Origin of the sequence: Nostoc sp. MG11 (genome assembly GCF_014904695.1) — a bacterium.
Taxonomy (GTDB): domain Bacteria; phylum Cyanobacteriota; class Cyanobacteriia; order Cyanobacteriales; family Nostocaceae; genus Komarekiella.
Window position 1 is genome coordinate 57,672 of record NZ_JACXXN010000010.1, and the last position, 57,524, is coordinate 115,195.

At 43.0% G+C, this 57,524-nt stretch carries 56 protein-coding genes and 4 tRNA genes (2 of these 60 cut by a window edge); 29 read left to right on the plus strand and 31 right to left on the minus strand.

The window, feature by feature from the left end; all coding sequences use genetic code 11:
* The 5 genes from HCR01_RS16290 to HCR01_RS16310 all read left to right on the plus strand — a co-directional run.
* Positions 1-102 carry the end of a DUF3611 family protein gene (locus HCR01_RS16290; RefSeq protein ID WP_193197192.1) on the plus strand. It extends 468 nt beyond the left edge of the window, so 102 of the gene's 570 nt are visible here — the last part of the coding sequence; its start codon lies beyond the left edge, outside the window; the stop codon is at positions 100-102.
* 442 nt (positions 103-544) lie between these two features.
* A complete protein-coding gene (locus HCR01_RS16295) occupies positions 545-1,348 on the plus strand; it encodes a hypothetical protein (RefSeq protein ID WP_193197193.1) in 804 nt (267 codons plus the stop codon).
* Between the two features lie 358 nt (positions 1,349-1,706).
* Positions 1,707-2,024, plus strand: a complete 318-nt coding sequence (locus tag HCR01_RS16300; RefSeq protein ID WP_226889380.1) for a hypothetical protein — start codon at positions 1,707-1,709, stop codon at positions 2,022-2,024.
* Positions 2,025-2,076: 52 nt separating this feature from the next.
* Positions 2,077-2,928, plus strand: a complete 852-nt coding sequence (locus tag HCR01_RS16305) for a DUF1206 domain-containing protein (protein WP_193197194.1) — start codon at positions 2,077-2,079, stop codon at positions 2,926-2,928.
* Between the two features lie 109 nt (positions 2,929-3,037).
* A complete protein-coding gene (locus tag HCR01_RS16310) occupies positions 3,038-3,319 on the plus strand; it encodes a hypothetical protein (protein ID WP_226889381.1) in 282 nt (93 codons plus the stop codon).
* A 231-nt stretch (positions 3,320-3,550) separates the two neighbouring features.
* Here HCR01_RS16310 and HCR01_RS16315 read toward each other — a convergent pair whose 3' ends face one another.
* The 5 genes from HCR01_RS16315 to HCR01_RS16335 form a co-directional block, all read right to left on the minus strand.
* Positions 3,551-5,152: a TROVE domain-containing protein gene (locus tag HCR01_RS16315; RefSeq protein WP_193197195.1), complete on the minus strand. Its 1,602-nt coding sequence runs from the start codon at positions 5,150-5,152 to the stop codon at positions 3,551-3,553.
* Between the two features lie 37 nt (positions 5,153-5,189).
* Positions 5,190-5,313: transfer RNA gene (locus HCR01_RS16320), tRNA-Lys, on the minus strand.
* A gap of 15 nt (positions 5,314-5,328) precedes the next feature.
* Positions 5,329-5,450 (minus strand) — tRNA-OTHER (locus HCR01_RS16325).
* A 60-nt stretch (positions 5,451-5,510) separates the two neighbouring features.
* Positions 5,511-5,646: transfer RNA gene (locus HCR01_RS16330), tRNA-OTHER, on the minus strand.
* A 99-nt stretch (positions 5,647-5,745) separates the two neighbouring features.
* Positions 5,746-5,880 (minus strand) — tRNA-OTHER (locus tag HCR01_RS16335).
* Between the two features lie 430 nt (positions 5,881-6,310).
* Here HCR01_RS16335 and HCR01_RS16340 point away from each other — a divergent pair.
* Positions 6,311-7,036 (plus strand): hypothetical protein, encoded by a 726-nt coding sequence (locus tag HCR01_RS16340; RefSeq protein WP_193197196.1) that lies wholly within the window; start codon positions 6,311-6,313, stop codon positions 7,034-7,036.
* 21 nt (positions 7,037-7,057) lie between these two features.
* Here HCR01_RS16340 and HCR01_RS16345 read toward each other — a convergent pair whose 3' ends face one another.
* Entirely contained in the window at positions 7,058-8,200 is a 1,143-nt protein-coding gene (locus HCR01_RS16345) for a quinone-dependent dihydroorotate dehydrogenase (RefSeq protein ID WP_193197197.1), read from the minus strand.
* Between the two features lie 190 nt (positions 8,201-8,390).
* Here HCR01_RS16345 and HCR01_RS16350 point away from each other — a divergent pair, with 190 nt between their 5' ends.
* Positions 8,391-11,312 carry a GAF domain-containing protein gene (locus tag HCR01_RS16350; RefSeq protein ID WP_193197198.1) on the plus strand — a complete coding sequence of 974 codons (2,922 nt, stop codon included), beginning with the start codon at positions 8,391-8,393 and terminating at the stop codon, positions 11,310-11,312.
* 39 nt (positions 11,313-11,351) lie between these two features.
* On the opposite strand, the gene HCR01_RS16355 is transcribed toward HCR01_RS16350, so the two are convergent.
* The gene (locus tag HCR01_RS16355; RefSeq protein WP_193197199.1) at positions 11,352-12,164 is read right to left on the minus strand and encodes an alpha/beta fold hydrolase; all 813 of its coding nucleotides are present in this window, start codon (positions 12,162-12,164) and stop codon (positions 11,352-11,354) included.
* A gap of 92 nt (positions 12,165-12,256) precedes the next feature.
* The gene (locus HCR01_RS16360; protein ID WP_162394295.1) at positions 12,257-12,751 is read right to left on the minus strand and encodes an NUDIX hydrolase; all 495 of its coding nucleotides are present in this window, start codon (positions 12,749-12,751) and stop codon (positions 12,257-12,259) included.
* Positions 12,752-13,610: 859 nt separating this feature from the next.
* On the opposite strand from HCR01_RS16360, the gene HCR01_RS16365 reads away from it, so the two are divergent.
* Positions 13,611-13,775, plus strand: coding sequence for a hypothetical protein (locus HCR01_RS16365; protein WP_167407613.1), 165 nt, complete (start codon positions 13,611-13,613; stop codon positions 13,773-13,775).
* Between the two features lie 167 nt (positions 13,776-13,942).
* On the opposite strand, the gene argH is transcribed toward HCR01_RS16365, so the two are convergent.
* The 8 genes from argH to trmD all read right to left on the minus strand — a co-directional run bounded on the left by argH (position 13,943) and on the right by trmD (position 20,972).
* Entirely contained in the window at positions 13,943-15,328 is a 1,386-nt protein-coding gene (argH, locus tag HCR01_RS16370; RefSeq protein ID WP_193197200.1) for an argininosuccinate lyase, read from the minus strand.
* A gap of 197 nt (positions 15,329-15,525) precedes the next feature.
* Positions 15,526-15,732: a hypothetical protein gene (locus HCR01_RS16375; protein WP_193197201.1), complete on the minus strand. Its 207-nt coding sequence runs from the start codon at positions 15,730-15,732 to the stop codon at positions 15,526-15,528.
* Between the two features lie 111 nt (positions 15,733-15,843).
* Positions 15,844-16,632 (minus strand): nickel pincer cofactor biosynthesis protein LarB, encoded by a 789-nt coding sequence (gene larB / locus HCR01_RS16380; RefSeq protein ID WP_193197202.1) that lies wholly within the window; start codon positions 16,630-16,632, stop codon positions 15,844-15,846.
* A gap of 96 nt (positions 16,633-16,728) precedes the next feature.
* Positions 16,729-18,516, minus strand: coding sequence for an ABC transporter substrate-binding protein (locus HCR01_RS16385; protein WP_193197203.1), 1,788 nt, complete (start codon positions 18,514-18,516; stop codon positions 16,729-16,731).
* A 23-nt stretch (positions 18,517-18,539) separates the two neighbouring features.
* Entirely contained in the window at positions 18,540-19,142 is a 603-nt protein-coding gene (locus HCR01_RS16390; protein ID WP_320073126.1) for a PIN domain-containing protein, read from the minus strand.
* Positions 19,143-19,154: 12 nt separating this feature from the next.
* Positions 19,155-19,613 carry a hypothetical protein gene (locus HCR01_RS16395; protein ID WP_193197205.1) on the minus strand — a complete coding sequence of 153 codons (459 nt, stop codon included), beginning with the start codon at positions 19,611-19,613 and terminating at the stop codon, positions 19,155-19,157.
* 101 nt (positions 19,614-19,714) lie between these two features.
* Entirely contained in the window at positions 19,715-20,197 is a 483-nt protein-coding gene (gene ispF, locus HCR01_RS16400) for a 2-C-methyl-D-erythritol 2,4-cyclodiphosphate synthase (RefSeq protein ID WP_193197319.1), read from the minus strand.
* 49 nt (positions 20,198-20,246) lie between these two features.
* Entirely contained in the window at positions 20,247-20,972 is a 726-nt protein-coding gene (gene trmD / locus HCR01_RS16405; protein ID WP_193197206.1) for a tRNA (guanosine(37)-N1)-methyltransferase TrmD, read from the minus strand.
* Between the two features lie 557 nt (positions 20,973-21,529).
* Here trmD and HCR01_RS16410 point away from each other — a divergent pair.
* Positions 21,530-22,393, plus strand: a complete 864-nt coding sequence (locus HCR01_RS16410; RefSeq protein ID WP_193197207.1) for a cyanophycinase — start codon at positions 21,530-21,532, stop codon at positions 22,391-22,393.
* A 172-nt stretch (positions 22,394-22,565) separates the two neighbouring features.
* Positions 22,566-25,271 carry a cyanophycin synthetase gene (cphA, locus tag HCR01_RS16415; RefSeq protein WP_193197208.1) on the plus strand — a complete coding sequence of 902 codons (2,706 nt, stop codon included), beginning with the start codon at positions 22,566-22,568 and terminating at the stop codon, positions 25,269-25,271.
* A 236-nt stretch (positions 25,272-25,507) separates the two neighbouring features.
* On the opposite strand, the gene tatA is transcribed toward cphA, so the two are convergent.
* Complete coding sequence (tatA, locus tag HCR01_RS16420) at positions 25,508-25,675, minus strand: twin-arginine translocase TatA/TatE family subunit (RefSeq protein ID WP_162394522.1); 168 nt, start codon at positions 25,673-25,675, stop codon at positions 25,508-25,510.
* A 38-nt stretch (positions 25,676-25,713) separates the two neighbouring features.
* Positions 25,714-27,141, minus strand: a complete 1,428-nt coding sequence (locus HCR01_RS16425; protein ID WP_193197209.1) for a serine/threonine protein kinase — start codon at positions 27,139-27,141, stop codon at positions 25,714-25,716.
* A gap of 94 nt (positions 27,142-27,235) precedes the next feature.
* On the opposite strand from HCR01_RS16425, the gene cbiT reads away from it, so the two are divergent.
* Together cbiT and HCR01_RS16435 are read left to right on the plus strand one after the other, a co-directional pair.
* On the plus strand, positions 27,236-27,838 hold the full coding sequence (cbiT, locus tag HCR01_RS16430) for a precorrin-6Y C5,15-methyltransferase subunit CbiT (protein WP_193197210.1): 603 nt from the start codon (positions 27,236-27,238) through the stop codon (positions 27,836-27,838).
* Positions 27,839-28,000: 162 nt separating this feature from the next.
* Entirely contained in the window at positions 28,001-28,891 is an 891-nt protein-coding gene (locus tag HCR01_RS16435) for a phosphatidate cytidylyltransferase (protein WP_193197211.1), read from the plus strand.
* A gap of 496 nt (positions 28,892-29,387) precedes the next feature.
* On the opposite strand, the gene HCR01_RS16440 is transcribed toward HCR01_RS16435, so the two are convergent.
* Entirely contained in the window at positions 29,388-30,101 is a 714-nt protein-coding gene (locus HCR01_RS16440) for a DUF2993 domain-containing protein (protein ID WP_193197212.1), read from the minus strand.
* Positions 30,102-30,235: 134 nt separating this feature from the next.
* On the opposite strand from HCR01_RS16440, the gene HCR01_RS16445 reads away from it, so the two are divergent.
* On the plus strand, positions 30,236-31,051 hold the full coding sequence (locus tag HCR01_RS16445) for a pseudouridine synthase (RefSeq protein ID WP_193197213.1): 816 nt from the start codon (positions 30,236-30,238) through the stop codon (positions 31,049-31,051).
* Positions 31,023-31,838: a helix-turn-helix domain-containing protein gene (locus HCR01_RS16450; RefSeq protein WP_193197214.1), complete on the plus strand. Its 816-nt coding sequence runs from the start codon at positions 31,023-31,025 to the stop codon at positions 31,836-31,838. The genes HCR01_RS16445 and HCR01_RS16450 overlap by 29 nt, the downstream gene beginning before the upstream one ends.
* A 58-nt stretch (positions 31,839-31,896) precedes the next feature.
* Here the strand turns inward: HCR01_RS16450 and malQ are convergent, their stop codons facing one another.
* On the minus strand, positions 31,897-33,435 hold the full coding sequence (gene malQ, locus HCR01_RS16455) for a 4-alpha-glucanotransferase (protein ID WP_320073127.1): 1,539 nt from the start codon (positions 33,433-33,435) through the stop codon (positions 31,897-31,899).
* Between the two features lie 166 nt (positions 33,436-33,601).
* Here malQ and HCR01_RS16460 point away from each other — a divergent pair, with 166 nt between their 5' ends.
* Positions 33,602-34,033: an NUDIX domain-containing protein gene (locus tag HCR01_RS16460; protein WP_193197216.1), complete on the plus strand. Its 432-nt coding sequence runs from the start codon at positions 33,602-33,604 to the stop codon at positions 34,031-34,033.
* Between the two features lie 730 nt (positions 34,034-34,763).
* Here the strand turns inward: HCR01_RS16460 and HCR01_RS16465 are convergent.
* Positions 34,764-35,072: a type II toxin-antitoxin system VapC family toxin gene (locus tag HCR01_RS16465; protein WP_193197217.1), complete on the minus strand. Its 309-nt coding sequence runs from the start codon at positions 35,070-35,072 to the stop codon at positions 34,764-34,766.
* Between the two features lie 2 nt (positions 35,073-35,074).
* Positions 35,075-35,383 (minus strand): hypothetical protein, encoded by a 309-nt coding sequence (locus HCR01_RS16470; RefSeq protein ID WP_193197218.1) that lies wholly within the window; start codon positions 35,381-35,383, stop codon positions 35,075-35,077.
* 239 nt (positions 35,384-35,622) lie between these two features.
* Between HCR01_RS16470 and HCR01_RS40440 the strand changes: the two genes are divergently transcribed.
* The 7 genes from HCR01_RS40440 to HCR01_RS16505 all read left to right on the plus strand — a co-directional run bounded on the left by HCR01_RS40440 (position 35,623) and on the right by HCR01_RS16505 (position 41,921).
* Positions 35,623-36,813: a Rid family detoxifying hydrolase gene (locus HCR01_RS40440; protein WP_193197321.1), complete on the plus strand. Its 1,191-nt coding sequence runs from the start codon at positions 35,623-35,625 to the stop codon at positions 36,811-36,813.
* A gap of 101 nt (positions 36,814-36,914) precedes the next feature.
* Complete coding sequence (locus HCR01_RS16480) at positions 36,915-37,388, plus strand: hypothetical protein (protein ID WP_193197219.1); 474 nt, start codon at positions 36,915-36,917, stop codon at positions 37,386-37,388.
* A gap of 258 nt (positions 37,389-37,646) precedes the next feature.
* Positions 37,647-37,856, plus strand: coding sequence for a hypothetical protein (locus HCR01_RS16485; protein ID WP_193197220.1), 210 nt, complete (start codon positions 37,647-37,649; stop codon positions 37,854-37,856).
* 42 nt (positions 37,857-37,898) lie between these two features.
* On the plus strand, positions 37,899-40,760 hold the full coding sequence (locus HCR01_RS16490; protein WP_193197221.1) for a pentapeptide repeat-containing protein: 2,862 nt from the start codon (positions 37,899-37,901) through the stop codon (positions 40,758-40,760).
* A 257-nt stretch (positions 40,761-41,017) separates the two neighbouring features.
* Complete coding sequence (locus HCR01_RS16495; protein ID WP_193197222.1) at positions 41,018-41,263, plus strand: hypothetical protein; 246 nt, start codon at positions 41,018-41,020, stop codon at positions 41,261-41,263.
* A 167-nt stretch (positions 41,264-41,430) separates the two neighbouring features.
* Complete coding sequence (locus HCR01_RS16500; RefSeq protein ID WP_193197223.1) at positions 41,431-41,658, plus strand: hypothetical protein; 228 nt, start codon at positions 41,431-41,433, stop codon at positions 41,656-41,658.
* Positions 41,655-41,921 (plus strand): type II toxin-antitoxin system RelE family toxin, encoded by a 267-nt coding sequence (locus HCR01_RS16505; protein WP_193197224.1) that lies wholly within the window; start codon positions 41,655-41,657, stop codon positions 41,919-41,921. Before HCR01_RS16500 ends, HCR01_RS16505 begins: the two co-directional genes overlap by 4 nt.
* An 89-nt stretch (positions 41,922-42,010) precedes the next feature.
* Here the strand turns inward: HCR01_RS16505 and HCR01_RS16510 are convergent, their stop codons facing one another.
* The 5 genes from HCR01_RS16510 to pstS form a co-directional block, all read right to left on the minus strand.
* On the minus strand, positions 42,011-42,256 hold the full coding sequence (locus HCR01_RS16510; protein WP_193197225.1) for a ribbon-helix-helix protein, CopG family: 246 nt from the start codon (positions 42,254-42,256) through the stop codon (positions 42,011-42,013).
* A gap of 305 nt (positions 42,257-42,561) precedes the next feature.
* A complete protein-coding gene (gene pstB, locus HCR01_RS16515; RefSeq protein ID WP_193197226.1) occupies positions 42,562-43,368 on the minus strand; it encodes a phosphate ABC transporter ATP-binding protein PstB in 807 nt (268 codons plus the stop codon).
* A 57-nt stretch (positions 43,369-43,425) separates the two neighbouring features.
* Entirely contained in the window at positions 43,426-44,307 is an 882-nt protein-coding gene (gene pstA, locus HCR01_RS16520; RefSeq protein WP_193197227.1) for a phosphate ABC transporter permease PstA, read from the minus strand.
* 20 nt (positions 44,308-44,327) lie between these two features.
* Complete coding sequence (gene pstC, locus HCR01_RS16525) at positions 44,328-45,278, minus strand: phosphate ABC transporter permease subunit PstC (RefSeq protein WP_193197228.1); 951 nt, start codon at positions 45,276-45,278, stop codon at positions 44,328-44,330.
* Between the two features lie 214 nt (positions 45,279-45,492).
* The gene (pstS, locus tag HCR01_RS16530; RefSeq protein WP_193197229.1) at positions 45,493-46,665 is read right to left on the minus strand and encodes a phosphate ABC transporter substrate-binding protein PstS; all 1,173 of its coding nucleotides are present in this window, start codon (positions 46,663-46,665) and stop codon (positions 45,493-45,495) included.
* 789 nt (positions 46,666-47,454) lie between these two features.
* On the opposite strand from pstS, the gene HCR01_RS16535 reads away from it, so the two are divergent.
* The 4 genes from HCR01_RS16535 (at position 47,455) to HCR01_RS16550 (ending at position 52,439) form a co-directional block, all read left to right on the plus strand.
* Positions 47,455-48,042 (plus strand): biotin transporter BioY, encoded by a 588-nt coding sequence (locus tag HCR01_RS16535; protein WP_193197230.1) that lies wholly within the window; start codon positions 47,455-47,457, stop codon positions 48,040-48,042.
* Positions 48,043-48,143: 101 nt separating this feature from the next.
* The gene (lspA, locus tag HCR01_RS16540) at positions 48,144-48,620 is read left to right on the plus strand and encodes a signal peptidase II (protein ID WP_193197231.1); all 477 of its coding nucleotides are present in this window, start codon (positions 48,144-48,146) and stop codon (positions 48,618-48,620) included.
* Positions 48,621-49,094: 474 nt separating this feature from the next.
* Positions 49,095-49,658 carry a hypothetical protein gene (locus tag HCR01_RS40445; protein WP_193197232.1) on the plus strand — a complete coding sequence of 188 codons (564 nt, stop codon included), beginning with the start codon at positions 49,095-49,097 and terminating at the stop codon, positions 49,656-49,658.
* A 504-nt stretch (positions 49,659-50,162) separates the two neighbouring features.
* Complete coding sequence (locus HCR01_RS16550) at positions 50,163-52,439, plus strand: transglycosylase domain-containing protein (RefSeq protein ID WP_193197233.1); 2,277 nt, start codon at positions 50,163-50,165, stop codon at positions 52,437-52,439.
* Between the two features lie 53 nt (positions 52,440-52,492).
* On the opposite strand, the gene HCR01_RS16555 is transcribed toward HCR01_RS16550, so the two are convergent.
* Positions 52,493-53,944 carry a DUF4335 domain-containing protein gene (locus tag HCR01_RS16555; RefSeq protein WP_193197234.1) on the minus strand — a complete coding sequence of 484 codons (1,452 nt, stop codon included), beginning with the start codon at positions 53,942-53,944 and terminating at the stop codon, positions 52,493-52,495.
* Positions 53,941-54,567, minus strand: a complete 627-nt coding sequence (locus HCR01_RS16560; RefSeq protein WP_193197235.1) for a DUF3038 domain-containing protein — start codon at positions 54,565-54,567, stop codon at positions 53,941-53,943. Before HCR01_RS16560 ends, HCR01_RS16555 begins: the two co-directional genes overlap by 4 nt.
* Positions 54,568-55,029: 462 nt before the next feature.
* Here HCR01_RS16560 and HCR01_RS16565 point away from each other — a divergent pair, with 462 nt between their 5' ends.
* From HCR01_RS16565 to HCR01_RS16575, 3 genes are all read left to right on the plus strand, one after another.
* Positions 55,030-55,548: an adenine phosphoribosyltransferase gene (locus HCR01_RS16565; protein ID WP_162394324.1), complete on the plus strand. Its 519-nt coding sequence runs from the start codon at positions 55,030-55,032 to the stop codon at positions 55,546-55,548.
* Between the two features lie 194 nt (positions 55,549-55,742).
* Positions 55,743-56,789 carry an ABC transporter permease gene (locus tag HCR01_RS16570; protein ID WP_193197236.1) on the plus strand — a complete coding sequence of 349 codons (1,047 nt, stop codon included), beginning with the start codon at positions 55,743-55,745 and terminating at the stop codon, positions 56,787-56,789.
* 86 nt (positions 56,790-56,875) lie between these two features.
* A complete protein-coding gene (locus HCR01_RS16575; protein ID WP_193197237.1) occupies positions 56,876-57,157 on the plus strand; it encodes a hypothetical protein in 282 nt (93 codons plus the stop codon).
* Here the strand turns inward: HCR01_RS16575 and HCR01_RS16580 are convergent.
* Positions 57,143-57,307 (minus strand): hypothetical protein, encoded by a 165-nt coding sequence (locus HCR01_RS16580; protein WP_193197238.1) that lies wholly within the window; start codon positions 57,305-57,307, stop codon positions 57,143-57,145. The two genes, HCR01_RS16575 and HCR01_RS16580, sit on opposite strands and share 15 nt — an antisense overlap.
* 37 nt (positions 57,308-57,344) lie before the next feature.
* Positions 57,345-57,524 carry the end of a Uma2 family endonuclease gene (locus HCR01_RS16585; protein WP_193197239.1) on the minus strand. Its footprint extends 387 nt past the window's final position, so 180 of the gene's 567 nt are visible here — the last part of the coding sequence; its start codon lies beyond the right edge, outside the window — the gene reads right to left on this strand; the stop codon is at positions 57,345-57,347.

Here is a 57,524-nt window from a genome sequence, read left to right on the forward strand (position 1 = left end):
TCGCTAGATATTTTTGTAATGTTAGCAAATGTCAACATGGTTGGCGCTCACTTTCTTGGAGGCGTTACTTCTCTTGGTCTACTCTATTGGGTAGAAGAGTAATCGATTCCATATTTATTCAGGTTCCCAGCTATTACTATTGAAGTAGTAACGCTATTTCTAAAGTAGTATTTGTGAAATGTGTTTGAATTCTCCACGAATTCTCCACCATTAAGACTTAACCTCAAAATACAGTCTGTTTTTCATAACTCCTTTTTGGGTTGAGCGGCTCAACTTTACCTAAATTACATTTCAAAGATTTAGGTTATTACAAAAATCATAGTCAGATATTTGCTCTGAGTATGTATTAGCTCTCAGAGGCTACACTTGCAGTCTCGTTAGATGAAATAACCAACTTCGATAACAACCAAGGTGTATTGAGAATTCAAAAGGATGGTCAAGTGTTTTTGAATTAGTGTAGTTTTACCGCCGCATTAATTTTGAATACGTTAAAACGTGATTTGAACTTGATATAAATACAGTCAACTTGAATGGAGATTTTGAAATGACCAACTTTCTTCAAACTAAATGGAGTTTTAAAGGGGCTATTACTTTAGCACTTTTTGCAGTGCTGCTTGGAGCTTGTACCAACAATTTAGAGCGAGAAGCCGCAGTACCAGAAACCAACGTTACTACAGAGGAAGTCGCAGACAATACAAAGCAACTAATCGGTAAAACTGTAACAGTTAGAAGTACACCCATCAGAAAACTAGGGCCGTCAACTTTTACAATTAGCGATAAGCAATTTTTTGGCACTGAACCGATTTTAGTTGTGAATGCTTCAGGTAAAGTTTTTACTCTGCCTACTGATCCAAATACACCAATTCAAGCGACAGGCCCAGTTCGTCAATTTGTGGTTGCAGATATTAATCGAGATTACAATTTGGGCTTAGATCCAAACTTGTATAAAGAGTATGAAACTCGACCTGCAATTATTGCTCAATCAATTGCACTTGCTCCTAAACCGGGTGAAATTACCACAAACCCCAACTTATATTATGGTAAGAACTTGGCGGTAACAGGCGAAGTAGAAGACATTAGAAACGCGAATTCTTTCACTCTAGATGAAGACAAGTTGTTTGGCGGGCAAGACTTGTTAGTGATACGCGCCGGTACTCCGAAAGCAACTGTCAACGAAGGTGAGAAAGTCGCTGTAACAGGTGTGTTGCGTCCGTTTGTTGTAGCTGAACTAGAACGGGATTACGACCTGAAATGGGATTTAACTTTACAAAAGCAGCTAGAAGCAGAATACAGCAATAAACCTGTGTTAGTTGCGAATGAAGTTTACCCCTCAGCAATTCCGCAATAAGGTATCCTACTTACTACAGCATTCCCTAGCAGGAAAGCTTCCTCCGTGAATAGCCTCAAGACAAATAAGAATAAGGGCAATAAAAATTCTCAAAGGGAGGTTTATACAGGCACTAAATCAGACAGGGGTATTAATTTTTCTGATAGCGATCGCTATGCTAGTGAGAAGTTGTAACCTTTTTAATACAAAGGCAACTTTCACTAATACATCTGAAGTAGCAATAAATTAGGGTCAGAGAGTATCGGTAATAGGTGAAGTTCGTTTGTTATTACTGAAATTGAGCAAGACTATAGCTTCACCTGAGATCTAAATAGAAAAAGGAAATTAGAAGCTGAGTACGTCAACAGACCTATTTTAGTTGCTGAAGCCAAATGAAAAGTTTTTGCAGCGTGTCTATATTGTAGTGCTACTGGTAGCCTTACCCATCGCCATTTACCTGTTCTTTGGTGAACCTGTCGGCTTACTACAAACCGCAGGCGCAATTGAAGCTGCTCACATCCCCATTGTCACCGGACTGACTCTTTACTTAAATCATCGAATGTTGCCAAAGGAACTGCAACCATCAAAGATGATCTTTGGTGGAACAGCGATCGCTGATATATTTTTTGGTGTATTTGCAATTATCTATCTGTTGCAACTGCTTGGTATGATTGGCTCAGGTGGCGGTTCAACTTAATAAATACAGTGTAGAAAGCAGTTTCATTTTTCTAATATAGTTATTATGCCGTATGACACTACCCGATTCACCTCTAGAACCAATTAGGGAACCAGTTAAACAAATAACTTCTCTCCCTTGGTTTGAGCGGCTTGCACGATTAGGATACGCCGCAAAAGGTGTCGTTTACTTTATTGTTGGGTTATTAGCAGCCCAAACAGCCATTGGTTCTGGTGGCAAAACGACGAATACAACTGGTGCGTTAAAGGCAATTGTTGCCCAACCTTTTGGAAAGTTTTTGCTAGGTATCGTTACCCTCGGAATTATTGGGTATGTGCTTTGGCGTTTAGTTCAGACGTTTTTCGATCCTGAAAAAAGTGGAAAACAAATTAATGCTAAACGAATTGCCCAACGGATTGGTTATGCTATCAGTGCTTTAGCTTATACAGGTTTGGCTTTGACATCTGTAAAGCTGATTATGGGTTCAGTCGTTGGTGATAGCGATTCAATTGAGGATTGGACAATATATATTTTGGCTCAACCCTTTGGAAGATGGCTAGTAGCACTGGCAGGAATGATGGTAGTTAGTGTTGGTATTTTTTACCTTTATCAAGCATATAAAGGCAATTTTCGTTGCCATTTCAAGCTTTCTCAAATGAGTCGAACTAAACAAATTTGGGCAGTGCGTATAGGTAAATTTGGCATTGCTGCCCGTGGCATTGTTTTTGGCATTATCGGCATTTTCTTGATGCTGGCGGCAGTTCAATCTGATGGCACTCAGGCTAGAGGGTTGGGTGGTGCATTGGCAGTCCTGGCACAACAACCCTTTGGTGTTTGGCTTCTGGGTATAGTGGCTTTGGGTTTGATTGCTTATGGCATCTATTCAGGAATAGAGGCTCGCTATCGGCATATTGCTAATTTATAATTTTTAACGCGTTGGCGTAGCCCGTCGTAGAATCGCTAATTTTTGCTGCATTTGTGACAACCAAGATGATGGTAAAACATTTGTATATCGAGATTTACCACCAGAGGAATTGCACGTTCCATTAACACAGGTAATTTATGTTGGTGATGGTGAGTCAGATATTCCCTGCTTTTCTCTAATGAATCAAGAACAGGGTACAGCGATCGCATTATATAAAGACAGCACTCCAGAAGAATGGGGACGAAAGTTAAAAATTACTCAAAATCAACGGGTTGCTAACCTCGCGCCTGTTGACTACAGCGAAAATTCTGAACTGATGCAATCTCTAACACTGGCGGTAGAAGGTCTCTGCAAACGGATTGCTTTGCAGCAATTGAGCGTAGGTGAGTAGAACTGCTAAAAAAAATGCACAGTAAGCTTGCCAAAGCAACCACTCTCAAAAACTTTAGTCAGAATCAAAAATAACGGCGGGTGCGGGGGTTGAACCCGCAAATCCCCAAAATAGTGGAGATGTTACCGATAACCCTAAATTCCTCGTCCCCGAAAGGCAAGTTGCGAATCAGGATAACCCGCCATAAACTATGAAGGATAAAGTTTTTCATGCTTTATCCTTCAGCAATGTCTACAACTCACCCGTAGCTAGCATTTGGATAATGCGAGGCGTTCCCGGATCAAACCCCCCCAAATCCCAAGACAGCGAATCTTGAGGATCTACCAGCGTAATCTGATAAGGTGCAAGGGTGACATACACCGCCTTGACATTGGGATTCACCTTTTTGCGGTACTCTGCCAGTGCTTGACTTGGATGCTTATAACCAGCCCAGCTTTCTGAGTCAGTCCAAAAACAGACTACATCTGCCTTGAACTTGTTTTTAATCATCCAGTCGTAAGCCACAGACGCATCTGTTCCGCCGAAGTTTTGGTTGCTAGCTTTGCGAACCGCTGAACTAAAACTATCTTTAGCAGTGATACCCAATTCACGAAATTCGGTAGCAAAGCCGCGAATCACATAGTTTTGTTCTGCCTTTGCTGTAACCAGTGCCATTGTGGTGGCAATTTCACAACAACTTAATCCCATATCTGCAACCAAGCTACCCATAGAACCAGAAACATCCACAGCGTGCATGAACACTTTGCCTGTGGGTTGCACAACATCAAAAGACAGTTCAACCGCCTTTTCTAAGACGTCCACAATGCGAGGAACTGGGTTCCAAGTCTTCTGGCTGCGTCCTAATCTTCCCCCAGATTGGTAAGTTTTGAGTGCCTTCAAAACATCAATCGGATGGATACGACCTTTACGCAGATGTTCCTTATTGTTAAGAACTGCTTCCACGCGCAGTAAATTTGTGCTCTCATCGGCTCGCAACACACCTAAGTCTGTCAGTGAACCCAGGTTTCGCAACATTGCACCTATTGGCATTTCCTGAAACAGCAGTTGCCAAGCTTGCTTATCCATTTTGCCCACAGGTGCAGCCATTTCGTGGGTTAGGCGTCCTTGTGAAATAGCCTCATGAGTTTGGGTAGGATTCCGCTTGAGCCACTCATACCACCAAATCTGAGCCAATGCTTGAGAGGGTATTTCTGCTGGCAATTCTTCCCAGCCTTTGACTACCCACTCAAATAATTGTCGGTGATTTTCTGTAGGTGGTTTGACATGGAACAACCGCAATGCATCCCGGTGGGAAAAGCCTTGACGTTGTTGATATTTCAATAGCTGATAAGCCAAACCCTTAACATCTTCCCGTGACAGCCAAGTTTTACCAGCTTCGCGCACCACTTTCCCAAATCCCCGCAGAGATTTAGTGTAGTTCAGCCATTCATAGAAGTGGCTACCAGTGCGGACAACTTGCGGAAAGATTTCACCAAATGCCTGCTTTGCTTCTGGTGTTTCACCCATTGACAGTAGAACTAAAGCTAAGATTGGCGCACTGTTGTTGATGGCGCGTCCATCGCTAGCATACAAAATTTCTTCCGCTACACGGCTAGGATTTTCGGCAACAGCTTGTCTGATAACTGTCACAAAATCCTCAGTTAATTCTTGCTTCCCAGCATAGTAAGTACTTTTTGCTGTACCAATCAATAGACAGCGACGCAGCATTTTCCAAATGCCAGCATCAAACATCCAGCCACCGGAACGCCCCTGAATCATCTCTGCTTCTCGTCCGTGGATAGGCTGAGACTGTGGTGTAGCTGTCTTCTTTTTAGTGAAAAAATTGTAATTCATGGCTTCATCTCCCGGCCCTTGTGGGCAAAAATGAAAGGTGGCAGGGCAGGACTTGAACCTGCGACAACCGGCTTAAAAGGCGATAACCCTAATTCGTCGGCCTTTTCAGACAAGGTGTGAACAAGGATGTTTTCGGCGCTCTACCACTGAGCTACCTGCCACATATAAATTTTGGTGTAGTGGGGCGGGATTTGAACCCGCGACCTCTCGAACCCAATCGATAACCCTCAATTCTTCGGCCTTTTCAGGCAAGGAGTGAACAAGGATGTTTAGCGCTCTACCACTGAGCTACCCACCACATGAAAATTACAAATTACAAATTCAAAACTAAACTCCAGTACTCAAAAGCAATTTGGGTGTGGCAGGGTAGGAATCGAACCTACACGACTTTTTCAGTCACTAGATCCCGATAATCCTCAAATCTTCGGTCTTTGCAGACAAGGTGCGAATCAAGGTTTTTCATCTAGCGCGTCTACCAATTTCGCCACCTACCACATATAAAATTTTGGATTCTAGACTTAAGTTTCGTTTAAGGGTTTTTACTAGTATTTTCGTAAAGAATTATCAGGTTTAAATTTACTCGGTGCTTAATTTGGTGTAGCGGAGCAGGATTTTTACCTGCACCTCCAGAAGTTTGGATCAAGGGTGTTTTAGTTATGTGCGATAACCCTCGATATATCGGCCCTTGTGGGCAAGGTGGGCGCTCTATCATTTGAGCTATCCGCTACGGGTGAAAGCTAACTCCTTAATGAATGTCAGCTTGTATTATTAATGTAGTATTTATATTACTAGTTGTCAAGTGGCTGGCGAGCTAATTTGTCTGCCTTCGGTGTTAGGTAGTAGGCAGAGAGAGCACAAAGAATTCTTAGGGCAAAAGGTTTTAGATTCCAAGCTTTCCTCAAAACCTTCTTGTTTCTTTAGGAAAAAACTTTTGCGCGATCGCCAACCGATAACATATACAGTTGGTTTTTATGAATAGACAACAGTAGGGTGGGCATTACAATGCCCACCCTACAAGCTGCTTTGGGAAAAAACTTTTGCCCAGACACTGGTTTTTGCTAGCAAATTTGCTACAACTTTGCCAAACGATACAAAAAAATGCCACAATTTTTGCCAAGATAATATTATTTCCAGAAAATTCACTTGGCAAAAATCGGCATGAGTGAAAAACTAATCGAGGGCGACGGGAAAGCTTTTCTCGTTCTACTTTTGCCCATATCGTTTTTGATTATTTTCCTGGTTTCCACTTGGAAAATTTTGCTAGCCATAATTTTACTGATCATTGGCTTCAATCTGTGGCAATGGTATCAATGGCAACAATGGTCTCAGCGAGTTAACCCAATTTTCCATCAGATGATTCGGGAAAACCACGGCAGACTTACGCCAATGGACTTGGCTATTAGAGGCAATTTTTCTGGGACAATGGCAAAACGCTACCTAGATGGGAAAGCTTCTGAATTTGGTGCCAGTCTGATTAACTCCGAAGACGGGGGTCAGTCTTATTACTTCATAACTGCTAGCATTCTGGGCAACATACTTGACAGTAGTGAGCCTGTAAAAGAACTTCCGGCTCAACCAGTTGCCAAAACTGCGCGATCGCTGCTAGCACCACCACCAATAGCACGGGAGGAAGAACCAGAAACCGAATCGCTGCCACAGACAACCCATGAGCACGTAAAACAATCACTGGAAAAACAGTTAGTTTTTGGCTCTCTAATTCAATCTGAACTTGCCAAGCGGCTAAATGTTTATTCCAGTACTGTTTACAAACGACGAAACGATCCAGATTTTCCAGAGTGGAGTCGCAGCAGAGACCCCGATGGTATCGCTTGGACGTTTTCCGAAAAAGCTAAGGAGTTTTTTCCACTGGATGAGGAAGGTTAAACAATGCAAAATTGAAAAATTTTAGTTTTGAACTTTTGTTTGCAAACCTATAGCTTCGCTGATGGTAGTTAAACCGTTTTGTTCTAGCTTAGAAAGCAAACCTGTGAGAATCCGGCGTACCATCAGTGGGCCTTCATAAATCCAGCCTGTATAAACCTGGATCAAGCTAGCACCAGCAATGATTTTTTCCCAAGCATCTTCAGAAGAAAAAATGCCACCAACGCCAATAATTGGGATTTTTCCCTGAGTTTGCTGCCAAATAAACCTAATTACTTCAGTGGAGCGATCGCGCAATGGCTCACCGCTAATTCCGCCGGCTTCTTCCTGGGGTGATTTGCCAGTTTGGTCAATCACTTGGGTTTTGAGTCGCTCACGGCTGATGGTTGTGTTAGTGGCAATAATCCCGGCTAGTTGGTAGGTTTTGGCTAGAGAAATAATGTCGGTGATCGCCTCCCATGCCAAATCTGGTGCTATCTTGACAAAAATTGGTTTTTGTGAATGATTTTCCTGTTGCAATAAATCTAAGATGGCACTGAGCATAGAAGCATCTTGGAGCGATCGCAACCCCGGCGTATTTGGCGAAGAGACATTAACCACAAAATAATCGCCCAACTCTTTAAGTAAGCGAAAACTATGAAGATAATCTTCTGCTGCTGCTTCTAGAGGAGTTACCTTAGATTTTCCCAAATTTATCCCTATGGGTATTGACTGGGTTAACTTCTGCTTTTCCCGTGTTAAATATGCCGCCATTGCAGCTGCACCGCGATTATTAAAACCCATCCGGTTGAGAGCAGCTTTGTCTAAGGGCAAGCGAAACAAGCGGGGAGAGGGATTTCCTGGCTGTGCATGAAAAGTTACAGTTCCCAATTCCGCAAAGCCAAAACCTAAACTAGACCAGATGTTAGCAGCAACACCATCCTTGTCAAAACCTGCTGCTAACCCCACAGGATTAGGGAAATTTAACCCAAACAAATTTTGTTCTAAACGCTGATCGTGCAGGCAAAAAGACTGCTGTAGGCGTCGATTTACCCAACTAGCAGGAGGGCGATCGCCTGTTTGTGACAGCCAACTCAAACTGCGAATTGTCTGCTGGTGTAACCACTCTGGATCTGTTTTTGCCAGATTGAACACAAGCGGACGAATGGCGACTTGATAAATATCCATTTCGATCCCTAGTAGGGATTAATATACAACAGCTTGCTTTCTCATCTATCAAAATATCGGCTCATATTGAGGTGATGCTGACTTTATTTGATTGAAACCCATAACTTACAGCAAACACCCCTAGCTATATTAATGAGGGCGGTTTTCTGGGCATCTTATATATTACAAGCTATTTTAACCAATAATTCAGATGGGGCAGCCGCAAAAACTTATAGCCGCCGAACAGCAGATCGTTTCCTTGGGGCGCGTCCTCCAGAGTCTCAGAGAAGAAGATAATGTTGAAGTTCTGATTGAATCTACTATTTCTTATCTTAAAGAGCAGTTTGACTACAAACTGGTTTGGATTGCTCTTTACGATCGCCTAAATCACATATTGTTTGGGAAAGGTGGGATCACACCCGATAGTGACACAAGTTTTTTAAAAAAACGGTTTGTTCTCAATCCTGGAGATTTATTAGAACAAGTAGTAATTGAACAGCGTCCTTTGGGTGTAGCAGATTTGCGAGTTGAAATCCGCGTTGCAGAATGGCACAAAGTTGCAGATAAATTCCACATCCAGGGAACGATTGTTTTACCAATTCGCTATAAAGACCGCTGTTTAGGTTTGATTTTACTAGGTTCAGAACGCTGGGGCTACTTGTTGCCTGGGGAGGCAAAAGCACGTCTAATGATGGTTTTAGGCGAACTGGGGGCAGTGCTTTATCAACATGAGATGAATTTGCAGCAAAAGCAAACTAAGCGACCCGATGAATCATTATTAGGATTGCTGGACAATTTACGTACCCTGAGTAATCTAGATCAAAGATTAGAAGCCGTGGTGCAGACAACCCATCAATTTGTCTCCCCTAACCGGACAAATATTTACTGGTTTGAGCGCGAAGGGCGTTACTTTTGGTGTCGGATGAGCAATCAGCTTGTCAAAATCAATCCTGAATCTAACAGTCAGCAAGCAGCCGCGGGAATGACGGTGCAGGAATTAAGCGACTTTTATTATGCCTTAGCAGTCAATCAAATTGTCTCAATTGGCGACGCCCGCAGTTCTTTGAAAAGCCATTTTACGGCAAAGTTACTGCAACGCCTAGGAGTGCGATCGCTCCTAGCAGCTCCGATCATTTGGCAAAAGAACCTACTAGGTTTTTTGGCGGTAGAAAGCAATGAACCTCGGATCTGGACAGAGACAGACAAAAATTTTGTCCAAGGTGCTGCTGGCTTAATTTCTCTAGTCGCCCCCACCGAAGGCATGGAAAGCACCATCAAACAGATTCAAGATGATACCCAATTGACTAGCCAAGTCGCCCAAGCTATCTATAGCGAGCATGACCTACATAAAACTTTACATATCTGCGCTACAAGAGTTTTAACTAGACTATCTGCCACCCGCTTTTTACTGTTGCAGTACGACCCTGAACAGAATAATTATCAATTTATTTACCAAAGTCAGCCCAATAATCGCCGACCTTTGACATTTACCCTTGATGCTCTCAAGGAATTGGATGGACAGCTTTTACAGCGTTCAAATCAAGCAGTGGAGATCGAGAACTTAGATGAAGATTTGCGCTTTCTTAACTGGCGTCTTCCTTTGCTAGAAAATGGTGTGCGATCGCTACTGGTTTGCCAATGTACTAAAGGTAATACACCAGCAGCGCTTTTAATCATCGCTCACGAAACCCATCGCTCATGGACAACATTGGAAAAGGAATTACTGTGGGCTGTTAGTCAACAAATTGGTGTAATTGTTCGTCAATGGCACTTGCACAGCCGCACCCAGCAGCAGGAAAAAATTTCTCAGACATTTGAACAATGTCTAAACATTCTGGCACAAGCCCAGAACGGCAAAGCATCAGGAGAAAACTATTTGGAACGCACGGCACTAGAACAAATAGCATCTGTTCTAGACTGTCCTTTTGCGGTATTGCTATCCTGGTCGCCTGGTCAGCGTTGGGCAGAAGTTATACCAGGAGTAATTACTAATACGCGGTTTGGGATTTTTTCTGATGCATCTATTTCCATCAAAGCTGAGGCGTTAATTCAGTGGGCGCTTGCTCAAGAGGGTCACTTGACTCTGAAGATGGATGATTTACCTTCGGAAACACGGAAATGGTTCAATGTCCCTGACATCGGTCAAATTATGGTGATGGCGTTACGCACTACTACTGATTGTGAACCCACAGGTGTAGTTTTGTTGGCAGACCATAATGAGCGTCGCTGGTCAGACCAGAGTCTTAATGCTACAGCAACGCTAATCTCACAATTAGCTTGGTGGCGTCGTCAAAAGCAAATTACTCAACTTTTAGAGTCTACAACAGAAGAATTACGACAACTCAATTGGTACAAAAATCGTCGTCTGGAGGAAATGCAAAGAACAGCGGCGCTGTCACTCAGTCAAATACATGATTTGGGTATTCCAACCAATGAACTGGCCCAGATGCGCTACCAGCTATTGCTGCGGCAGTTAGACCAGACTACCACCTCCATGAGTGGACTGCTAAAACTTGAGCAGTGGCAGTTACATATGAGCTGGGAAACTATGCCAATAACCAGTTTACTGAAGCGATCGCTCGAACGAGTTGAAAATTTACTCAAACAACAAAAGCTGTGGATCGGTGTGCATGGTTTAGGGCAACCGATTGAAGATGGGGAGTTACCAAAAAACTCTTCATTGGTCAGAGGCGTTCTGTCCTCAAATTCTCAATCCTCAATGGCGATCGCTGGCGACATTGTCAAAATTGAATTAGTTCTCCATGAATTGTTAGTTGCTGCTTGTTGCCGTTCTCACGGGAGCAGAATTGATATTTGGTGTCGTCGCTTAGATGAATGTAAACCCGTTGGCGGAGCCTTTAGTGCAGAAGCGGCTTGTCGTCAGACATCGCTAGAACTGTCGATTACAGACAACGGCAAAATCGAACCAAAGCTAATGGCAGCGCTATCTCACAATACACCCAAGGATCTGCTTGCTCCCTCCAATCTCGACCAACCACCAGGTTTACATCTGCTAATCTGCCAAAACCTCATGCAGCAATTGGGAGGAGAATTACATTTCTATCAATTACCCGATCATCGAGTAGTCAGCCGCTTGCTGTTGCCGTTAGCTGATAATAATTCTCAGGTTTAAGATGGGAGCGATCGCCCAGCTTGGTTGTGAATAAAACGCCTAATTACCTTTAATAAACTCCCGAATATCGACCGCCACAACCTCAGCACAAGATTCTGGTAAATCGTTTGCTGCATGAGCAATCATTTTCAACTCGACCTTCGGAGTTAGTTGAGCATAAACCCGACTTTTAGCTAAAGCATCTGGTGTATCTTGACTACCTTGTAAAATAAAAACTGGGACTTCGATCATGTAAAGTCGCTTTTGCAGTAATTCCGCTTCGATTTCTGCTTGCTTTCTTTTGAAAAGTAATTGGCAAGCTATAGGATATGGGGACAACTCCTGACGCAGCTGCAAGTCTTGGGCAATTTTTTCATACCAACCCAGGATTTTAGTCAAGGGACTTAGCGATCGCAACAGTTTAACTACTAATGGTGGATAGTTTAATAATCGCCGCATTTTCCGGCAATACTCTTCTTGTCCTTGTATCTCTACACCTTCTGGCGCTAAAAGTACCACACCATCAACTTTCTCTGAATACTTGAGAGCATAACTAGCAGCAACCCAACCCCCTAGAGAATGCCCTACTAAGTATACCTTTTCTAATTTCACAGCTTGGAGAAACTCAGATAGACATTCTACTTGCAAATCAATTGAATGGTGAATATTAGGATTCTCTGATTCACCAAACCCTAGTAAATCAAGTGAGAAGCAATGGAAATCTTGTGAGAGCGATTTCATGACAGATATCCATTGACTACTATCATTCCAAGCACCATGTAAAAAAATGACAGGAGTTCCTTCACCAACTTCACGCCAGAATATTAGCCCTTGCGAAAGCTTTCTCCGGGAGTTACGAAATAGCGTATCCATATTTAATTTAGTAGTTAACTTTTAGAATACTAGTAAATAGTCATTAGTCATTAGGAATTGACACAGAACAAATGACCAATGACAAAATAGTTTTATGCTAATGTTGTCAACCCATTCAAGTAGTCTTGCAATTGCCGCGTGTGGTCGTGAGACATTTGTCCTGGAGGTAGGGAATTAGCAGGGAAAGCCTGAATTTCCATTACTTCCAAAGTATCCTGAACCTCCATTGTCCCATGCACTTCGGCCTCAACTACAACACAAATTGAATGGATTCTAGGATCACGGTCTGGTGCGGAGTAAACTCCAACTAAACGCCGAATTTCCGCTAATTCCAGTCCGGTTTCCTCCTTCAACTCCCGGCGAATTGTACTAGGAATATCTTCTCCCCAGTCCACCATACCTCCCGGCAATGCCCAACGACCATCGTCGCGTCGCCGAATCAGTACAATGCGACCATCTGGTAAAATCGGAATGATACTAGTGCCAGTAATGGGATGCCGAAATATGATACCCAGTACTGTTTGTCCATAGCGCCATAGGGTACGTGTGGACTGTACAGCTGCCGCAAAAAAAGCAAGAACGTTCAATCTTCAAATTTCTATGTTGTACTCTATAATTCCCTACCACTTACATAACAATCAACCAATAAAATGTTAGTTGAGTTTTGTTTTATACAAAAATGTTTGTGATTTGGGATTTTATTCTAACGTTTTCCGTAGAATATTGTTAATTCTAACATCAGGTTTAAATAAATTTACTTTGTGTATATATACATAACATTCATTAACGCATCAATTTCATTAGATAGCCAGTATTAGCCTTGCTAAAAGCAGCTATCAATAGTAGTTTTGCAGCACTGATTCAGAAAATTGGCATTGCTGAATCAAGATATGAATTGTCATTCTGTAGCTTGCTTCCTCGTAAGTGAAGCAAGCTAGGCCTTGGTCTCGTAGAGAAGAACCTCGACAGATACTTTCCTATGGAACGCAAAACGTTCGCTTAGCGTTGCTACACTCAGCATGACAAAATAAAATTCATACGCCAATTCAGCAACGCCAGAAAATTAATCTAAAAAATCTAAATTACATAATTTCATTGCTTGCATTACCTCTTAAGATTTAATTGGTAATTTTAACTCTCTACTATTTCCTAATTAAAATTTATATTAATCAAATATCGAGTTGTTTTAAGAACCGCAACAACTAGTTAACTAATTTACATAGTCTGACCTATTTTAATCTAACAAAAGGTATTTTTATCTAGCTACCAAGTACATACTTCTAAAGTAGCATTGACATAGCCAAGTAGAACACGGTAGACTAGTATACTGTTAAAAGTTTATTAATTGCTGAACTAGGCTAAAAGCATATCAATAACATTGGTAGCTGATATTGCCTACGTGATGCCTAGTTGCTCCCTTTTTTGTTGTTTATTAATGAGGTGAACATGGCCAAGCGCCGTAACCCGAAAAAAGAAAAGGCGCTACGGAACCAGGCGTATGCCAGAAAGTTTCGTAAACGGACTACGACAGGAAGAATGCAGAGAAGGTTCCAACAAAGACCACCGAAGAGTGAGGAAGAAGAAGGCGCAGCAGCAGCTGATACTGAGTAAGTTGCCTATTATAATCCTTGTTCTTTGAATCTTTTAGTGATCAGGGCGTACATTTGTACGCCCTATCTTATTAGTAGGTACTGGGTATTGGGTGTTTGGAAAACTTTTTCTCAGTCCTAGTTTCTAGTCCCCAGTCCCCAGTTCCCATTCCCTATTCCCCATTCCCTTTATTCAGAAATTTGAGCGCGGGCATCAAGGAGTGCTTTTCTTACCTGTGCAAAACCAGTACCACCATAACTATTACGCGCTGCAACAACTTGGCGGGGGGATATTGCTTCATAAATATCTGCTGCAAATGCTGGATGCAGTTCTTGCCACTCCTCCAATTTCAAATCTTTCAGAAGTTTACCTGCGGCAATACTAGTTTTTACAACTTTACCTACAAGATTGTAGGCTTCTCGAAAGGGAACGCCCCGCGCTGCTAAATAATCTGCTACGTCGGTAGCATTAGAAAAGTCTTCTGTCACGGCTTCTGCTAAGCGCTGGGTACGAAATTCCAAACCTTCCCGCAGCAAAATCGTCATTGCTTCTAGACAGGCTTTGACTGTGTTAACGGTATCAAATAGACCTTCTTTATCTTCTTGCAGGTCTTTGTTGTATGCCAGGGGTAGCCCTTTCATGATTACCAACATCGCCTGGAGATGACCGAATACACGTCCCGTTTTTCCCCGTACTAATTCTGGTACATCGGGGTTTTTCTTTTGGGGCATGATACTGGAACCTGTGGCACAGCTATCTTTGAGAGTGACAAAGCGGAATTCTTCAGTTGACCAAAGAATGACTTCTTCTGCAAGGCGGCTGAGGTGAACCATGATCAAGCTAGCAGCACACAGAAATTCGATCGCAAAATCGCGATCGCTCACTCCATCCAAGCTGTTAGCATAAACGCTGTCAAAATTCAACAGTTCAGCTGCATAGTGGCGGTCAATGGGGAAAGTGGTTCCCGCTAAAGCACCGCAACCCAAAGGTGAAATATTCACGCGGCGAAAAACATCTCCCAAGCGTTCCCAATCGCGTTGGGCCATTTGAAAGTATGCCAAGAGATGGTGCGCTAAACTCAACGGTTGGGCACGTTGCAAGTGAGTATATCCAGGAATTAAAGTTTCAACATGCTGTTCAGCTATATCTAGTAAGATAATTTGAAATTCTCGTAATTGGGATTTGATTTGTTGAATTTGGTCACGGAGGTAGAGTCTGGTATCTGTGCCAACTTGATCATTACGCGATCGCGCAGTATGCAATTTCTTACCCACATCCCCGACAATTTCCGTCAGTCGCCGTTCAACCGCAAAATGTACATCTTCAGCATCGACACCAGGCTGAAATTTTCCCTGGCGGTATTCCTGGCGTATTTGTTCTAAACCAGTAACTAGTTGTTCTCCTTCTTCTGGGGAAATAATTCCCGTGTGAGCCAGCATTTTGGCATGAGCTTGAGAACCAGTCAGGTCGTATTCTATTAATTCAATATCGAAATTTATACTGGCATTAAAAAGAGCGATCGCTGGATGCAACGATGATTCAAAACGCTGGCTCCAAGTTTGTTTTTCGGTCATAGACTTCAAGGCAGAAGGGACGGGGAGAGGAGCCACTGCGTTCTAGAGGTTCTCTTTGTTCTAGCAAGTGGCGTGGGGAGAGGGGGAGAATTTTTAATTCTTGACGAGACGAGTAGACACTCAAACAGCGGCTTCTGGTAAGAGTATAATCGCGTCTCTACTCCTGACTCCTAACTCCCGACTCCTAACTTTTAAATTTAACCATAGCTGGTGAGATTCCGAATAATATAACCAATCACCAAACCAATCAATAATGCCCACACTTGGCCTGTTTGTATAAAATGGCTCCAAGATTTTTGGATTTGACCCATAAGGTCTGGGTCAGTAATTGTTTGCGCTAGCACTGTCAAGTTTACAGGCAGATGCCAAAGTAGCTGAGATATCAAATCGCTGTAGTGGCTCATATTTACTGATTAATGTGTATGGGCTGCATTTGTTAGTTATGAGTAGTCGATGTAACAAGTAACTGCCGCGATCGCGCGTAGCGTTTGCGGTAATTACGCCACTGTCATAACCTAAGATGCAGGCGATGCCAACCGCAATTTCTCGGCTGTCCGCAAAATTTGCCCCGCCAAAACTGCTGCACCAAAACCGTTATCAATATTTACTACACCCACTCCAGCTGCACAAGAATTAAGCATTGTCAATAGGGGTGATAGCCCGCCAAAACTTGCACCATAACCGATACTGGTGGGAACGGCAATCACAGGACAATCTGCCAAACCGGCAACGACGCTGGGTAAAGCGCCTTCCATCCCTGCCACAACAATCAACACCGATGCTGACTCGATGACGTGGCGGTTACTCAGCAAACGATGAATCCCAGCAACGCCGACATCCCAGAGACGCTGTACCCGGAAACCGGAAAGTTCCGCTGTCACAGATGCTTCTTCAGCAACGGGTAAATCAGCTGTTCCAGCAGAGAGAATGCCGATTTCACCCTCGAACTGTGGTTCGATGGTAGGAGGAGCGATCGCACAAATTCGCGCCGATTCGTAGTATCGCAAACCGCTAACTTTTGATTGCAGTGCGGCATAAACTCCAGGCTCAATGCGAGTCGCCATTACCACCGGGTTGCGGAGGCGCATCACCTCCATAATTTGAGCAATCTGCTCAGGCGTCTTACCAGGGCCCCATATTACTTCTGGGAAACCAGTTCTTAGCTGGCGATGGTGGTCAATTTTGGCAAACTCACCTACAGATTCATAAGCTAAGTCTTTGAGTGAGTCTAATGCTATATCTGGGGTAACTTTACCATTGGCAACCGCTTCTAAGAGCGATCGCAAGGTTTTGTCATTTGTCATTTGTTATTTCTTTACTGCAAAAATCCAAGATCAAAAATTCAAAATAATTAATTTTGACTCTTGTCCAGACGCGATTAATCGCGTCTGGACTCTTAACTAATCCGTTACTTTGATTTCATGAATGTTCCAGAATGCGCCACCAAGAGCGGAGAATCTGATCCCTTCAAAACGATTGCGTACTGCTGATAATGATAAAGGATTAACTAGGTAAATAAATGGTAAATTTTCCTGAGTAATCCGTTGGCTTTCGGCATAAATTTCTTTCCGCTTTGTTTCGTCTAATTCTCTAGCAGCTTGAATGTAGAGCTTACCAATTTGCGCTTCCCAAGGAGCCACCTCCCAACCTTGAATCGGCTTTTGTCCTGGCTGTGGTTTCTGATTAAACATGTGCAATCCCCCTTCAGGATACCAAACGTTAGCTCCATCATTTGGTTCTAAACCACCAGTCAGACCTAGCATAGAAGCTTCCCAATCTAAGGAATTAGATAGCTTGTCTGTATAAGTATTCCATGCTAGAGGAGTGAAATCGACTTGAATACCGATTTTACTTAAGTCTTGTTTAATTTGTGAGCCAATTGCTTCGCGGATTTTGTTCCCAGCATTGGTGAGCAACGAAAAGCGGACGCGATTTCCTTGAGCATCTACTAGTTGCTTTCTTTCGTTATATTTGAATCCTGCTTTTAGTAGAAGTTCTCTGGCTTTTTCTGGATTATGATTGTAAACTTTTAGCCCCTTTTTAGGAGAAAGATAATAGGGACTTTGCACGGAAATCGGTGAATCTTGTGGAGTACCCAAACCGCGAAAAGTATTATTAATCATTGTTTGGCGATCAATAGCATAAGCTACTGCCTGCCGAAATTCTACAGTATTAAACCAACGCGATTTTACTGGATCAACCAGCGGTTTTCCATCCCTTTTACCTTTATTTAAATTGAATAAAACAAAGGTAGTACCAGTTGCCGGGCCACCATTATAAATTTTGAAATTACCTTGTTTTTCTTGCACTTTTAGCAAAGAAAAGTAATCTGGTGAAACTGCCTGAGTATCTAACCCACCAGAACGAAATTGTAACAAAGAGGTATCTGTTGATTCCACAATTTGCCAGACTATCCGTTCAATATAAGGTTGAGATTCTCCTTGAGGCCCTTTGCGCCAGTAGTAGGGATTGCGTCGGAATACTACACGCTGACTAGTGTCGTAGCGTTCAAGTTTGTAGGGGCCATTAACGATAATTTGGTCTGGAGGAGTATCAACGCCCCATTTTGACAAAAATATTGGCTTACCTTCAGCGTCTTTTGTTTTCACCGATTCCCGTAGTGCATGGGCTGGTAAAATCGGGTATCCTGTAGCACTACGTAGGAATGGGGCAAAGGGTTCTGGGACAGTAAACTCAACCCGCCGATTATCAATTTTTCTCACAATTGGCAGCTTACGACTTTCGCCAATTCTCAAAACATCTCTGACATCTGTAGGGATTGCTTCGTTGAGGTAAATGTCATTATAAGTAAACACTACATCGTCTACTGTAAGCGGTTGTCCATCAGACCATTTCAAACCCTCGCGCAGAGTAAAAACAATCTTTAATTTATCATCAGAAAATTGCCAGGATTCTGCCAGTGCTGGCTCAACTTTACCAGTATCATAATTTTCGGTGATTAACCCCTCGTAAATCAGAGGAAAAACATTGGGAGACTCCTGACTGAGGGGATAGTTAAAGGTTTTAGGATCACTGAGAATTCCACTTACCAATTGCGGTACTTGAGCGGCTGCGCTTTTGAAGTTAGCTGGGTTGCAGCCGGTAACTGTAAGTGCTGTTGCTACAGCCAGAATTATTGGCAACCAAAAACGGTGAATTGCTATAAAGGTTTTCCTCAAAAATTTCATAATTTCAATACCGAATAGTGTAATTAATTTGATTGAGATTGTAGCCAACCAAGGAACTTTTGGGTTTTATTGAAATACTGAATGCCAGTATCTCGTAAAACCTCTATAACTTCACGTCTGCCAAATTCTTTAGAATTGCTACTTAAAAATACTTTTATTTCATTTGGGTGTAAGCGTGCATGGTGAACTATACATTCTAAAATCAACTTATCCATAAGATGCTTTTTTAGGATATTTTTATCCAGGCTTCCATGAATAATTTCTGTAGTTAACGGAATCTCTTCTGCTTTGCTAACAAGCTGGTTGAAAGCTATATAAAAACGTTTTTCTATGTCATTATTATGTTCCAAAAAGCTAAGATTAGCTTTTTGCAAATAATTAACAACTAATTTAGCATTTTGTGAAGTTTTATCCATTCCAGCCTCGTTAACTTGAATATCCAATCGCCTAATAAAATCTTGGTTATATTTGTCTTCTTGCTCTAAAGTCGCCAGAGATTCTACATAACAAATGCTGGGTATTACTAAACAGACTGACGTAGGTGTATTTTGCAAAAAATTTTCTGCTAGTTCATCCTGTCCTTTAGCAATACTCATTAAAAAGTTTGTTTCTACGTAAAGTATCACTGCCAATACTACCTAAGGTTGAGTAATTCCACCTTCTAATAACTGTGACAAACCTATTTCTGCCATTTCCTTGGATACTGGCGGTATTTCTGACTTCCAGTGATAGCAAAAATCAGTTATCCATGCTTTTGTTAGACCTGTAAGATAAAGATTAAAAATTTGTTTTTTATTAAATTCTGGTTCATAATGACTAAGCACATCACCAGGATTAAAATTAATAACTTCTGACAAATTAGATCCATCCCATCGAAAAACTAAAATATTTTCTAAATCAACAAACATAGCAAAGGGAATCAGGGCTTTTGACGCTTGTAAGTAGTCAATAATTCGCAAGATAGCATTTTCTTTGCTCTTTTTGGGGTTTGAATCAAATGGAAAACCTTGAACTTCAACTATCAAGACAATTTTTCCATCTTTGTCTAGTGCCACAATATCAGGGCGCTCTACATCTTCTAAGTTTGTAGCTTGCATGGCTCTAATTTCCTACTCAGGTAAGTTTATTTATCTCCCATCACCCTATTGATTTCAATCTTAACGATGATTAAATAGTCTAACTAATGCAGCAAAAAAAGTTATTCTGAAGCAATTAGCAAGGCAGCAGCGTAAGCACAAATTCCTTCTTCGCGTCCAACAGGGCCTAGTTTTTCGTTGGTGGTAGCTTTGATGCCAATTTGATTCGGTTGTAATTCTAAAACAGCTGCTAGCTTGTCGCGCATTTGATGAATATGCGGTTTTAATTTGGGACGTTCTGCGACTACTACTGAGTCAATATTTCCGATCTGCCAGCCTTGATCCCGAATCAACTGATTTACTTGAGTTAATAGCATTAAACTATTTGCTCCTGCCCATTGCGGATCGCTAGGGGGAAAATAATGGCCAATATCCCCTAAAGATAATGCTCCAAGCATGGCATCCATAATCGCGTGGGTTAGCACATCAGCGTCACTGTGTCCTAATAAACCCAGTTCATGAGGTATCTGAATTCCTCCTAAAATTAAAGGGCGATCGCTCACCAGTCGATGGATATCGTAGCCGTTACCAATACGAATATTCATGTTTTTGTCATTTGTCATTGGTCATTGGTCATTGGTCATTTGTCATTTGTCATTTGTCATTAATTATTCTCTTCCTCTGCTCCCCCTGCTCCCCCTGCTCCCATTTCTTCAGCAAATCAGGACGGCGATCGCGTGTTCTGTTAATTTGTTGCTCGTAACGCCAGCGAGCGATCGCGGCGTGATTTCCAGAGAGTAAGACGTCGGGTACTTTTAACCCACGAAAATTTGCCGGACGAGTGTACTGAGGATAGTCCAACAATCCCTCCTCAAAACTTTCTGCTGTTAGAGATTCCTTTTTGGCTACGGTTCCTGGTAGGAGACGCACGACGCCATTAATTAAAGCCATTGCTGGAATTTCTCCACCTGTCAAAATAAAATCACCCAAAGACACCTCACGAGTAACTAAATGCAGCACCCTTTCATCTACTCCTTCGTAATGCCCACAAATAACTACTAATTGGTCATAATTTGTCGTTAATTCTCGTAACAGTGGTTGATTGATTGTTTCACCCTGTGGACTCATCAAAATGACCTCTCTTCGAGGTAAAATCGGCAGCGACTCCACAGCAGCAAAGATGGGTTCTGGCTTCATCAGCATCCCCACACCGCCGCCGTAGGGTTCATCATCTACTTTCCGGTGCTTATCGTTGGTAAAGTCCCGTGGATTAATCAGATGCACTTGGGCGATCTGTTTGGCTAAGGCTTTACCCAGCAACCCAGAACTTAAAACAGAGGTAAAACAGTCAGGAAACAGCGTAACTATATCAAAGCGCACAGTTATTCGTATTCAAGGACACTAATCTTAAATTTGAATGTCTAGCAAACACAAGAAGCCAATGTCGGGTGGGAGACAGATAAACTTGATCAATAGTATCTAAAAGTACCAGAACTCTTAGATCTCGGTGGGATCAAAAGTTTTTCTAATTACTTAATTTATGTTTAAATATTGTCACAACTACATTTAAATTAATAATCCGATTAAGTTAACAACTTCCAGGATGCATCGAGCCAGCCTCAGAAAAAAGCGTGTCAAGACCTGCTCGCCCCCAAGCCAAGAGCGTAATTCTAGCCACCAAGCACTATTTTGCCAGCCTGGAAAGAGTAGACAGGTGAAAAACAAGGCGCTGGCTTTGAGGAACAGTAACGGACACATGAAAACTGAGACATCGTGTGGGTCAAGCAAGAAGTCTGAGAGTTGGCTTCTGAACTATCAGAACTTTAGCCACCGCTCCAAACTTCACAAAAGTGTCCTCTCAAACAAGCAAAGCGTAAAAGTCATTAGGCTACTAAACCTTGTTACATTCACCTGAAGTTGTTGACAGGAGAAACACAATGCCGCAATTAAAAGCTAAATCGCTGGAAATGAGGACACCCCAAGCTACTAAAACCGCTGTTCTGGTCATCGGAGGCGCAGAAGACAAAGTTCACGGACGCGATATCCTGCGAACTTTTTTTGATCGTGCCGGTGCTAGTAAGGCCTATATTACAATTATTCCATCTGCCTCCCGTGAACCTGCCATCATCGGTGGTCGCTACATTCGGATTTTTGAAGAAATGGGCGCCCAGAAGGTTGAAATTCTAGATATTCGTGAACGAGAACAATGTGAAGCCTCTCAAATCAAAGCATCCTTAGAAGCCTGTAGTGGGATATTTTTGACGGGAGGAGATCAATTACGCCTCTGTGGCGTATTGGCAGATACGCCAGCGATGGAAATTATCCGACAGCGGGTGAGGGCAGCGCAACTAACGTTAGCGGGCACCAGTGCAGGAGCAGCTGTGATGGGACATCACATGATTGCTGGCGGTGGTAGTGGGGAGTCTCCAAATCGTTCCCTAGTTGATATGGCGACGGGTTTGGGATTTATTCCCGAAGTGATTGTTGACCAACACTTTCACAACCGTAATCGTATGGGACGGCTGATTAGTGCGATCGCAGCTCATCCCGATCGCTTAGGCATCGGTATTGATGAAGATACTTGTGCTGTATTTGAACGCGATGGTTGGTTACAAGTTGTGGGCAAAGGCAGCGTGACGATTGTTGACCCCACTGAGGTCACACATACAAACGAACCGCATGTCGGTGCCGATGAACCACTTACTGTGCATAATTTACGTCTACATATCCTCAGCTATGGCGATCGGTTCCACCTGTACCAGCGGACTGTACTGCCCGCTGTACACCGGATTTCCAGCTGACGGGATAGAGTATCTGAGGTTACACTGACGTTGACCGTCTACTTATTTCTTGCTGTAGATAAATCACAAAAACACCAAGTAAAAAGAAAAAACTGTTCATCATAAACAGTTTAGCGGTCAATTCCAGTAAGAAACTAGAATTTTGGTTCCGAATCTCCATCTACCTATTCCCATGAGAATCCTCAAGATCCAGACCTTACGCGGCCCAAACTACTGGAGCATTCGACGCCACAAGCTGATCGTCATGCGCCTCGATTTAGAAACCCTTGCCGAGACGCCCTCGAATGAAATCCCTGGCTTTTATGAAGGATTAGTTGAGGCGCTGCCAAGTCTGGAGGGTCACTATTGTTCGCCTGGCTGTCGGGGTGGTTTTCTGATGCGGGTGAAAGAAGGCACGATGATGGGTCACATTGTGGAACATGTAGCCCTAGAACTGCAAGAATTAGCCGGGATGCACGTAGGCTTTGGTCGCACTCGTGAGACTGCCACACCTGGAATTTTCCAAGTAGTGATCGAGTACCTGAATGAGGAAGCGGGACGCTACGCCGGACGAGCCGCAGTGCGGCTGTGCCAAAGTATCGTTGATCGAGGCCGTTATCCCAAAGCAGAACTAGAGCAAGACATCCAAGACCTGAAAGACTTCAGCCGTGATGCTTCTTTAGGCCCTTCCACCGAAGCCATCGTCAAGGAAGCAGAAAAAAGAGGTATTCCTTGGATGCCTCTTGAAGCACGCTTTTTGATTCAGCTAGGCTACGGCGTCAATCAGAAACGGATGCAGGCCACAATGACAGACAACACTAGCATTTTGGGCGTAGAACTAGCTTGCGACAAGGAAGCCACCAAACGCATCCTAGCTGCCGCTGGCGCACCAGTACCTAGAGGTACGGTGATCAACTTTTTGGACGATTTGCAAGAAGCCATTGAATACGTTGGCGGCTATCCCATTGTCATTAAGCCTTTAGATGGCAATCATGGACGCGGCATCACAATCGATATTAGAAGTTGGGAAGAAGCTGAAGCTGCCTACGAAGCTGCTAGACAGGTTTCCCGGTCAATTATTGTTGAGCGGTATTACGTTGGACGCGACCACCGAGTACTGGTTGTAAATGGCAAAGTAGTAGCAGTAGCCGAACGCGTGCCAGCCCATGTAATTGGCAACGGTAGATCAACTATTGCCGAGCTGATTGAGGAAACAAACCTTGACCCCAATCGCGGTGAAGGACACGATAACGTTCTTACCAAGATTGAACTAGACCGCACTAGCTACCAGCTGTTAGAAAGGCAAGGTTACACTCTGAATAGCGTGCCACCCAAGGGGACAATTTGTTATCTCAGGGCAACGGCAAACTTGAGCACAGGTGGTAGTGCCGTAGACCGTACTGATGAAATTCACCCAGAAAACCTTTGGCTGGCTCAAAGGGTAGTGAAGATTATCGGTTTGGATATTGCCGGACTAGATATTGTCACCTCGGATATTAGCCGTCCCTTGAGAGAGTTAGATGGTGTGATCGTCGAAGTCAATGCCGCTCCCGGATTCAGGATGCACGTCGCCCCAAGTCAGGGCATCCCCCGCAACGTCGCCGGAGCAGTCATGGATATGCTGTTTCCCAACGAACAATCCAGTCAAATTCCTATTCTCAGCGTCACGGGTACTAATGGTAAAACTACTACTACCCGACTGTTAGCACATATTTATAAACAGACTGGTAAAGTAGTAGGGTATACAACTACTGACGGAACTTATATCGGTGATTACTTAGTAGAAGCTGGAGACAACACTGGCCCCCAAAGTGCCCACGTCATTCTGCAAGATCCGACAGTGGAAGTAGCGGTACTGGAAACGGCTCGTGGTGGCATTCTCCGCTCTGGGCTAGGTTTTGAAGCTGCAAATGTCGGTGTAGTGTTGAACATCGCAGCCGATCATTTAGGAATAGGCGATATAGATACCATAGACCAGTTAGCTAACCTCAAGAGTGTAGTAGCGGAAGCTGTGTTCCCTGATGGCTATGCGGTACTCAACGCTGATGATCGCCGCGTCGCCGCCATGTCAGAAAAAACTAAAGCTAATATTGCTTACTTCACCATGAACCCAGACTCGGAATTAGTGCGGAAGCACATCCAAAAGGGTGGAGTAGCAGCGGTATATGAAAGTGGCTATTTATCCATTGTCAAAGGTGATTGGACACACCGCATAGAAAGAGCAGAACAGATCCCCATAACAATGGGCGGACGTGCGCCGTTCATGATTGCTAATGCTTTAGCAGCTAGTTTGGCAGCGTTCGTCCAAAACGTCACGATTGAGCAGATTCGTGCTGGCTTGAAGACCTTCCGCGCTTCAGTTAGTCAAACGCCAGGACGGATGAATTTATTTAATTTAGGCAACTACCACGCTTTAGTAGACTATGCCCACAACCCAGCCAGCTATGAAGCGGTAGGTGCTTTTGTCCGTAACTGGAATACGGGAGTGCGGATTGGCGTAATTGGTGGCCCAGGCGATCGCCGCGACGAAGATTTTGTTACCTTGGGTAAACTGGCAGCACAAATTTTTAATTACATCATCATCAAAGAAGACGATGACACCAGAGGGCGTCCAAGGGGATCTGCCGCTGAATTGATTACTCAAGGTATCACCCAAGTTAAGTCTGATTGCCGCTACGAATCAATTCTGGATGAAACCCAAGCGATTAACAAAGCTTTAGACATGGCTCCTGATAACAGTCTGGTGGTAATTTTGCCAGAAAGCGTTACACGAGCTATTAAGTTAATTAGGCTACGTGGTTTAGTGAAGGAAGAAATACTTCAACAAAATCCCAGCACGACTATCGTAGATTCCCAAAATGGGGTTACACCTTCTTCTGTTGTTAATACTTTGCTGTAGTCAAGGGGAGCCAGCGCCGTGGTGAGGCAGTCCGGTCTTCTCCCAAGGGGAGACGCCAAGGGCGATGGGGGTTTCCTCCATGGGTAACTGCCGTTAGCGCAGCGTTAGCGACGTAGGAGCGTCAAGGGTTTCCCGACTTGAGGGGACTGGCGTTCAAGAGTCTAAAGTCAATAGTCAATAGTCAAAAATCCCCAATCAAAAAGTTTTCACCCTTGACCCTTGACCCTTGACCCTTATCACTCTTGTTCTGAATTAGTCTCATCACTGGAAGTTTTCATCCCTTCCTTAAAACTCCGTAGGGTTTTGCCCATTGCATTTCCCAGTTCGGGGATTTTTTTTGGGCCAAAAATGAGAATAGCAACCATAGCAATTACACCTATTTCTGGCAATCCTAGTCCAAACATATACCTCTCCTGTTTGCTTCCTGTATTAACTATAGACATTAGGAGGCTTTTTCTCGTGTGATTGGTAAATCTAACCAATCGCTTAATTCATTAGCTAGCCACTCCAATTCTGCTTCATGTTTGATCCCGCCACCAGCACCACCTAGCCGATACTTATAGATTCCTGACCAAATATCCAATTGCGGCGGAACGTCAATTCTGTTACCTTCAGAGTCTTTAGTAAAGTGTTGCGGAATATATACCAGCTTGGTGATACTTTGTCTTGGTGATGGACGGGGACGATGGAATTGAAAAGTAAACAACTCCCAGGTTAAGGCAATTTGCTCCTGATTGAGACGTAAACGGATGCGTCCAAACAAATGAAAGAGAAATGTATACACCATAAAGAAGCCAGCACCCCAAAAAGGAAGTGAGAACAAGGCAAAGGGGATATTGACTGGAAAAGGAGCCGAGAGAGCGCCAATCGTCCAAAATAGGATAAATGAGTTCCAGGCGATCGCAAACAAACCTGTAAACAAAATTGAGGGATGAAAGCCAGCAGGTGGAACGATAATTTCTAGCGAATCCCAATTTTTGGTCAGTTGAAGTTTACTACCAGCTGGTTTACCGAGAACCAAAGCTGGAGTGCTTCTCAACTGTGGTTCTTCTAAAGCCGCAAGTGCTTGGGTAGCAGAATTTAAACGCCGTTCTAAACTGGGTTCAGTCATCCACTTGAGCCAATTCGTAAAGCCAGGACTTAAATTAGTTAACTGCTCAAACTGAATGCGAAAATCCTTTTGGGGTAAATCTGCTGGATGAGTACCCGTTACTAAATAAATCAAAGTTGCGCCTAAACTATAAAGGTCTGAGGCGGGAACTGTGCGTGCGCCAAATTGCTCCGGTGGCATATATCCATAGGTTCCTACCACAGTCCTAGTTCCACCTTCTGCGGCGAGGACTGTCTGCACTGAGCCAAAATCTACTAAGTAAACTTGACCAGCACTATTACCAGAGCGCTCCCCCAATAAAATATTGCTAGGCTTAATATCACGGTGAATCACAGGTGGATGCAGCCCATGCAGATAAATGAGAATTTCTAAGAGGGATTTAGCTATCTGTTTGACTTCAATCTCTGTAAAAGTTCGCCCAGATTGTAAGTGTTGCTCTAAAGTTTGTGCTGGGATATAAGTTTGTACTAAAGCAAATCCTTTGATCGGTGAATTTACTTCAAAATAGTCTAAATAGCGAGGAATCAAAGGATGTGATAAAGATTTTGAGGTTTCAGCTTCACGCTCAAACAACTTGAGATCATCCCATTCAAAGTCACTACTAAAAGAAAGTAACTTGATAACCACTAATTCACCAGTGATTTTATCCCGCGCTAATAGCGTCCGCCGCCCTGCTTTTTTTCCTAATTGCTGCTGAATTGCGTAACGCAGACGCGCAGCGTCTTGTCCCCAGACATCGCCTAACATTTCCCCAGTCATTATGATTACTTATAATGCTACGAATTAAATGTTTTTTTCGCTTATAGTTTGTTGAATTGGCAAGCCGATATCTTTAGTATAATTGTGTGATTCTATGCCCTCACAACTTTGGCCTTATATTACTCCTGGTATTCCCGATGAATTGTTTGAACATTTGCCAGGAATTCCCCTGAGCCAGCGAGAAGTCCGGCTGTTATTAATTGCCCAACTGCGATTAAAATCTGATTCAGTGTTGTGGGATATTGGTGCAGGAACGGGTACAATTCCGGTAGAAGTGGGGCTGCTGTGTCCAAACGGAAGGATTATCGCTGTAGAAAGAGATGAAGAAGTAGCTAACCTGATTAAACGCAATTGCGATCGCTTCGAGGTGAAGAATGTTGAAGTGATTGAAGGGAGCGCACCAGAGTGTTTGCATGACCTTAAAGTTACCCCTCATCGTGTCTGTATTGAGGGAGGACGCCCCATTCAGGAAATTTTACAAGCCGCTTGGCATTATTTACCATCATCAGGTCGGGTGGTCGCCACAGCTGCCAATTTAGAAAGTCTATATGCTATTTCCCAAATATTTTCTCAGTTAAGGGCTAGAAATATAGAAGTTGTTCAGTCTGCGGTTAACCGATTAGAAACACGCGGCTTTTCTCAAACCTTTACCGCCGTCGATCCCATTTTTATCCTCAGTGGTGAGAAACTAGACTAAATCTATTCGATTTTAGATTAGGGATTGGGGACTGGGGACTGAGGACTGTGAAGTAGGGTTGAGGGTACAGGTTGGGGACAGATTATTCCCTATCATCTGTAACCTGTAACCTCTCCCCTAACCCCAATACCCCATACCCAATACCCAATCCCAAATACTTCTATGCCTTGGTCTCGGATTATTAGTGGAATTGTTGCGATCGCTCTTGCTCTTTCTTTGACTCTGTTGGGAGGTTGGTACTTTACCGTTATGTTTGCGGTTATCGTCTTTTTGGGTCAACAGGAATATTTTAATTTGGTGCGGGCCAGAGGTATAGCTCCTGCGGCTAAAACTACTATGGCTTTCAGCCTAGTTTTGTTGGTGATTTCTACCATTGATAGCAGTTTAGCCGATGCGGTGATGCCAATGGCTGGCACACTTATTTGTTTTTACCTATTATTTCAGCCCAAATTTGCCACGATCGCCGATGTTTCTGCTTCTATTATGGGGCTATTTTACGTAGGCTATTTACCAAGTTACTGGGTGCGGTTGCGAGCAATAGATAGTGCTGCTTTCAGCAATCTCTTTTTAGGTGGTTATTGGCCCACAACCTGGACAGATTTTTGGGAAAGGGAAAATTTTGCCTCCTTACCACAAGGTTTGACATTAACGCTGCTGACTTTCTTGTGTATTTGGGCAGCTGATATCGGTGCTTATATTATTGGCAAATTCTTCGGGAAAACCCGTCTGTCTGAAATCAGCCCTAAAAAAACCGTGGAAGGTGCAATTTTTGGCATCACCTCCAGTGTAGCTGTAGCTTTGGCTGGAGCTTATTATCTTGACTTACCTAGATCCCCTTTCACTGGTTTAGCATTGGGTTTGCTGATTGGCATTGCTAGTCTTTTAGGCGACCTTACCGAGTCTATGCTCAAACGGGATGCTGGGGTAAAGGATTCCGGTCAGTTAATCCCTGGTCACGGCGGTATTTTAGACCGTACCGATAGTTATATTTTCACAGCTCCTTTGGTTTACTATTTTGTAACACTGCTGTTACCGCTCATAGCAGATAAGTGAACAAATGGGGTGGTGGGTCATAGGTCTTAGGTAACATTTTTATCTGTAGTGTAAACTTCACCCTAACCTGCTCTAATCTGCAAACACCAGGGGGTCTAGGGTAAGGCTTAAGGTGAATGGAAAGCCGTTTTGGGACTTTCCAGGACATTTAGGTTCTTAACTCTTTATCTTCTGGCTGCTTTAGTTATGGACTGGTAGCCTTAATTGTTTGTTATGCAAGTATTTTCTGATACTTACTTAACAAACTAAGAAAATTAGATCAGACTGAGGAGAACAGCAGTAAAATTATTGCTGCTAATACTAATTTTGCTTTCCAAACATAGAGAGCGGCGATTATAAATAAAGCCGTTCTTAGATGAATAAATACACCCATCCTAAAGGAGCCAGGAGTCAGAGTATAAATGTATTCTGATCGTACCTTGCAAGAATATATCGCAAGCAATTGAGAGCAGTTATATTATTGAAAATAAAGAACTACCATTTTATTTTTTAATCATCAAGGGTTAACATTAATTCGCCCACAACACACTAGTTTGCCTGGGATCAGCGTTAGTTCTTGAATATCCACATCTGAGCCGAGATCCAGATTGTACACATGACTACCCTCTAAGAGTGGTTCCTGATTGTGCTTTATTGGGATGTGTGTTAGTTGCAACTCATGACCATTGAGTAATTGTAAACCCACACAAATCTCCAGAGGTGTCGTTTTACTATTGGTGACTTGGATGCCGCGCAGTATAATTTGCTTATTCTCAAGGAGAATTTTTTGCCAATTAATTGGTTGAAATTCTGAGAAATATTCTGGTAATAATTTAACCAGTACATCATTGAAAGCAGTAGATAGTAGGTCAGATGAGATAGAAGCATTAAGAGCCTTCTCGTCTATGGTTAATTCGCCAACTACCGATACTGTTTCTAACAGGCGTAGTGGCTGTCCTTTAAGTACTGAGCCAATGTTTACCCGAATATTTTCTGCGACTATTTGTATTTGCGTAACAAGAAGACCTTGATAAACTGCATGAGTAGCAAAAATAGATACCGAAGGAATGCGTCCAGAAAGAATTTGGCGATCGCTTGCTCTAATCTCTACTTCCAGTTGAGATACTTGACTGACTTGGGTTCTCAACCAAAGTTTGAGTGCTGTTGTCAACACTTGCGTAATTACCCGGATCTTATTTGCGTTGATTGATGGGAAATTTTGATCAGGCATCTAACTACTCTATTTATAACTATTTGCTAAAAAATCGAGAGAACTTAAACAAACCCTAAATGTAACATTTATGTCTACTTGTTACAAAATGCAAATATCATGTAATTGTTAACAGAAAAATCAGCAATTTCCACATGGAGGCACGGTTACAAAAAATTCTTGCTCAGTGGGGTATTGCCTCACGTCGTGAAGCCGAAGAAATGATTCGGCAGTCGCGTGTGCAAATAAATGGGGTATTAGCACATTTAGGTCAAAAAGTTGATCCCCAAAAAGATGCGATCGCGGTTGATGGTAAGCCTGTCTTTGAAAAACAGCGTCCGGCTTTAATATATTTGTTGCTGCATAAACCAGCTGGCGTGGTTTCGACTTGCGACGACCCGCAGGGAAGGACGACAGTCCTGGATCTACTACCAAAAGAATTACGCGAAGGGTCAGGTATTCACCCAGTGGGGCGGCTAGATGCAGATTCCACAGGAGCCTTAATACTCACAAATGACGGAGATCTGACATTTCGGCTAACTCATCCACGTCACAGTATTTCTAAGACATATCGTGTTTTGGTAAAAGGACATCCCCCAAAAGCAGTACTGCAAATGTGGCGTCAGGGTGTGGTATTGGAGGGAAGAAAAACACGACCAGCCAAGGTACACCTGATAGAAAGTTTGGCTGATCAAAGCTTGTTAGAAATTGTTTTGCAGGAGGGAAGAAATCGCCAGATTCGCCGTATCGCCCAACAGTTGGGATACCCAGTTATCAAGCTGCATCGGACTGCCATAGGCCCAATTCAATTACAAAACCCGAAGGAACCCTTTTTAAACGAGGGTGACTATCGCTCCCTAAAAAATGATGAGATTCGCTTTTTGCAAGAGCAGGTAAAGCAACCTATTAAAGATTCAGCTGAGTTAAGGAGTGTAAAAAAGCATGAAATGGCTAAGAAAGAAGAAGAATAATGATCAGGCAGTACTTTCGTTAGAGCAGCAACGATCTGAAAAGTTGGCAGAAATGGGCGCTCAACTTTGGGCATCGCGTCAAGAACAGGGTTTATCTCTAGAAGAAGTAGTTATATTAACAAAGATTCCCCGGCGGTTATTGCAGGCGATCGAAGAAGGTAATTTAAACGATTTGCCAGAACCAGTCTATATTCAAGGTTTTATCAGGCAATTTGCCGACGCATTGGGTTTTAACGGAACAGAATTTGCTAGTACTTTTCCCATCAGTTCTCAACCAGTTAACTCCCAACCTATTGGGAAAACTTCACCCCTCGCTCAATTACGTCCTATTCATCTTTACTTTCTTTACATATTCCTAATTTTATGTACTGTAAACGGCTTATCTCAGTTATTGAATAATGCCGCGCTACAAGCAAATAATAGTCAAAACGAGCCAGATTCAGAAAAACAGTACGTTGTCAAACCAGAGCTAACACAACCAAAACAATCAGTAGAAGCCCAACCTGTTAGTGATACTCTCAGCAGCATCCAACAGGTGCAACCAGTACAGATTGGTGTCACCTTGAAAGCGTCATCTTGGATTCGTGTCGTAGCTGATGGCAAAACCGAGTTTGAAGGTACTCTCCCAGAGGGAACTCGCCGCACATGGAAAGCGCGAGAGCAACTGACGGTGAAAACTGATAATGCTGGTGGTGTTTTAATGAGCGTTAATCAGCAGAAAGCCAAGGAAATGGGAGAGCCAGGGAAAGTAGAAGAAGTCAAGATTGCTGCTAAGCCCAGGCCTTAGAGAGTGCTGAGTGCGGAATGAGTATTTTTATTAGTACTCAGGACTCAGCACTCATTACTTAAAACTCTTTGGGAGCGCGTCCATTGAGTTTAGTAAGACTTTTCAGTTTTGAGCCTAATTCTTCTGTCAAAGCTGACGCTTGATAGCGCCACTCCCAGTTACCCTCAGCAACACCAGGAAAATTCATCCGCGTTTCGTTTCCTAATCCCAAAACATCTTGCAAAGGAATAATCGCTTGATTCGCTATGGAACTCAAAGCTAGTCGAATTAAATCCCAGTGAACGCCTTCAGGACTGATACAACCTAAATAAAGCAGCAAGTTTTGCTTTTCGGATTCACTAGCTGTATTGAACCAGCCTATTGTTGTGTCATTGTCGTGAGTCCCTGTATAAACTACAGCATTTCGTGGGTAATTGAACGGTAAAAACGGGTTATCGGGATCAGAACCAAAGGCAAACTGCAAAACTTTCATGCCGGGAAATTCATATTTGTCTCTTAGCGCATCCACCTCTGGGGTAATTACTCCCAAATCTTCGGCTAAGACGGGTAGCTTACTCAACTTCTGCTTAATAACTTCAAAAAAAGCTTCTCCAGGCGCTTCTACCCATTCTCCATTGACAGCTGTTTCTTCCCCTTGGGGCACAGACCAAAAAGCTTCAAAGCCACGGAAATGGTCAATGCGGATAATATCTACATAATCCAGCATCGCCTCAAAACGCTGCACCCACCACTTAAAGTCCTGTTTTTGCAATTTCTCCCAGTTATAAACTGGGTTGCCCCACAATTGGCCTGTAGAGCTAAAGTAATCTGGTGGGACTCCTGCCATTTGCGCGGCTTCTCCAGTCTCTTCATCTAAACAAAAGATGTCAGGATGCGCCCACACATCGGCACTATCGTGAGCTACATAGATGGGGATATCACCGATAATATCTATACCACGCATGTTGGCGTAGCTTTTCAGCTCTGACCACTGCCGGAAAAACTCAAATTGAATAAACTTGTAATAAAAAATCTCACCATTGAGCCGACGCTGTACCTGATCTAATGCTTGCGGTTCACGCTTGACAAGTTCTGGTTCCCATGTATACCAGCTTGCATTTTCATTAGCATCTTTCAGTGTCATAAATAAGGCATAATTATCTAGCCAATAGGCTTTGCTGTCGCAAAAACCTGCAAATTCTTTCTGCTGTATGGGCGTAGCATGATTTCTAAAGTTTTCACAAGCTTTTTTGAGTAGTCCAATCTTAATTGGTACAACCTGCTCAAAATCTACCTTTTCCGTTGGAAATGCTGGTAAGTTGGCAAAGTCTTTTTCAGCTAATAAACCCTCTTCTAGCAGTTTCTCCGGGCTTATCATCAGGGGGTTTCCTGCCATTGCCGAGTAGCACATATACGGAGAATTACCGTATCCGGTGGGGCCTAATGGTAAAACTTGCCAATATTGTTGATGGCTATCTTTGAGAAAGTCAATGAAGCGATAGGCTTCTAAGCCTAAATCTCCGATGCCAAATCGACTGGGAAAGGAAGTGGGATGCAGCAAAATACCGCTTGATCTAGGAAAAGGCATATTTAACCTGTAATGATAGGAGAGAGGGATTATTTAAACGACACGCTAAGCGATCGCCCAAGGGGCAGTGGCAAAGCCAATCGCATCGAATTTATCACGGAACAGTATTTGCAGGGTAAATCAAGTAAACTCATCTTGATTGTCATTTGTTGGTGATGACCAATAACCAATGACTAATGACCAATGAGTAATTACTATGACTTACCGAAATCCTGCACCGACAGTTGATATCATCATTGAACTAGTAGATCGACCTCATCGGCCAATAGTGTTAATTGAAAGACATAATCTACCCCTAGGTTGGGCTATACCGGGTGGTTTTGTAGATTATGGGGAACGGGTGGAAGTGGCGGCACAGCGGGAAGCTGAGGAAGAAACGGGTTTGCAGGTGGAATTAGTTGAACAATTACTGGTGTATTCTGACCCCAGTCGTGATCCGCGCAAGCATACAATTAGTATTGTGTTTTTGGCGACGGCGACGGGAGAACCTCAAGCTGGGGATGATGCCAAAAGTGTAGGCATTTTTGAGTCTTGGTGTGTGCCTGAGAATTTATGTTTTGACCATGACAAAATTCTGCGGGATTATTGGCGGTATCGGCATTATGGGATACGTCCGAGGTTGGGGTAGGAGGAACGAACCGCAGAGGCGCAGCGAAAAGTATGTAGCAAGATCCCGCAGGGTGCGCCGGCTACCCTACGGGAACGCCTAAAGGCGAACCGGCGAACATTTAGCGCAGCGTTAGCGACGCAGGAGCGTCACTTTTCAATACAGAGGACGCACAGAAGGAACCAAAGGGCGCGTACTCCTACAGAGAAGCAAGCTACGTGCAGTGTCTCGTAAAGCCTGCGACATAGCTACGCTTAGGCGCAGCCTCTCGTAGAGAAGAGAAGGAAGAAGGGAGAAGATATCTGGAATTCCCCAACATACAGTTTGCGTAAACGTTCTGTAGAAATCGGTTGCTGTTGGGAGGATATCAAAGCCAAGATTCCAACGCTAAAGCTTGCACCTGTTGTATCCTTTGAAAATCGCTATCCCCTGAGACGACGGTGAAGTTATGATGCACAGCAGTTGATCATTGGTGTCAACTTAAGCTCAAACACTCAATTTCCAGTAGTTTCAGATCCTCCAACCCCCTTCAAAAGGGGGCATTCGATTCTAATTCCCCCCTTAAAAAGGGGAGCCAGCGCGGTCTTGGGATCTCCCCAAGTGGAGCGACTGGCGTGGGTTAGGGGGGATCTCAAATCTAGGTGGTACATCGAAAAACTTTGAAATGCTTATCAGACTAAGCTTTCAAGTTAAGTTGACACCAATGAGCAGTTGATGCTATCCACAAGTCGTTATCGCTAAAACCCAAATCTTAAACTGTAAACTTTCTACGCTTTGCTTTGTCTTTGGGGCCAAAATACTCGACAATTTCTCCTTTGAGGCTACCGTAAACATTGGCAACCCCTCCACTAATGGGATAAAGGTCAATAGCTTGCAGAAAAGTTCTGACAAAGCGAAGATTTGCTTCTTGTTGAGAAGACTTTTGCACCATGAAAAGGAGTTTACCTTGCACAATAACGCTAGTTGCAACCCCTAAGCCGATGTGTTCTTGTAACCGACGAATGACGTTTGTTTCTCCAAAAATTATCCGACTACAATGGTTGGTATCTAGGAGGTACATTACTAAAATTCAGCCGGGGAACGGGTTTGGTAAACAAGCTGCAAGCACTCCTCAAAATCATCCCCTTGCCAGGTTCCGGCAAATTTTAGCAAGTCTTCTGCTTTAAAGCCTCTAAGAATTGGTGTTGCTTCCTGTATTTCCGGTTTCGTTTTATGACTGGAAGTATCATCATTTTTTTCCGTTGACAGTTCAAGAGATATTTCCTCGGTTCCTGATTTTGTCTTAAGAAAACGCAAAAAATCTAGCGTTTGGGCTAGTAGAACATCTGAGGACGATTCAATTTCTTGGAGCAGTAGTTCTTTAATATTCATTCTGGTTTATTCATAAATGATGTTTTGCAGCATGTCGTAACAGTATTATACGAGTGAGATCGAGGTGCTGACCTGACAGCATTATGGAATACGTCCGAGGTTGGGATAAGAGGAATGAACCGCCATCGCGCAGCGTCTCGCAGAGAAGACGCCAAGGGCGCAAAGGAAGAGGGGAGAGGGATACCTCTGACACAAAGTTTTTGTGATTATACTGTGTCAGTGGTATTCAAGGGTGCATTATAGATGCTGAGGAACTTTTAAAACAATATGCAAAAGGTCAACGAAAGTTTGATTCAGTAAATCTGAGAGGAGTAGACCTCAAAGGTGCAAATCTGAGTGGCATAGATCTAACAAGTGCAGATTTGACAGGAGCGGATTTAAATAATGCCAACCTGAGTAAGGCATGTCTTAAATGCACAAATCTCACTAGGGCATCTCTGACAAGCGCAAACTTAAGTGGTTTGGTGGAAAGTTCTAGTTTAAATTTGAGTTGGGCAGACCTAGATAATGCCAATTTGAGTGATGCTATGCTAAATTCTGCCAATCTAACGGAAGCTTCTTTGAAAGAAACAAATGTCGTGAGAGCTAACCTTAGTGGTGCAAATTTAAGTGGGGCTAACTTGTTTGAAGCTGATTTGAGTCAAGCAAACCTAACTCATGTGACACTCAAAGGTACTAATTTCCAGGGAGTCAAGATTCGGGGTGTTAATTTATCTCAAAAAGATTTGTCTGGTATGAATATGGCTGAGGCTGATCTAGGTGCAGCAAATCTCAGAGGCATAAATTTCAGAAAAGCTTGTCTAAAAGAGACAAATTTAGAGAGAGCGGATTTACAACAAGCGAATTTAATGAAGGCAAAGCTGAACGGAGCAAATCTTAGAAAAGCCGACTTAACTGGAGCAAATATTTACGGGGCAACCTTTAAAGATGCAGACCTGACTGGTGCGATAATGCCTGATGGAGAGATCTACAAGCCGATCGCCTCTGAGATGGAAATCGGTAAACAGGAAACATCGTTAGAGAAAGTGATATCTATGACTCGTAAAGTAATTCGTACTGATAACGCACCGGCTCCAGTGGGCCCTTATAATCAAGCGATCGCAGCTTCAGGTCAATTTCTATTCATAGCTGGACAAATTGCCATCGATCCCCGCCTTGGTGATGTCGTTTATACTGATGACGTAAAAAAGCAAACTGAGCAGGTAATGGCTAATCTGGAAGCTATCCTGACAGCAGCAGGTGCAACTTTCCAAAATGTGGTAAAAACCACTGTATTTTTAGCTGATATGAATGATTTTGCCGCAGTAAACGCGGTTTATGCCAAATATTTCCCCGAAGATACAGCCCCAGCACGGGCTTGTGTTCAGGTGTCGCGTTTACCTAAAGATGTGTTGGTAGAGATTGACTGTATAGCGGTGATTAGTGATTAGAAAAAACGTATCAATGAGTAAAATCTTAACGGTTACATTTATGCGATCGCTTCTATAACTTTGGGAATACTGAGACTAAGTATCCTAAAGGAGTATTAGAAATGGCAGAAAATCGCATCAGTGTCAACTTAGCCCCAGCAGACAAGCAAGCAGTCATGCAGGCGATCGCTACAATTAGAGAAAAGTTACCGTTCTTGATTGATTTGACAACCCAAGACCGACGCACCATAGTCAAGATGGGAGATAAAAGTCGGGCCTTTGTCAGAAAAGCCTTAGAAGTGGCTACACAGAACCCGGAATTTTTACCCCGTTCTTTTGATTTAGAAGAGATGCGCCGAGATTTGGCGATATATGAGGACTTGTATCCGGTGCTGTTATCTTTGACGCAACTGCAAGAACTGGTGGATGATACCTGTATCGCTGCTGGTAGTGAAGCTTATGCAGCAGCATTGGCAATTTACAACTATGCCAAAGCTAGCGGTGATGTCACAGGTTTAGATGCAGTAATTGATGAAATGGGACGCAGGTTTACCCGCCGTTCCAAGAAAAATAAACCCGAAGCCGCAGCCAGCTAAAGCATAAAATAGATGATAACAGCAGTTATTAATTAAGTACAATACGCGTTCTTTCTGGGGGCATAACATTGTTATGCCCCTTTCGTGTTTTAAATCCTAAGATTCTTGTAACCTGCAGATACAAATTTTGTTTGTGTAGCCGCGACTTCTAGTCGTCAGGGCATTTTTGAGCCTCTGAGCCTGGAAGTTGAGCCTCTGAGCCTGGAAGTTGAGCCTCTAAGCCTGGAAGTTGAGCCTCTAAGCCTGGAAGTTGAGCCTTTGAGGCTGACAGTTGAGCCTTTGAGCCTGACGATTGAGCCTTTGAGCCTGACAGTTGAGCCTTTGAGGCTGACAGTTAAGCCTTTGAGGCTGACGATTGAGCCTTTGAGCCTGACAGTTGAGCCTTTGAGCCTGAAATTAGAAGTTTATCTAGATAAATTATTAAATTTACTGCTGGTTTTCAGAAAAAATCTGATAAAACCTTGTTGAAATATATTAACTCAGTACATCTACCAGCGTCATACAACAGCTATGAGCACTACCTCTGGATTTTCAGTCAGCAAACCTGTTGCATTGTGGAATAGACCCATTAACGCTGACTTTAAGGAACTATTTAAATCACTAGGCAAAGGTGTGATAGATGGAGTCTTGGGTAAGTGGGAAGAGGTAGCCAAAGATGCTGTAGAAGCTACAGCAGCACTAGGTTTAACAGCAGCACCAGAGGAAGTTGCTTGGTTACTAATTTACCGTTCTTTGGTAGAAGCAATAGTGAGTTTGGTAAAAGGAAATCAAGAGTTACTGTTTGAAAAACCAAACGAGAGTGATCTTGAGGAATTGTGCGATCGCCTCAACCATTCCCTAGAAAGTATAGAATTGCGTATTGACCAAGATTTTTTTAGCCGTCCCAAAGATTTGCCCATTCTGGAAGCGATTAAAACTGCTTTTGCCGACTGGTTAAAATACTTTAGCGTCAATCAAGCCCAGGCACAGACAATTAGTCATCGTCTTCCTACCTATTTTGTGTTTGCTTTACATGAAGAGTGGGCAAAACATCCAGAAAAATATGCTTGTTTAAAATCAGAACTGGATACCCCATTTACTCAAGCCAATGAACGGGAACAGTCATGGCAGCGTTATTTAGCTTGGCTACAAAAACAGGTTGAAGAACCGATGCTTTTAGAAGCCTTTGGTTTAAAACAGGTTTATGTTCCTTTACACGCCTACTATAAGCAAAAAGTTGCGGGTGAAAAGTCAGAAGAATTTGAACGCCGGATGAGAGAAGATGAGAAATATCAGCGCGTTGTTCTTGACTTAGAAATTGAACTAGAAACTTGGTTAGAAAAAGGCGATCGCAATGATGCCATTAGAGTGATTAGTGGTGGCCCAGGAAGTGGTAAATCTTCCTTTGCCAAAATCTTTGCAGCTAACCAAGCAGAAAAAGGGAAAATTCCGGCTTTATTTATTCCTTTGCACCATTTTGAACCCTCGGATGACTTAGTTGATGCAGTTGGTAAGTTTGTGCGAGACGATGGCTTTCTCAGACATAATCCGCTAGATAAAGATAAGGCTGATTCCCGCTTACTCATTATCTTCGATGGTTTAGATGAGCTTGCTATGCAGGGCAAAATTGCCACTGAGATTGCTCAACAATTTGTGCGTGAAGTCCAAAGAAAAGTAGAGCGGTTTAATGGGCGTGAAACTTGCTTACAAGTGTTAATCAGTGGACGGGAACTGGTAGTGCAAGCAAATAGTAGCGACTTTCGCCAACCACAGCAAATATTGCATATCTTGCCTTATTTTGTGACTGAAGATGAGAGAAAGAATTACATTGATGATCAAAACTTGTTGCAGCAAGATCAACGTCAGATTTGGTGGCAGAAATACGGCAATGCTAGCGGACAGGAATATGATTGTTTACCAGAAGAGTTAAACCAAGATAACCTTACAGAAATTACTGCCCAACCCTTGCTGAATTACCTGGTAGCATTGAGTTTTGACGAGCAAAAGAAATTTCCTACAGATGGCAACCTGAATGCAATTTATGCAAATTTGCTCACAGCAGTTTATCAGCGCGGTTGGGCTGATTATCAACATCCAGCCATACGTGGAATTGAGGAAAAAGACTTTGTTCGCATCCTGGAAGAAATTGCTTTAGCTTCCTGGCATGGAGATGGACGAACAACAACAGTCAGAGAGATTGAAGCCCATTGTGAACACAGTGGTTTAAAGAGTCTTTTAGAAAAGTTTCAGGAAAATGCAAAATTAGGCGTAACTCGTCTTTTGATTGCCTTTTATTTTCGAGAGAGTGGAGTTAAAGAACAGGAAAAAACTTTTGAATTTACTCACAAAAGTTTTGGTGAATATTTGACAGCAAAACGCATCGTGCGAGAAGTTAGACTTATTCATAAAAAGCTCAAGGATCGCCTGGATGATCCAGATGAAGGATGGGATGAGCGCGAGGCTTTAAAAAGGTGGGCAATTCTCTGCGGTGCATCCCCTATGGATGAATACCTTTTTAACTTTGTTGCAGATGAAATGCCTTTACAAAATCCATCGGATGTTGGTAATTGGCAGCAGACATTATGCCATCTGATTGGTTTTATGTTGCGTCATGGAATGCCGATGGAACGTTTGACTCCCAGACCTGATTTTCAAGAAGAAAATAGACAAGCACGAAATGCAGAAGAAGCATTGTTGGCTGTCTTAAATGCTTGCGCTAGAGTGACAAAGACAGTTTCAAAGATTCAATGGCATACTCCTGAAGCTTTTGGTATCTGGATTTCCCGCTTGCAAGGGCAAAGAATCAATACTTATACTGATGTGTTTTGCTTGAATTGCTTGAGTTTTTTAGATTTACAAGGTCGCACTTTAGTTTTGAAAGACTTTTATAAGGCGAATCTTGAAGAGGCGAATCTTGAACGGGCGATTCTTGAACGGGCGAATCTTGAACGGGCGAATCTTGAACGGGCGAATCTTGTACTGGCGAATCTTGTAGGGGCGTATCTTGTAGGGGCGTATCTTGAACGGGCGAATCTTGAACGGGCGAATCTTGAACGGGCGAATCTTGTAGGGGCGAATCTTGAACGGGCGAATCTTGAACGGGCGAATCTTGAACGGGCGAATCTTGTAGGGGCGAATCTTGAACGGGCGAATCTTGTAGGGGCGAATCTTGAACGGGCGAATCTTGAACGGGCGAATCTTGTAGAGGCGAATCTTGTAGGGGCGAATCTTGAACGGGCGAATCTTGAACGGGCGAATCTTGAACGGGCGAATCTTGTAGAGGCGAATCTTGTAGGGGCGAATCTTGAATGGCCAAGACTTAAACCGGCAAATTTTGAGGGCGAAAATTTAGCAGACTTAAATGAGGGTTCAGCTTCAGACTCCGATGAGTGACTTACAAACATTAAAAATTTGTAGAGTGCATTACATTCTTAATGCATCATTCTGGATACTTTCGATGCGTTCCGCTGCTGCTAACGCACCCTAGCAAACCAGCGCTCAACTCAATTGCATTAAAATATTAAGCGATTTCTCCTTCTCATGACAATGTGTAGGCGTAGGCGTAGCCCGCCGGAGGCATCGCTAGTCAAATCTCTTGATACCCTGAAATAAGAATTAAGAAAAACTGATCCAGTTTTACGGTAAAAACCATGCCAAAACTGACATTGAGCGATGAACAAGTAATTGAATTAGTCAAACAACTACCGCCAGAGAGTAAACGAGTAGTATTATTAGCCCTAGCAAAAGAAGGTGAGCAAGACCGCGATTCTCGTATGGAGTATGCCCAAACTCAATTACGGAGCTTGTGTGCTGAACGTGGTTTAGATTGGGACAGTATGTCAGAAGATGAACGTGAGTCATTTATAGATGACTTGGTGCATGAGGAGAGACACTAGACCTCTTACCAAAGTCATTATTTTCATATTATTCTTTGCGCCTTTGCGCCTTTGCGTGAGAAAAAAATATTTATATTTATGCAAGCGGTGCAGGTATTGCTAGTCAAATCTCTTGATACTCTGAAATAAGAATCTAAAAAAGTTAAAACCACTGAGGATGATTAAAAATGAAACCAGCACACGAAAGAGAACAGTTAATTAAAGATATCAACGTACTGCTACATCAAGCTTATGATAGTACTTTAGATGAAATTCACGCACTTTTAAAAAGAATCGATGATGTAGAAGATGAAGAAGACTTAAAAGCTATTAAAGAAGCTAGAGAAGATATACGCATTAATGGCACTGTGTCTTGGGATGAAATTCAAAACGAGATAAAAAAGGATGTTGCGTGAGTTACGAAGTTAAGTTTTCAAAGAGTGCAAAAAAGCAGTTTAGGAAACTACCTCTAGACGTACAAGAGCGCATACAAACTAAAATCAACGACTTGGCAATAGAACCTCGTCCAAACGGGGTAAAAAAATTACAAGGTGATGATAATTCATATCGTGTTCGAGTAGGAGATTATCGAGTTATTTATGAATTAGATGATGATATTTTGATAGTAACTGTAATTAAAGTAGGACATCGTAGCGAGATTTATAAAGATGAAAGTTAGCACAAGTCCATCAAGCAACTACCGCCAGAGAGTAAACAAATAGTATTATTAGCCCTAGCAAAGGAAGGTGAAGACTCTGCACTGAATTGTTAGGCTGTGGGTAATTGGTCGTAAGATTCCGGTTCAATATCTGGTACTTTCGCTAAAATTGCGTCGTATTTTTCTCGAGTGCCTCGCTTTGCTAACTCCCCTAGATAAATTTCAGTTGTTAGTGCAGCGATTTTCTCCGCAACTGCTGTCGCCACAAACTGATCGATAGAAATGCCGTCTTGTTTGGCAAGTTCCTGCAAACTTTTGTACAAAGAGTCAGGAAGCTGGATGCTGAGATTGCTCATGACAATGCTCCAATAGATTGCAAAAACTCCGCAGGTGTCAATATTTTTATGCCAAATTGCTCAATGCCATTGAAGTCACGAGCATTATATGTCTAAGTCCTAGTACAAGAAATCCAACTATAGCAACCCTGATTAATTCTAAACATTGCGTGACTGTCACTTTTAACGCTCACACCTGGTTTTTCACAGATTAATTAGAACTGCCATATCACAAGATTTTAAATAAATAAAAACAGTAACTTGGGAAAATTACTGTTTTTATGCTGTACATATTTAACTAACGCAACATAGGCAATGTGGAATCTTTATCCAAATCTACCACTGACGTAATCTCGCGTATCTTCCTGCTTAGGATTGTTGAAAATTACTTCTGTCGAGTCGTACTCTACTAAGAAGCCAATACGACCTCCTGTATCTGTAGACCGAACGTTGAAAAAGGCAGTTTTATCAGAAACCCGCGCAGCTTGCTGCATGTTATGGGTGACGATGACAATCGTGTATTGCTCTTTAAGTTCGTGAATTAATTCTTCAACCCGCAAAGTGGATATGGGGTCAAGAGCAGCACAAGGTTCATCCATCAATATAACTTCTGGTTGAACTGCGATCGCGCGAGCAATACATAACCGCTGTTGCTGTCCACCAGATAAAGCTGAGCCACTTTGGCGTAGTTTATCTTTTACTTCATCCCACAAAGCTGCTTGCCGCAGACTCCGTTCTACCAGTTCGTCCATATTGCCTTTGTAGCCGTTGATTTTGGCTCCAAAAGCAATGTTGTCATAAATTGATTTCGGAAATGGGTTTGGTCTTTGAAACACCATTCCAATCCGCCGACGCACCTCTACAGGATCAATTTCGGCTGCATACAAGTTTTTATCATAAAAAAATATCTTACCTTCTGCCCGAAATGAATCAATCAGGTCGTTGAGGCGGTTATAGCATCGTATCAAAGTACTTTTGCCACAACCAGAAGGGCCAATAAAGGCTGTCACCTGATTTTTCGGAATATCTAGCCAAATATTTTGTAAGGCTAAAAACTTGCCGTAGTAAACGTTGAGATTTTCTGTGCGTAAAACGGTCTCAGTGTCATTCACTGTACTGATGTTAGTAGCCATAAAGTAAGTCTAGTATTAGTTGTAGCTATGAAAATTCGCCCTGGGAATGTTATTTAATTAAACTTTTTTGCGAGTTGCCCAACGAGCGATGATACTTGTAATTAGAACCATCAATACTAAGATTAAAGAGGCTGCCCAAGCTAGTGATTGCCAATTTTTAAACGGAGAAATAGCGTATCTGTAAACCAAAACAGCAAGAGAAGCTGTGGGTCGGAATAAGCTATCGGGCCAGAAGTTGGAAAATAGAGCTGTAAATAGTAAGGGTGCGGTTTCTCCTGATGCTCTAGCGATCGCCAACGTTGACCCAGTTACAATTGCAGGTAAGGCTGCTGGCAATACCACTTGGCTCACTGTTTGAAAGTTAGTCGCTCCTAACCCCACAGATGCTTGTCGCAAATCGTCCGATACTAACTGCAAAGCTTCGTCGGTGGTTCGCAAAATAATTGGCAACATTAAAATTGCCAGCGCAAACCCTCCACCTAGAGCTGAATATGAGCCTAAGTTCAGTTTTACTAATGTTAAAACTACAATCCCATAGGCAAATACCCCAGCAATAATTGAGGGAACTCCACTGAGAACGTTAGCTGCAAAACGTATCCATCGGGCTACTTGACCAGAACTAAATTCTGTGATGTAAATCGCCCCTAAAACACCCAAAGGGATGCTAATTAGCGCCCCAATTCCTACCATTAAGAGTGTTCCCAAGATTGCATTACCAAAGCCCCCGCCTTTTTGTAGAGCTTTGGGTGGTAGTTCAACGAACACGCTGGGACTCAGAGTGCTAAAACCTTGAATAATGACGTAAGAAAGCACTGCTAGCAAAGGTATCAGTGCTAACACTCCGCAAGTAAACGCTACTACAGTCATCACTGTGTTAAACAGCGTCCGGGGAGACGTGGCGGAGCGAGTTAGACTACGCTCTGGAAAACTAGAAGTCATAAATTCAACCCAAAACTACGCTACACTCGCTTGACTCGGAGAACGACCAACTCTGCCAGAATATTGACTACCAGGGTCAAGAAAAACAGAACTAAAGCTGCGTACATTAAGGCTGCAACTTGCAAACCACTGGCTTCTGAGAATTGATTCGCCAGTAGAGAAGAGATCGTATTGGCAGGTGCTAAAAGAGAGGGACTAATGTTGTTGGAGTTGCCAATCAACATCGTCACAGCCATTGTTTCGCCCATTGCCCGACCTAGTGCTAGCATCACAGCACTAACTATGCCTGAAAAAGCAGCTGGGACGAGAACCTTTAAAATTGTTTCCCAGCGTGTTGCTCCTAGTCCTACCGCTGCTTGGCGCAAACTCGGAGGTACAGAAATCAAGGCATCACGCGATAAAGCTGTGATGATCGGCAAAGTCATAATTGCTAAGATGATTCCGGCGGGCAACATTCCTGGCCCTGTGGGAGCAGTGCTAAAAATTGGCAACCAACCAAAATAACTATTGAGCCATTTTCCCAAGTCAGTTAATATTGGGATTAAAACGAAAATACCCCACACGCCGTAAACAACACTGGGAATAGCTGCGAGCAGTTCTACCGAAAACACTAGTACCAGCCGCACCTTTGGAGGCAGAAAATTCTCGCTCAGTAAAATAGCGGTGCCAACCCCAATTGGTACAGCTATCAATAGACCAATAAAAGAACTCACAAGAGTTCCATAAATTTGAGGTAGTACCCCGTAATTATCATTAACTGGGTTCCAAGTGCTGTTAGCTAAAAATTCAGCACCATATTTTTGGATAGCTGGCCAAGCTCCAACTGCAACCTGAAATGCAATCCATAATAAGGTACCAGCGATCGCAAACGCGAAAATCCGAGTTAGCCAAATAAAACCCCGATCCAGCGACTTTTCTGCCTCAGAGCGATTTTTAATCGCTGATGAAAGATTTTGAGCGTTTGTAGCCATAACTACCGACTTTAACAATTAAATCAGAGAAAAATATTGGAGGCAATCAGATTAGTAACACTGTCGCCTCATCATCTCTTTAAGTTGAGACGTCAATCACTTCAAGCTTCAAGTTACAAATGCTAATCAAGCAACAAGTCTAGCTAGCAGTCAAGCAATTATTAACTAGATATGTCTCATACTTTGACTGTTGAGTATTGACTATTGCTGAACACTACTTGCTAGCGCTAGCACCACCACCAACGTTGATTTTATATTCTGGACTAATTTGATCAGCGGCAGCAGCAACTTTTGTAATTACGTTTTGAGGTAAAGGAATATACCCTAGTGCAGTAGCCTGCTTCTGACCTTCAGTTAAAGCGTATTCGATGGTGGCTTCCATTGCCTTGGCTTTTGCCGCATCGGGATATTTATTGTAAACCAACAGCCAAGTGTAAGTAACGAGAGGATAGGCATCGGCTCCTGCCGGATCAGCAATGAAACCAATAAGGTTTGCCGGCAGGGGTTCTGATTCTAGGGCTTTAGATGCTGACTCCTCAGTAGCTACAATAGAGTTACCGCTTTTGTTCTCCAAAGCAGCAAACTTGAGATTGTTTTCTTTGGCATAAGTGTACTCAACATAACCAATAGAACCTTGGGTTTGTTGAACTTGGGCGGTAACACCCTCATTACCCTTGGCACCAACTCCCGTAGGCCAGTTGACAGTTCTGCCTTCACCAACTTTACTCTTCCACTCTGGGCTGATAGCGCTAAGGTGTTTTGTGAACACAGCTGTGGTTCCGCTACCATCAGAACGATAAGCAACTACAATCGGCTGGTTAGGAAGCTTAGCACCAGGGTTAGCCGCAGCAATTCTCTGGTCATTCCAAGTTTTGATTTTGCCTAGCAAAATGTCGGTATAAACTGCTCGTGGTAATTTTAGTTCTGGAACATCTGGTAAATTGTAAGCCAGTACGATGCTACCAGCAGTCACAGGTAGTAAAATCACGCCTCTATCCTGTGGTACTTTCTTAATTTCTTCTGGCGTCATAGCAACATCGCTAGCACCAAAATCTACAGTACCCTTGATAAATTGCTGAACTCCAGCACCACTACCAACTGACGCATAGTCAACTTGCAGATTTGGATATTTTTTGTTCAAATCCGTAAACCAGGTATCGTATATTGGTGCAGGAAAAGATGCACCAGCCCCGGTTAATTTTACGTTTCCACCAAGATCTAGCTTGGCTGGGCTAGAGGCAGTAGTATCTGTAGCAGTTCCAGAAGGAGTAGTTGTATTATCTGAAGTTTGCTGTCCGCCACAAGCAGCTAGTCCAATTGTCAGTGCTAACACTGAAATTGAAGCTGTGAGACGATGATTTTTTATTACATTTACAGATGAAAGCATCGCTATCGATTCTTAGTAAATTTCCAGGTGAGCGCTTCTAAGATACCCTCAAATGGTAAAGCTAAAGGTAAACAAAAGGTTAACAAAGTCAAAAAAACATATTTTTTTTAGATGAAGATCAAACACTTGTTCCCTCTTTAGTTAGATAAAATTTATACTTCTTCAAAAAGTATTTGTTATAAAAAACACACTCAAATTTTTATTTCTACATGTTTACAAAACACAAGCTGTGGTGTGATTTCATCTGTCGGGTTATCAAAAAAGATGTAAATAAATAACAAAAAATGGTATGCCCCAGTGTTTAATTAAGTTTAATAATAAACTTTAATTGTGCATTATGCCTTGCCTTGTATGAATCTAAAGTCAATAGCGAAACAACTGAATCAGTGAAATTATTACTAAAGGAACATCAAATTTCCTATGTATAGAGAATATTTGCGCGATCGCCCAAAATCCAAATAGTGTGTTAGAAAACTATCTTAAACATTTTGCAGCGAAATCTGGTTTGAGTAAAATCAGCAGTATATATACTAATTATGTGAGCATTATGTGAGCATTTATTTTACACTATCGGCTCAAGTAGCAAATTAAAACCACGCCTCAGTCACGAAAATTGGGCTATGGACGTCTGAGCTAAAATTTTCAGAACTGACAAGTTATACACCAAACGCAGAGGCAAAAGGAAATATGCTACTTCTTGAGGTGTCAGCACAAATTTTATTTAGATATTAATGTCTATACTGGTTTCTGTTGGTTTTCCCTTTTGCCCTTCCCCCTTTTGCCTAATAAATGTTTGCCGTTTCCAATCAATTACTATGGTCTATGATTGGCTTACTCCTGACAATGGGTGGCACTTTCTTAGAAGCTTATGGCATCACCTTACCTTGGAGTTGGAGTAAGCATGGAATTCAGACTTTTTCTTTAGGTGTCACTTTTCAAATTGGCGCAGTGCTATTGGTGGGTTGTTTAGGGGGTAAAAACGCTGGTGCGCTCTCGCAAATTGCTTATTTAGTCATGGGGTTAACCTTACTACCTGTATTTGCTGATGGCGGCGGTATCGGTTATGTCAAGCTATCTCAGTTCGGCTACCTGCTAGGCTTTATTCCTGGAGCTTGGGTTTGTGGCTTTTTCGCCTTTAAAGCTAGACCTCGACTAGAAACTCTTGCCTTTAGTTGCATTTGCGGCTTGTTGACTCTCCACCTATGCGGTATTACTTATTTGATTATTAGCTATCTTTTTCAGTGGAAAGGTACAGAAAATTTACCATTAATGCAAGCAATCCTCAAATACTCTTGGTTTGCACTACCTGGGCAACTAGCTGTAGTCTGCGCCGTCAGTGTCATAGCATTTATATTGCGTCACTTAATGTTTTATTAGTTCGTTGTTATTCGTCCTTTGTCATTTATCCTTTGTTAAAAGCTAATGACCAATGACCAATGACCAATGACCAATGACCAATGACCAATGACTAATTCACAATGTATTTAAAAAATCGCCTTTTTTGGATTGCTTCCTTCATAGCTTTTTTCTTAGACCAACTGACAAAATACTGGGTGGTGCAAACCTTCAGCTTGGGACAGACACTACCACTCTTACCTGGTATATTTCACTTCACCTATGTCACTAATACTGGCGCAGCTTTTAGTTTGTTAAGTGGGAAAGTAGAGTGGTTGCGCTGGCTATCTTTAGGAGTGAGTTTGGTATTGATAGCATTAGCATTGTTTGGCCCAGTGTTAAGCCTTTGGGATCAACTTGGCTATGGCTTGATTTTAGGTGGTGCTATCGGTAATGGTATTGATCGGTTTGTTTTAGGCTACGTCGTTGATTTTCTCGATTTTCGCCTGATTAATTTCGCTGTATTTAACGTAGCAGATTCATTTATTAGTACTGGCATTGTTTGCCTGCTAATTGCCTCTCTGCAAAAAACACCGACTTCCAATCGCAGATCGCGGTAGCCCTGTAAAGACTATTTATAAATAAAAGATTAAGTAGCAGATAAGTATAATTAAATACGAAATTATCTTAGTTTGTAGTGAGCGATTCATCGCTCAAAACAAGGATGATCAGGATTAAAGTCTCTACTACAAACTTTACTTTAATTTATTTACGCTTAGCTACTTAATGTATATTATTGCACATAACATGCCAAAAAAGACAGTGCCTTATAGCTAAAAAATCTACCAGTGATTTTGAAACGACTAAACCTGGGATTGATAACCCCAGGCTGTTGACGAGTGAAACACTGCTCATTTCTATGTGAGATGACTTGAGCTATTGTTTCCAGATACTTGCATCAGCCACTAATTAGTTTAACTAGTGACTGATGTTAGATGCACCAATTATTGTTGATCACCAATTTGCAGCACATCATCCTTAGCTCTTACTTTTAGTTACTTGGAGTAGGAGCTGTTGGCGTAGAATCTGGAGCTGTGCTGGGACTAGAGCCTGGTTCGGTAGTACTACCGGGATTACCAGGTTCAGATGGTGTTGGGTTTCCTGGTACTGGAGTTAAGTCACTGGGGCTGCCAGGTTCAGGTGATGTTGGGCTTCCTGGTACTGGAGTCAAGTTACTGGGGCTGCCAGGTTCAGGTGATGTTGGGCTTCCTGGTACTGGAGTCAAGTTACCGGGGCTACCAGGTTCAGGTGATGTTGGGCTTCCTGGTACTGGAGTCAAGTTACCGGGGTTACCAGGTTCAGGTGATGTTGGGCTTCCTGGTACTGGAGTCAAGTTACCGGGGCTACCAGGTTCAGGTGTTGTGACGCCTTCTGGTGCTGGAGTTGTACTTTCGGGAGTAGTACTACCAGAAGGTGTGGTTTCTTCTGGTGTAGTGCTACCAGGGGTGCTGGGAGTGACTGGTGTGCCACCAGGACAACGGGAATTAAGTGGGAAATTCTCGCACAGAATTTTCATTCCTTCTGGCGACATCTTGATTTCCGTTGGTGAACTGGTGGACTCACTGCTGGATTGGGCTATAGGGGATTTACTAGATTGAGCAACAGCAACACTAGTGGAGAGTGCCAAAGTTAGAGCTGTACCAATCAGGGTCAGAGATTTTCCCATCATTCTGAAATTAACCTCAACGGAACTCTCGACCTATTAAATCAGACAATGAGATTTATAAAATCTGCCTAAATGAGGATGTTTACATTTGTTTCAGAATTTGTTTATGTGTTAAGGCGGTAAATTCAATCCTTTATTGATTGATTAGTAGTGTTTAAAATTACAAAAATCAAAGGACTGGTTGTTTTTCTTAAAATATAAAAGGTACATAAAATAAGCACTTGAGAACTGTAAAAACAACAGTGTCTTTAGAAATTAAGTGACAAAATTAATAATGCAGTTCTGCTTATTAGATATTTTTGGGTATAAAATTAAATCTTTAATAATTACGTATAGCCAATTTCTTCTTTGGCTTATGAGTAAAATGGTGGAAGATTAACATTTGAGATTGCAATTGCCCCGATTTTTCACTAAAAAAGTGTGATGTGAATAGCCGATGAGTTCCCCCACCCAGCCCCCTCGAAAGCCTCAAACCTTACTTGGTCAACTGACTCAAGCAGTACATACTATCCAAGCTAGGGTTGATTTTTCTAAACTGGCGCTCAAGCCTAATGCCAAAGTACCGGAACTGTGGGTGCAGGATGCGGGGGCGGATAAAGCGGAGGTATATCCGCTGTTGGGCGATCGCTATATCCTAGGTCGTAGTTCTAAATCCAGCGATATTGTAATCCGTAATCCAGTTGTCAGCCAGATTCACCTGTCACTGTCGCGGGATTCTACTCAACGTACACCTGTTTTCATCATCAAAGATGAAAACTCCACCAATGGTATTTATCGTGGTAAGCGTCGGGTCAGTTCCTTAGAACTACGTCACGGCGATATCCTCACTCTGGGGCCACCAGAACTTGCTGCCTCTGTGCGCCTGCAATACGTTGATCCACCAGCCTGGCATGTCAAAGCAGCAACATGGACAACTTATGGTATTGGCGGTGCTAGTGCCTTGTTGGCGTTAGTCATTGGCGTCGAATGGCTAAAATTTTCAGTAAGACCTCTACCGACAGCGACCCGCGCCCCAGTGGTTGTTTATGCCCGTGATGGAGCTACTCCCTTGCGAGAACCTCGAACTACTTCCCACGTAGACATGAAGCAATTGGAGGACTTTGGCCCTTATTTGCCTGCTGCTGTCGTCGCTTCAGAAGATAGCCGTTATTACTGGCACTTTGGGGTTGACCCCTTGGGAATTTTGCGAGCCGTGTTGGTAAATAGCCGCAGTGGAGATGTGCAGCAAGGAGCGAGTACTGTAACCCAGCAAGTTGCACGCAGTTTGTTCCGCGAATATGTAGGCAGACAGGACACCCTCGGACGCAAATTACGGGAGGCAATTGTCTCCTTGAAGCTAGAAACGTTTTACAGCAAAGATGAAATTTTGCTGACCTATTTAAATCGGGTTTTTTTAGGAGCTGATACCTCCGGTTTTGAGGATGCTGCCCGGTATTACTTTGATAAGTCAGCCAAAGAATTAACTCTCTCTGAAGCAGCGACTTTAGTGGGAATTTTACCAGCCCCTAACGCTTTCGATTTTTGCGGGGATGGGCCAAATAAGTTAGAAGCAGCTGAATATCGCAATCGCGTGATTAAGCGATTGCTGGAGATGGGCAAAATTAAACCAGATGATGCCAACCGAGCCAGACGCTCCACTGTCCAAGTCAACCCCAAAGTCTGCGAACAACAAGCTAAAACCATCGCTCCTTATTTTTATAGTTATGTCTTCCAAGAACTCGAATCAATTTTGGGGGAAGGAGCAGCCAAAGAAGGAAATTACATCATTGAGACTCAGCTCGACCCAGCAATTCAAGCTCAGGCAGAACTAGCTTTGCGTAATTCTGTAAACAGCGCTGGTGCAAATTTTAATTTTTCTCAAGGAGCGGTAGTTACCCTTGACTCCAGTAGTGGCAGCATCCTCGCAATGGTAGGCGGAACTGATTACAGAAAAAGTCAATTTAATCGCGCTGTCCAAGCTAAAAGACAACCCGGTTCTACCTTCAAAATTTTTGCTTACAGTGCTGCTGTTCAGCAAGGGATTCCAGCATCAAAGACTTATTCTTGCTCTCATTTGAGTTGGCAAGGCTTTACTTACAAACCTTGTCGTGCTGGTGCTGACATTAGTTTAGATATTGCTACCGGGCTTGCACTTTCAGAAAATCCGATCGCGCTGCGAGTTGCCAGAGAAGTCGGGCTAGATAAAGTGGTAACGATGGCGCAGCGTTTGGGGATAAAATCGCCTCTCGATCCTGTTTCTGGCTTAGTATTGGGTCAAAGTGTGGTTGATGTTTTAGAAATGACTGGCGCTTTTGGTGCTATTGGCAATCGCGGTGTGTGGAACCCTCCCCATGCGATCAGTCGAATTCTAGACAGTGGTGATTGCAAGGATCGCAACAATATTAAAACCTGCCGTGTGATCTACTCATTTGATCGAGATCGTCGGGACGCCAATAAACGAGTGCTGCCAAATGGTGTAGCCGATGAGATGACTGGCTTGATGCGTGGGGTAGTCACAAGAGGGACTGGCCGCAGCGCAGCCATTGGGCTAGGGGAAGCTGGAAAAACAGGCACAACTGATAAAAACGTTGACTTGTGGTTTATTGGCTTTATTCCCAATCGACGACTCGTAACAGGTGTTTGGCTAGGAAACGACAACAATTCCCCGACATCTGGTAGTAGTGCTCAAGCGGCTCAGTTGTGGGGAAATTATATGAGGAGAATTACAAGGTAAATTCGTAATTCGTAATTTTCAACTATGAATTACGAATTACGAATTATGAATTATCACTGATATCCTTGCCAAGGAATGACTTCTAGTGTACCGCTAGGCTTGAATAGCACTTGAAAATGGGCAAGAGGTTCTTTGTTATTGGGAGCAGCTACATTAGAGCCGTAAATGGCTTGGAACATCTTAGGTAGAGGTGTTTCCCGAAAATAGTCAAAGGCAACTTGATTGAGTGGTTCGTAGTCGGCAATCACACCATCTTTGTTGACTGCTACCCGATATTTTAGATCTCGCGTAAAAGTGGGTTTACCACTCCAACTTTGGCGAACTGTCTTATAAAGCCTTTGGTTTAAACCCTTGACTGTTTTGGAGTCAGTAATTTTTTCTCCAACTACCTCTGGTGTCCTGAAGTATCCCCGCCAAGGACTAACTTCTAATACACCTTGTCTAGTAAAGACTACTCGAAATTGGGCGATCGGTTCATTGGAAATAGGAGCGCGGTTCGCAGGGTTATACAGGAGATTAGGCAGAGGAGTTTGCTGTACTCCTTGATTTGCATCTTTATTCAGCGCTTTATAACCAACAATCGCCCCATCCGCAGCCACACCCACACGATAGATTAATTCCTGTTTTAAGCCTAAGCGATTAGTCCAAGCTGGATGAATTTGGTTATAAACTTGGCGGTTTAATGCCCGCAGCTGGGACGCATCAGTAATTTCTGAAACTGTATTTAACAGTGCTTCTAAATCTGTAACTGCGGGTTTCGTCGTGGATGCAGGAGTTGCAGCAGCTACGGCCGCTGGCGTGGGAATTGCAGCAGCAGCTATAGGCGTTACAGTGGGCGATGCTGAAGGAGTGACGCTGGGTATTGTAGAGCTAGTCTGCTCATCTGGTTTCGGCGCTGGTGGACGCACTTCGGGAGGTGGAATCAAGTTAAAGGCGATCGCTGCCACTGCTAAACTTGAGACTCCTACGGCAGCAGGTATTGCCTGTTTGATAAAGGCTGAACTAGCACCACCATAGCGTTTGGTAACTGGTTGTAGTTCTAATGACAGTTCTGGTAAAGTTTGAGTATCAGCAAAAAACTGATCAACTGCTTCTACTAAGTCAAACAGCTGTACTGTACTCAAATCTATTTGAATAGGTGGTTTAGGGTAATTAGAGTTAGACTCAAAATTCTCTGGAGAACTCTCCGAATGCACAATTAACCTGTGTTGATTGCTGTCAATTTTCTGAAACTCTACTAGTTCCGATTCCTGGTTATGTGCTTGAGGGTTTGTTACATTACTCAGAAATTCTTGGGCATAGGCACTAACCGCCCTGACCAAACTTTCAAAAAATTCTCGCCCTCCCACCAAGGGCTGATTATAACCAGATAAATAGCATTCTGCATTTACCAATATTGACAGTTCTGGGCGCAGTTCTTGAAAGTTTGCGGCCCTATTTATATCACTTAACCCTTCTAAAAGTAGCGTACAATTAGGCAGACTGTACTTACGTTGAATGTTCATTCTACTTCACCGTCAAAAAGACTAATCCAGAACCGCTGCATTCCCGCCGTACCGGTACAGAATAGTAATTGTCCTAATAAATTTATTGCCAACTCATCTAATTTGGCATCTGAAGTCAATGCTAATACACCAGAACGTCGAGCATTCATCCGGCTCTTAAAATGCGCTCTAAACCGCTCCAAGTAATTAGATAGCCGCAAATTCTGTTCTAGTGGAATCTGTTTTTCATCCATCTGTTGATATATCATTAATAACTGGCGGATGACAACAGTTAAACGCCGCGCTATGTAGCAAGCAATCACCACCAAAGCTTTAGCTTCCATAATGGTTAAGGGGCGGCGGATATGCGCTCGTCGCAGGGGGTTAGAGCTACGCATCCGCCATAAATTCACCCTATCTTTAATAATTCCTTTAAGATCCAACTCTTGGGCAAAAGTCAGGATCGCTTCAGAACCGCCAAGTTCTAAAGCTTCAATCGCCAATAAAATCAGGTCAATTTGCAGACGGGTTCTCCGAGGACATCCCTTGGCAGCGATCGCCGGATCTGGTAGAGTCTCCAGAATCATCGGCAGCGACTCTTGGGTTGGACTGTTGAACGGCGTTAAACTTGCGGAGACATTCATTCTATAAATACCTTTTGCGGTTCCAACAGACTAGGTAAAACAAATTTAAGATAGGTAGCCAAATCAAGAATGTTAGACTTAGTAGCAGTAATAAGACTACCTGATATATACATTACTTAACTTTTTCTACTCAAAATCCGTATACTGAAATCAAAGTTTTAAAGCATAAATCAATTCACCTCGTTTATTAGCGCAATACTTTCCCTAGCTTGGTTTAGATTCTAATTATCGTCAATAAATAGCGATTCACCTTCGATCCCCAGCGTATGACATTATAGTGTACGATTTTTCAGGTATCTGGAATTGGGGGTTGGGGGCTGGAGACTAGGTACTAGAAACTCGGAAGGGGAAAGGAGAAAGGCAAAAGAAATTTATTTACCCTTTACCCCTTACCCTTTAACCTTTTCCTTCTTCAATGCCCCATGCCCTATGCCCTATGCCCTATTCCCCAATCCCTGTTTTATGAATTTGAAGTCTCTAATTCGTGACATCCCTGATTTTCCCAAACCCGGAATTTTATTTCGGGATATCACTACCCTGCTGCGCGATCCCGAAGGACTGCGCTATACTATTGACATTTTTACACAAAAATGTATTGAAGCAGAGATCAAAGCGGATTATGTTGTTGGCATGGAGTCGCGGGGGTTCATTTTTGCCTCACCTCTAGCTTATAAATTAGGGTCTGGTTTTATTCCCGTCCGCAAAAGAGGTAAGTTACCAGCAGCAGTTCACTCAATTGAATATGAACTAGAGTATGGTATGGACTGCTTGGAAGTACATCAAGACGCTTTGCACCCAGGTAGCCGGATTTTGATTGTAGACGATTTAATTGCCACGGGTGGAACTGCAAGTGCGACAGCAAAGTTAGTGCAGAATATTGGCTGCGAACTGGTGGGGTTTGGGTTTATTATCGAGCTACGGGATTTGCAAGGGCGTAAACATCTGCCGGATGTGCCGATTATTTCCCTAATTGAATATTAGTCATTGGTCATTGGTCATTAGTCATTAGACAAAGGACAAATGATAAATGATAAAGGACAAACGACAAAGCGCAACGACAAAGCGCAAAGTCTGAGCTAAACCTTCCTTAGATAAGACGCCAGTTCGCACAAGTCGGAGAACCCGCCCAAGCGACTGGCTCAACTTTGTAAGAGAGGACAAAGGAAAAATGACAAATGACATCTACGAGAATTTCCTTAGAGACAGGACGGGCTTGGCTAATTAGATTAGTCACGAATGAGACTTTTATTTATGTGGTGAAGCGGCTATTGCAGGCACTACTGACTTTGTTTTTGGCGTCAGCATTGTCGTTTTTTATCATTCAACTTGCTCCAGGGGATTATGTAGATACGTTGCGGCAAAATCCGAAGATATCCCCAGAAAGAATAGAGGAAATCAAGCGGCAATTTGGACTTGATAAGTCTTGGCCAGAGCAATTTGGGCTGTGGCTGTGGCGAATTGTCACAAGAGGCGATTTTGGTACGAGTTTTGTTTACCAACGTTCAGTAGCGTCGTTGTTGTGGGAACGAGTACCAGCAACTTTGCTATTAGCGATCGCATCTTTAATTGCAACTTGGGCGATCGCTATCCCTTTAGGGATATTTGCCGCTGTCCAGCAAAATAAGCTAGGCGATCGCATCTTACAGGTAATTAGCTACGCCGGACAAGGCTTTCCTAGTTTCATTACCGCCCTAGCGCTACTGGTCTTTGCCCAAATGACCTCACCGCTTTTCCCAGTGGGTAGTATGACTAGCATTAATCATGCGGAACTGTCTTGGTTTGGCAGATTACTAGATATCGGTTGGCACATGATTTTACCAACTATTGCCCTCTCGATTACTAGCTTTGCCGGTTTACAGCGGATCACTCGCGGCGAATTATTGGATGTTCTGCGTCAAGATTACATCCAAACGGCTCGTGCTAAAGGATTGCCAGAAAATCGTGTGATCTACGTTCATGCTCTCCGTAATGCGATAAATCCCTTAATTACCTTATTGGGTTTTGAATTAGCTGGTTTATTAAACGGTGCCTTCATTGCCGAATTTTTCTTCAACTGGCCTGGTTTAGGGAGATTGGCTTTACAAGCTTTACAAGCTCAAGATTTATATTTATTAATGGCAAGCTTGGTAATGGGTGCAGTGTTACTTATTGTTGGCAATTTAATCGCCGACTTAATGCTAAAAGCTGCCGATCCGCGTATTCGTCTAGAAAATCTTAATTAGTCATTTGTTAGGAGTCAAGGGTCAAGAGTCAGTATTTATTCTACCCTGCCCCCTGCTCCCCTGCTCCCTCAATCATCTCCATCTCCATGCTCTCCGAAGTCTATTACCTAGTGCGTTCACAAACTGACGGGCGTTATCTCATAGCTCGTCCTGACGCTGAAGGATCAGGTTATCTGTTGTTGTTTCGGGAAAACTTTGACGCCTTAAGCTATCTCAACACCCATGCGGCAGAAGTAGCAAACCGCTTTGCTGTGGAATCTATTCCTGGCACACAAGTGGGAAACTTGTTGAAACGCTGGGGTTTTAGCGGTGTAGGTATTGTTAGTGATCCTTTATTGCCCAAAGTTGAATTTTTACAGCACAATTAGGTTTTTGGATTGGCGTAGACGTAAAGCGGTGAGCCAGTCCGGTGGACGGGTTCCCAAGGCACTCCGTTGGGCGGCTACGCCGACTTGTAGGAAGTGCAGTCGGCATAAAGGAACTGGCGTTAGCGTAGCGGTAGTGAGGTATGAGCTCACCCGTAGGGCTTGTCATCAGACATCGCTTGCTAATTTGTTAAGTAAACCAAGGTGCGATCGCGCAAGTAAAATCAGGCAATAAAGGTGAATTCAGTTCATCACCCTTGAATAAGGTGGCAACTAACTTCAAACTTCCTTGTTCGCGTCGATAGACTTCTACCTGTTGCTTACGCCAATCTACAATCCAATATTCTTTGACACCTCCTGATGAGTAGAG

What these genes read in the sequence shown, in the direction of transcription:
- HCR01_RS16435 (WP_193197211.1), top strand. Translation starts at nt 28,001, where the DNA reads ATGCCTTGGTCTCGGATTATTAGTGGAATTGTTGCGATCGCTCTTGCT.
- HCR01_RS16375 (WP_193197201.1), bottom strand. Translation starts at nt 15,732, where the DNA reads ATGAGCCACTACAGCGATTTGATATCTCAGCTACTTTGGCATCTGCCT.
- HCR01_RS16365 (WP_167407613.1), top strand. Translation starts at nt 13,611, where the DNA reads ATGGCCAAGCGCCGTAACCCGAAAAAAGAAAAGGCGCTACGGAACCAG.
- HCR01_RS16500 (WP_193197223.1), top strand. Translation starts at nt 41,431, where the DNA reads ATGAAACCAGCACACGAAAGAGAACAGTTAATTAAAGATATCAACGTA.
- HCR01_RS16495 (WP_193197222.1), top strand. Translation starts at nt 41,018, where the DNA reads ATGCCAAAACTGACATTGAGCGATGAACAAGTAATTGAATTAGTCAAA.
- HCR01_RS16560 (WP_193197235.1), bottom strand. Translation starts at nt 54,567, where the DNA reads ATGAATGTCTCCGCAAGTTTAACGCCGTTCAACAGTCCAACCCAAGAG.
- cbiT (WP_193197210.1), top strand. Translation starts at nt 27,236, where the DNA reads ATGCCCTCACAACTTTGGCCTTATATTACTCCTGGTATTCCCGATGAA.
- pstA (WP_193197227.1), bottom strand. Translation starts at nt 44,307, where the DNA reads ATGACTTCTAGTTTTCCAGAGCGTAGTCTAACTCGCTCCGCCACGTCT.
- HCR01_RS16395 (WP_193197205.1), bottom strand. Translation starts at nt 19,613, where the DNA reads ATGCAAGCTACAAACTTAGAAGATGTAGAGCGCCCTGATATTGTGGCA.
- HCR01_RS16355 (WP_193197199.1), bottom strand. Translation starts at nt 12,164, where the DNA reads ATGGATACGCTATTTCGTAACTCCCGGAGAAAGCTTTCGCAAGGGCTA.
- HCR01_RS16465 (WP_193197217.1), bottom strand. Translation starts at nt 35,072, where the DNA reads ATGTACCTCCTAGATACCAACCATTGTAGTCGGATAATTTTTGGAGAA.
- pstS (WP_193197229.1), bottom strand. Translation starts at nt 46,665, where the DNA reads ATGCTTTCATCTGTAAATGTAATAAAAAATCATCGTCTCACAGCTTCA.
- HCR01_RS16410 (WP_193197207.1), top strand. Translation starts at nt 21,530, where the DNA reads ATGCCGCAATTAAAAGCTAAATCGCTGGAAATGAGGACACCCCAAGCT.
- HCR01_RS16470 (WP_193197218.1), bottom strand. Translation starts at nt 35,383, where the DNA reads ATGAATATTAAAGAACTACTGCTCCAAGAAATTGAATCGTCCTCAGAT.
- pstB (WP_193197226.1), bottom strand. Translation starts at nt 43,368, where the DNA reads ATGGCTACTAACATCAGTACAGTGAATGACACTGAGACCGTTTTACGC.
- HCR01_RS16565 (WP_162394324.1), top strand. Translation starts at nt 55,030, where the DNA reads ATGAATTTGAAGTCTCTAATTCGTGACATCCCTGATTTTCCCAAACCC.
- argH (WP_193197200.1), bottom strand. Translation starts at nt 15,328, where the DNA reads ATGACCGAAAAACAAACTTGGAGCCAGCGTTTTGAATCATCGTTGCAT.
- HCR01_RS16440 (WP_193197212.1), bottom strand. Translation starts at nt 30,101, where the DNA reads ATGCCTGATCAAAATTTCCCATCAATCAACGCAAATAAGATCCGGGTA.
- HCR01_RS16480 (WP_193197219.1), top strand. Translation starts at nt 36,915, where the DNA reads ATGGCAGAAAATCGCATCAGTGTCAACTTAGCCCCAGCAGACAAGCAA.
- cphA (WP_193197208.1), top strand. Translation starts at nt 22,566, where the DNA reads ATGAGAATCCTCAAGATCCAGACCTTACGCGGCCCAAACTACTGGAGC.
- HCR01_RS16445 (WP_193197213.1), top strand. Translation starts at nt 30,236, where the DNA reads ATGGAGGCACGGTTACAAAAAATTCTTGCTCAGTGGGGTATTGCCTCA.
- HCR01_RS16575 (WP_193197237.1), top strand. Translation starts at nt 56,876, where the DNA reads ATGCTCTCCGAAGTCTATTACCTAGTGCGTTCACAAACTGACGGGCGT.
- HCR01_RS16350 (WP_193197198.1), top strand. Translation starts at nt 8,391, where the DNA reads ATGGGGCAGCCGCAAAAACTTATAGCCGCCGAACAGCAGATCGTTTCC.
- HCR01_RS16535 (WP_193197230.1), top strand. Translation starts at nt 47,455, where the DNA reads ATGTTTGCCGTTTCCAATCAATTACTATGGTCTATGATTGGCTTACTC.
- HCR01_RS16315 (WP_193197195.1), bottom strand. Translation starts at nt 5,152, where the DNA reads ATGAATTACAATTTTTTCACTAAAAAGAAGACAGCTACACCACAGTCT.
- HCR01_RS16555 (WP_193197234.1), bottom strand. Translation starts at nt 53,944, where the DNA reads ATGAACATTCAACGTAAGTACAGTCTGCCTAATTGTACGCTACTTTTA.
- HCR01_RS16295 (WP_193197193.1), top strand. Translation starts at nt 545, where the DNA reads ATGACCAACTTTCTTCAAACTAAATGGAGTTTTAAAGGGGCTATTACT.
- larB (WP_193197202.1), bottom strand. Translation starts at nt 16,632, where the DNA reads ATGACAAATGACAAAACCTTGCGATCGCTCTTAGAAGCGGTTGCCAAT.
- HCR01_RS16550 (WP_193197233.1), top strand. Translation starts at nt 50,163, where the DNA reads ATGAGTTCCCCCACCCAGCCCCCTCGAAAGCCTCAAACCTTACTTGGT.
- HCR01_RS16450 (WP_193197214.1), top strand. Translation starts at nt 31,023, where the DNA reads ATGAAATGGCTAAGAAAGAAGAAGAATAATGATCAGGCAGTACTTTCG.
- HCR01_RS16425 (WP_193197209.1), bottom strand. Translation starts at nt 27,141, where the DNA reads ATGACTGGGGAAATGTTAGGCGATGTCTGGGGACAAGACGCTGCGCGT.
- ispF (WP_193197319.1), bottom strand. Translation starts at nt 20,197, where the DNA reads ATGAATATTCGTATTGGTAACGGCTACGATATCCATCGACTGGTGAGC.
- HCR01_RS16490 (WP_193197221.1), top strand. Translation starts at nt 37,899, where the DNA reads ATGAGCACTACCTCTGGATTTTCAGTCAGCAAACCTGTTGCATTGTGG.
- lspA (WP_193197231.1), top strand. Translation starts at nt 48,144, where the DNA reads ATGTATTTAAAAAATCGCCTTTTTTGGATTGCTTCCTTCATAGCTTTT.
- HCR01_RS16460 (WP_193197216.1), top strand. Translation starts at nt 33,602, where the DNA reads ATGACTTACCGAAATCCTGCACCGACAGTTGATATCATCATTGAACTA.
- tatA (WP_162394522.1), bottom strand. Translation starts at nt 25,675, where the DNA reads ATGTTTGGACTAGGATTGCCAGAAATAGGTGTAATTGCTATGGTTGCT.
- pstC (WP_193197228.1), bottom strand. Translation starts at nt 45,278, where the DNA reads ATGGCTACAAACGCTCAAAATCTTTCATCAGCGATTAAAAATCGCTCT.
- HCR01_RS16345 (WP_193197197.1), bottom strand. Translation starts at nt 8,200, where the DNA reads ATGGATATTTATCAAGTCGCCATTCGTCCGCTTGTGTTCAATCTGGCA.
- HCR01_RS16305 (WP_193197194.1), top strand. Translation starts at nt 2,077, where the DNA reads ATGACACTACCCGATTCACCTCTAGAACCAATTAGGGAACCAGTTAAA.
- HCR01_RS16340 (WP_193197196.1), top strand. Translation starts at nt 6,311, where the DNA reads ATGAGTGAAAAACTAATCGAGGGCGACGGGAAAGCTTTTCTCGTTCTA.
- HCR01_RS16385 (WP_193197203.1), bottom strand. Translation starts at nt 18,516, where the DNA reads ATGAAATTTTTGAGGAAAACCTTTATAGCAATTCACCGTTTTTGGTTG.
- HCR01_RS16570 (WP_193197236.1), top strand. Translation starts at nt 55,743, where the DNA reads ATGACATCTACGAGAATTTCCTTAGAGACAGGACGGGCTTGGCTAATT.
- HCR01_RS16510 (WP_193197225.1), bottom strand. Translation starts at nt 42,256, where the DNA reads ATGAGCAATCTCAGCATCCAGCTTCCTGACTCTTTGTACAAAAGTTTG.